This window comes from Rhizobium sp. 01L419 (assembly GCF_056400025.1).
The window spans coordinates 108,234-162,999 of sequence record NZ_JBFTSM010000008.1 but is presented as its reverse complement, the minus strand read 5'-3'; the positions used below and the strand labels follow the sequence as shown (position 1 = coordinate 162,999).

Genomic DNA, 54,766 nt, shown 5'->3' with positions numbered 1-54,766 from the left:
CCGTCTTTTACGAGCCGCCGGGCGTCGATCCGCGCCGCGTCAAGCCGATACCCGACCAGCCGGTGCCGCAGACGCGCGAACTCTATAAGACCCAGTTCCACCAGACCTATGGCCTGCCGGTCAGCAATCCGCTGAACCTCAACATGGGCATGTACGGGCAGGTCAGGGACGGCGATTTCACGCTGCCGGCCATTCCCGCCAGCCGCATCCAGCCGGAATATCTGCGCCAGGAGGTCGATTACCAGACCAATGAGCGCCCCGGCACCGTCGTTGTCGATACCAAGGATCGCTTCCTCTATTTCGTCGAAGGCAATGGCAAGGCGATGCGCTACGGCGTCGGCCTCGGCCGCGAGGGCTTCGCCTGGAAGGGCCGCGGCGTCATCCAGTGGAAGCAGAAGTGGCCGCGCTGGACGCCGCCGGTTGAAATGGTTTCGCGCCAGCCGGAAGTCCGTCCCTTCTCCGCGGAAAACGGCGGCATGAATCCGGGCCTCGCAAACCCGCTCGGCGCCCGCGCCATGTATATTTTCAAGGACGGCCAGGACACGCTCTATCGCGTCCACGGCACCCCCGACTGGCAGTCCATCGGCAAGGCGGTTTCCTCCGGCTGCGTACGCATGCTCAATCAGGATGTGGTCGATCTCTATGACCGCGTGCCGGCCAAGTCCGAGATCGTTGTGATGTAGGGCTGCAACAGGGCAGGCGAGATCGTCTGCCCGGAGCCGGACACGTCTGCGTGATGCTATGGTTTATTCAGCATAAGCCGATAGATTTTTTCCTTGTCGATTTCGGCATTGGACGAATCAGGGGTCAGCTGCGTTTATGGCGAGCCCCGTATCACGAAGGAAATTAGTTCCGCGTCATGAGCCTCGATAAATCCCTCTCCCGTCGTAGTTTTCTTTCCTTTTCGGCTTTGACAGCGGCTTCCGCGCTGGCAGGCTGTGCCTCCACCTCGAATACGGTCGAGAATGGCGGCATGTCGATCAGCTACCGTTCGCCCTTCCGCGCGTTCCAGACGACGAGCGCGCCCGGCGAAGCAGAACTTGCCGTCATGTACGGCCCAATCGAAGACGGCGGTTTCCTGATCCCCGCCGTTCCCTACCAGCAGATCGATCCGCGCTACTATCGCCAGCAGGTCGTGGATCCGACCGGCCTGCCGCCCGGCACCATCGTCGTCGATACGCCTTCGCGCTTCCTCTATCTCGTTCAGCCCGGCGGCATGGCGATGCGCTACGGCGTCGGTATCGGCCGCGAAGGCTTCGCATGGGCGGGCAACGGCGTGATCCAGTGGAAGCAGAAATGGCCGCGCTGGAAGCCGCCGAATGAGATGGTCGCCCGTCAGCCGGAACTTGCGAAATACTCGATCGAGCGTGGCGGCATGGAGCCTGGCCTCTTGAACCCGCTCGGTGCGCGTGCGCTCTACATCTTCTCGAACAATGAAGATACGCTCTACCGCCTGCACGGCAACCCGGAATGGCGCTCTATCGGCAAGGCCGTCTCGTCGGGCTGCGTGCGCCTGCTCAACCAGGACATCATCGACCTCTACGATCGCGTTCCGAACAAGACCCCGATCGTTGTTTGGCAGTGAGGAACGGTCGGGCGAAGCCCGAGCAATCGATCCAGTGAATCGATTGCAGTGACGAACGCCCGAAGCGCAAGCGCAGGGCCGGAGGGTGCCTCGCCCAAAACACAAAACCGCCCAACACGGGCGGTTTTCTTTTGACTTGATAGTTACGCCGCCTCAGCGCAAATCCCAGCCTTGCACCCGGAAGCAAGCAGCGCCTTATCCGCCACCTCGACAAACAGCCGCCGAAACCACGCCGCCCGCTCATCGGCCCGGTCAACCCGCCGATAGAGCATGGACACCGGATCAGCCGGCAACTCGATCGGCGGCATCGAAACCTCGAGATGATGGAGCTGCGCCATGCAGCGCCCAAGCGATTCCGGCACGACGGCGATCGACGGCATGGCTCTGAGCGCCGGGGGAACAGCCGAATAGCGCGGCACGGTCGCCACCACATTGCGGCTCAGGCCCACCTTGTCGAGGGCCGCGTCCACTGCGGTGGTTGCACTGCCGACGAAGGAGATGGCGATGTGCGGCGCGGCGGTGAAATCCTCGACGCTGAGCGGTGGCTTCAGCTTCAATTGCTGCGGATCGTAGATGGCGATCGAACACTGCTCGAAAAGCGGCATGCGGACATGCCAGGAGGCCGGTTCGCTATGAACGGAAATGCTGAACTCGTACGCGCCGTCATCGAGCATCTGCGCCGCATCGCGCTTGTCGGCTGCGACGCCCACGAGCCGCGCAGCCGGTGCAAGCTCACGCAGCCGTGCGACCAGCGGGCCGAAGAAGGCGGTCTCCAGATTGTCGCACATGCCGACGCGGAATTCGCCCCGCCAGGTTGTCGGATCGAAACTCATCGGTGGGCGGATGGCCCGTTCGATGCCGGAGAGCGCATCCTCGATTGCCGGTGCGATGGCCAGCGCCCGAGCCGTCGGTTGCAGGCCGCGGCCGACCCGCACGAACAGTTCGTCGTCCAGTGCTTCGCGCAGCCGCTTGAGCGCGGCCGAAAGCCCTGGCTGGCCGAGCAGCAGCCTTTCGGCTGCGCGGCTGACATTGCGCTCCTGCATCAGCACCGAGAAGGCGAGCAGAAGGTTCAGGTCGATTTTGCGAAGGGTGGCGTCATTCATCATTATTGGTAATACCTGACATGGCTACTATCAATTTGCAATAGGATTTGAAGCTGTACATTTTCTCGTTCCCTGCCGCCCGCCAGCCTCCCGGCGAAGGCGGCAGCAAAGAAGGAACTGAGATCGATGACCAATTCCCCATCTCGACGCGGAGCCAGCTTGGCATTGCTGCTGCTCTGCGCTGCGAACTTCCTTGACGCCATGGATGTTTCCACCATCGGGGTCGCCCTGCCTGCGATCCAGACCGAACTTGGTATGCCTGCAACCTCGCTTCAATGGGCCGTCAGTGCCTATGTGCTGGGTTATGGCGGCTTCCTGCTACTCGGCGGCCGTGTCGCCGACCTCTTCGGCCACCGCCGCGTCTTCCTTTGGTCGCTCGGCATCTTCGCGGCCGCCAGCATCGCCGGTGGCTTCGTGGACAGCGGGCCGACGCTGATCGCTGCACGTCTGGTGAAGGGCATTGCTGCCGCCTTTACCGCGCCGGCGGCACTTGCCTTGCTGCTCTCCGTCTTCGGCGAGGGCGAGAAACGGGCAAAGGCGCTCGGCGTCTTCGCCTCCACGGGCGCCACCGGCTTCGTGCTCGGCATGGTGCTCGGCGGTGCCGCCACCCTCGTGAGTTGGCGGGCAACGCTCGTCATGGGCGCTCCGGTCGCAATCCTCACGCTGGCGATCGCCCCCTTCGTCCTGCCTCCAGATGAACGGCGCGGCGAGGGACGCAAGCACTTCGACTGGGCTGGCGCGCTGACGATTACCCCCGGCCTTCTGCTTTTCGTCTTCGGCATCACCAATGCTGCGGCCGCAGGCTGGAACGATTTCTTCACCTGGGGTTCGCTCGTGGCGTCACTGGTGCTGATCGCTCTCTTCCTGATCGTGGAATCGCGCCATGTCGATCCCATGGTGCCGCTGCATATCTTCCGCAAAGCGAAGCTCAGCCATGCCAATGCCGTCGCCGCGCTGTTTCAGGGGGCCTATGTCGGCTTCCAGTTCATCGCAACGCTCTATTATCAGGATGTCATCGGCTGGTCGGCCTTTGCCACCGGCTTCTGCTTTGCCTTCGGCGGCGTCTGCGTCATGTTCCTTGCGCCGCGTTTTGCCACCGTTGCGCAGAACCGCGGCACGACCGGCCTGATGGCGGTCGGCGTCGGCCTGCAGGCAACGAGCTATATCCTCTGGGTGGCGCTGGTCGGCCACATCGATCCGATCATCCTGGTTGCTCTCAACCAGATCCCGCTCGGCGTCGGTTATGCCATGACCTATCCGGCAATCCAGGTTGCCGCTCTCTCTGATGTCGAAGAAGACAAGTCCGGTCTTGCCTCCGGCCTGCTCTTTGCCTCCTTCCAGATCGGCGGCGGCATCGTGCTCGCGGCGGCCTCCGCAATCTTCGCGGCTGCCCCGCATTTCGGCTGGGATCCTTACGTCGGCGGTATCGTGTTCGTGGCGCTGCTGGCGATCCTGATCACTCTGCTTGCCGCTGTCGGCCCGAAGACCGCAACAGTTCGACCGCAAGCCTATCAGGCAGCCGAGTGAGGTAAACTGCCCGCGCCGGCTTGGCGCGGGCATCCCGTCTCAGCCGGTGATCATGTCTCGGCCTATATGCTTGCGTTGAGATTGCCCCGCAGCCGGTGCAGCATGTCGCGCATGACGGCCATCTCCTCCAGCGTGCAGCCGATCGCCTCGCCGATCGAAGACATGATCGTATTGATCTCGCCCTTCATCGATTGACCTTTCGGCGTCAGCGACACGATGACCTGCCGCTCGTCGCGGGAATCGCGGGTGCGCCTGATAAGGCCGTTCTGCTCCAGCCGCTTGAGGAGAGGGGAGAGCGTACCGGAATCGAGATCGAGCTGCTCGCCGATCGTTTTCACCGGCAGTTCTGCCTTTTCCCAAAGCACCAGCATGACGAGATATTGCGGATAGGTGAGGCCCACCTTGTCGAGTATGGGCTTATAGGCGCGGGTAAAGGCGTGCGCCGTCGCATAAACTGCGAAACAGAGCTGCTTCTCCAACCGCTTTTCCTCTTCCGGTATCTCGATCACTTTCGCCGTTCTCGCCTTCATGTCTGCCATCCCCGAGGTCTTCATTGTCCTCTTTTCAAATTCCGAATGCAATTTGCAAAATTCACTTGCGTACAATTTAATTGCGCGTTATTAAAAACTCAACCCGAACGAACGGGGCCAACCAAAGGAGATTGTCATGCCTATTCTCTATACCACCAAAGCTTCCGCCACTGGTGGCCGCGCAGGCCGCGCCGTTTCCGAAAACGGTGTTCTCGACGTCACGCTGACCGTGCCGAAGGAACTCGGCGGCGACGGCGCAACAGGCACCAATCCCGAACAGCTTTTCGCGGCCGGTTACTCGGCCTGCTTCCTTGGTGCCTTGAAATTTGTAGCCGGCAAGGAAAAGGTCAAGATTCCCGAGGAAACAACGGTTTCCGCAACCGTCGGCATCGGCCCGCGTGAAGATGGCGGTGGCTTCGGCATCGAAGTTGCGCTGACGGTCAACATCCCCGGCGTCGATCGTGAAACCGCCGAAAAGCTCGCTGCCGCAGCCCACATCGTTTGCCCCTACAGCCACGCCATGCGCACCTCGACCGAAGTTCCGGTCACGGTTGCCTGATTATTCTGTGATATCGATCGACAAGGGCCGGGGCATCGCTCCGGCCTTTGCTTTTGAATTCAATGTATTGCTTGCCGCGTCGGGCCTGGAAGCTGGTCCGCATCGGTCAGCGTGCCCAAGAAGGCGACGATATCGTCGATTTCCGATTCCGTCAGTGCCGGTGGGTCGCCGGGCTTGCGGCCGAAGGGCGGGTCCTGGTTGAGATTGTCCCAATAGGCCTGCGGAACGTCATCATATTTGCGGATCGTGCCGTCGGCATTTTTCGGGTACCAGCGGCCGGGATCGCTGTCGCGCGTGGCGTAGAAGGAAACGACGTCACGCAGCGAATGGAAGTAGCCATTGTGGAAGAAGCTCTTCTTCAGCGCCACATTGCGCAGCGTCGGCGTGCGGAACAGCGCGCAATAGTCCGCCCGGTCCTTGAAGTCGGTACGCTCAGGGCCGCAAAGGCCGAGATCATGATAGTTCGGATTGCTGTTGGCCGGGATCGCCATGTTGCGCGGCACAGCCAGCCCCAGGAAGCCGAAATCGGAAAATTGCGGCGGCTCGCCGTCATTGGCGGGCTCGCTTAAATGGCAGCTTGAACAGTTGCCCTTGGCCGGATCTTCGAAGAGTTCGCGGCCATACAGCTCCTGCGCCGTCAGCGTGCCCTTGCCGGCGAGGAAGGCGTCATAGCGGCTGGAATAGGGGTAGAAATCCGGCCCGCTCTGCTCGAAGGTGCTGAGCGCCTCGACCGCCTCCTGGAAGGCATCCTTGGCATTGCCGAAGATATCCTGGCCGAAAATTTCCCGGATATCTTCGGCATAGGGTGCCTTGCTGAGTGAGGCGACGACCGCGGCTTCATCCTTGTTGCCCATTTCGAAGGGCGACAGCAGCGGGATCTTCGCCTGATCATAGCCGTGGTCCACGCGCCCGTCCCAGGTCAGGCCGCCGGTCGGCCCGTTGTCGATGCTCTCGTCGCCTTCGTCCTCGGAATCGTAGAAGTGTTCGGTGAAGGAGGGTGTGGCCTGCAGGTAGCGCAGCGTCGGCACGGCACGCAGGCCCGGCTGGTCCATATGCGGTCCCCCCATTTCGACCGGCGTTGCGCCAGCCGGAGCGAAGCCATGATGTGGATCGTGGCAGGAGGCGCAGGCCTGCACGCCGGAGGCGGAAAGCGAGGCATCGAAGAACATTTTGCGGCCGAGCTCCGTCAGCGCTTCGGCGCGCGCATAGGCGTCGGCTCGCGACATGGGGCCGGGGTGCACGCCCCCGATGACGGCCGCGCTGCTTTGCCGCAGGGGCAGGAGGCTCAAACCGAGCGCAGTGGCGGCCAAACCGAGCGCCAGACCGGATCGCAAGAGCCAGATAATCTTTGCCGCCATATGAAAGATTCCAATGAGTTAACATCGTCTACCCCCATGATCGAACCTGACTGCAACAGATTGATGACGCGCGCCTTTCGACCGCAGGTGCGACCTGCCCAATGTCACAAAGTTGATAGACGGCGGGAATAGCGTCTCGCTTGCGCTCGGTCTTTCTATTTCCGCCGGGCGCTCCTCTAGCCACGCCCCCTTAGCCATGAGGTATCCCCCGCCATGATCAGACTGAAGTTCCTCCGCAATCTATCGCTGGCCGGTTCGGCCCTGCTGCCGCTGGTATCAGCCACGGCCGCCCTTGCCGCACCTGCAGGCATGGACAAGATCGAGAATATCGTCGTCATCTACGCCGAAAACCGCAGTTTCGATAACCTCTATGGCAGCTTTCCGGGCGCCAATGGCCTCGCCAATGCCAGCGAAAGCCAGGCACGCCAGCTCGATCGCGACGGCGCGCCGTTGGCGGAGCTGCCGCCTTCCTGGGGCGGCCTGACCGCCAAGGGTGTGACGCCCGCAATCACCGAGGCGCAGTCCGCTCACCTCGCCAATGCCGTCTTCTCGATCGACGATCCCAAAGGCTTCGCGCAGGCGACAAATGTCATCACCCGCGACCTCTGGCACCGCTTCTATCAGGAGCAGATGCAGATCGATGGCGGCAAGAACGACAAGTTCGTCGCCTGGGCTGATTCCGGCAGCCTCGTCATGGGCCACTACGACGGGTCGATCCTGCCCATGTGGCAGATCGCCAAGAAATACGTCCTCGCCGATAATTTCTTCCAGGGCGGCTTCGGCGGCTCCTTCTTCAATCACTTCCAGCTGATCTGCGCCTGCGCGCCCTATTATGCCGATGCGGACAAGAGCCCGGCCAAGCCGACCATCGCCAAGGTCGACGCTGACGGCATCTCGCTGACCCCGGCCGACAACGGCCCGAAATCGGCCCTCGACGGCGCTCCGAAATTCGTCTCCGACGGCAACCTCACGCCGGATTTCTACGCCGTCAACACCATGCAGCCGCCTTACCAGCCGAGCGCCAACGCCCCTGCCAAGGATGGCGATGCCGCCTACGCCGATCCCTCGCAGCCGAACACCTTACCACCGCAGCACGAGATCACCATCGGCGACCTGCTATCGCTGAAGGGCATCACCTGGGCCTGGTATGGCGGCGCCTGGCAGGCAGCCCTCGACGGCAAGAACGCCACGCCTGTGCCGAACTTCCAGTTCCATCATCAGCCGTTCAACTATTTCGCCAATTTCGCGCCGGGCACGCCCGCCCGCGCCGAGCATCTGAAGGATGGCGGCCTCGGCGGCGAAGCCTTCACGAAGGATATCGACGACGGTAAGCTGCCGGCCGTTTCCTTCTACAAACCGCAGGGCAACCTCAACGAGCATGGCGGTTATGCCGATGTTTCGAGCGGCGACCAGCACCTCGCAGACCTGGTCTCGCATCTCGAAAAGAGCCCGCAATGGGGCCACATGCTTGTCATCGTCACCTATGACGAAAACGGTGGTTTCTGGGATCACGTCGCTCCGCCGAAGGCCGATCGCTGGGGCCCGGGCAACCGCATACCGGCCTTCGTCATCTCGCCCTACGCCAAGGGCGGCATGGTCGATCATACCCAGTACGACACGACCTCGATCTTGCGCCTGATCACCGCCCGATACGATCTGCCGGTTCTGCCGGGCCTGCTCGCCCGCGACAAGGCGCTTGCGCTGAACAATGAGCCGCCGATGGGCAACCTGACGGCAGCGCTTGATCTGACGCGCTGATCGTCGCGACAACGCTATGTCTTCTCCCCACAGATTGGGGAGAAGACTTCGACTTCCGGATGTTTATCCGTTGAGCGTCCGCATGCCGATTTCGCCGTAGCGATCTCCGACGGCGCGGGGCAGGGCCCTGGCGATTTCCTCGATATCTCCTGGTGTAAGATCAACACCAGCCGCTCCAAGATTCTCGTCCAGTCGCGCGCGGCGGCGGGTGCCGGGAATGGGCACGATATTTTCGCCCTGAACCATCACCCAGGCGAGAGCCAGTTGCGCCGGTGTTGCGCCCTTGCGGCGCGCAATCTCTTCGAACACGGCGACGAGTTCGAGATTGCGCCTGAAATTGTCACCCATGAACCACGGCGAGGTCCGCCTGTAGTCATCGGGCGCGAGTTCATCGACGGACTTGATCGCGCCGGACAGGAAGCCGCGTCCGAGCGGCGAATAGGCCACAAGCCCAATCCCGAGTTCACGAAGCGTCTGCAACACGCCGTCTTCCGGATCGCGCGACCATGGTGAATATTCGCTTTGAACGGCGGTAATGGGATGTACGGCATGTGCCCGGCGGATTGTGTCAGGGCGGGCTTCCGACAGGCCGATATGTCTGACCTTGCCGGCTTCGACGAGCTCCTTCATCGCACCTACTGTCTCTTCAATCGGCGTATCGGGATCGACACGGTGGAGATAGTAGAGATCGATATGGTCGACGCCGGGCCGCCGTAGAGACCCTTCGCAGGATGCTTTTGCATATTCGGGCCGTCCGTTGGCCGTCTGGGCGCTGACGCCTGGTATCGCTCCAGCTGCGCGCACGATGCCGAACTTGGTCGCCAGCACCACTTGGTCGCGCCGGTCCTTGATCGCCTCCCCCACGAGTTCCTCGTTGGTGTGCGGGCCATAGCTATCGGCCGTATCAAGCAGGGTTACGCCACGATCAAGCGCATGGTGGATCGTGGCGATCGCCTCGCCCCTGTCGGCGGCGGTCGCGCCATAGGCCCAGCTCATACCCATGCAGCCGAGTCCGATCGATCCGACCTCAAGTCCTTGCCCGAGCCGGCGTGTCTGCAACGTTCCGTTTGTCATCTCTCATCCTTTCATCTGCCTCTTCGTAGGAGGCGATTTTGCCGTCGAGGACGCGAAGGCAGGTTTCGAGATCGGCCACATGGGCCCGGACACGCTCACGATGCTCCCTAAGCATCTCGCGACGCTCGCTGAACGTTGCTTTCCCGCTATCGGCAAGCTTTGCATAAAGCAGCATGTCGCGGATCGGCATTCCGGTCGTCTTCAGACGGCCGAGAAACTCGATCCAGGAAAGGATTGAAGCGTCGTAGTCGCGTTGTCCGGATCTGTCGCGGTCGGCATAGGGGAGCAGGCCGATACGCTCGTAGTAACGTAGCGTATGAGCCGACAGACCGCAGCGTTTTGCGAGGTCACTGATCTTCATGAGACACCTGTTCTCGTCACGACGCCAAGGAAGCTACGGCTTCGAGCGCACTCTAAGTCAAGAGGCTTTTTGCAGCTGATTTACAGCCGTCTTATCCCGAGCTTTGTAAGATCACGCGAGAAACTGCAGGTCTCGCCTCAGTCCATCCGCATCGCCATTTGGCAGCTTCGCTTCCAGTGTCGCATGCGTGTCCTCCCATATCGGCAGCGCCTTCTGCAGCGCAGCCCGCCCATCATCCGTCAGGCAGAGGAGGCGACCGCGCCGGTCTCTCGGGTTCGGCACCACATTGACAAATCCCTTGCGCTGCAGCGGCTTCAACGCCGCCGTCAGCGTCGTCTGGTCCATGGCGAGCAGGCTTGCGACCGGCCCCATCGGCGGCGGCTCCGGCCGGTTGAGGGACATCAGCAGGGAGAATTGGCCGTTGGTCAGGCCGACAGGCCGCAGCGCATCATCGAACAGCCTAGCAAGCGCACGTGCGGCGCGCTGCACATGCAGGCACAGGCACGTGTCCCGCACCAGAAGCGTCGTGGAAAAAGGAATCGCGATCGGGTTTGACATGATCTATTTCTATTGATATCAATCTATTTAGTCAAGAAGAGGAGACTATCTGCCGGAAAATGCCGGCAGCGCCGGAGGAGGGCGCAGATCATGTTGAACAAGGTGACTCAAAATCCCGTCGTTTCCCGCGAGGAATGGCTTGAAGCTCGCCGAGCTTTGCTCTTGAGAGAGAAAGAGGCGACCCATCTGAGAGACAAGGTGAATGCCGAGCGCATGGCGTTGCCCTGGGTGAAGGTCGATAAGGACTATACGTTCGACACGCCGCAGGGGCCGAAATCGCTCGCCGACCTTTTCGATGGCCGCAGCCAGCTAATGGTCTATCACTTCATGTTCGGCCCCGAATGGGAGGCCGGTTGCCCCGGCTGCTCGTTCCTTGGCGATCATCTCGATGGCACGCTGCCCCACCTCAACCATCACGACGTGACACTCGTTTCCGTAGCCCGCGCGCCGCTCGCCAAGATCGAGGCCTATAAGAAGCGCATGGGCTGGAATTTCCCCTGGGTTTCGTCCTTCGGCAGCGATTTCAACTTCGATTATCACGTATCTTTCACGCCTGAGGATCTTGCGAAAGACAAGGTCTTTTATAATTTCTCTCCGATAGCACCCGCTGACGCCAATGATGAACTGCCTGGACTTTCGGCCTTCTACAAAAATGAGAAGGGCGAAGTGTTCCATACCTATTCGAGCTATGCCCGAGGCGCGGAGGAAATCCTTGGAACATTGATGATCCTGGATCATGCCCCCAAGGGTCGCAACGAAGATTCGACCATGGATTTCGTGAAGCGTCACGACGAATATGAGGAAGCCCCCCAAGCCTCATCCTGCTGTCACTAGACCCAGCCAACCATCATCCGGAGGAGAAGGACGATGAAGACTGCAGAAGTGCTGAAGGAGCATGCTTTCCTGGAGAGAATGGTGGGGGATTGGACCGTCGCCGCTTCAGACATGACCGGAGATAAGCCTTGGGACGAGACCGTGCGCTCCCTGCAAGGTATCTGGTTCATTGCCGAAGGGGCCGGTGAAATGAGCGACGGCAAGCAGGCAACGACGATCCTTACCCTCGGCTACGACTCGAGTAAAAGCAAATATGTCGGCAGCTGGATCGGCTCGATGATGGACTACATGTGGACCTATGAGGGCGAGATTGAGCCCCCGGGTAACGTTCTGTCGCTCTACACCAGGGGCCTGGCTTTCGAAGGCGATGGCCTTGCCGACTATCGCGAGCAGATCGCCTTTCTCGACGACAACGTCAGAACCTTCACATCGAGCGTTAAGGAAGCTGACGGCACCTGGAAGCAGTTCATGGAAGTCAAATATACCCGCAAGGGCTGAAATCGCCGGGGCACATCAAGGCCAATTCCAGCAAGAGTGCGAGAGCGGTTTTGCGTCCGGAATTGCTTGAAAACAAGAGACAGAACTCAAGCGTGGACCGAGGAGGACACGATGTCCAATACGCATGGCAAGTTCATATGGTGCGAACTGATGACGCCGGATCCGGATGCGGCGGCGAAATTCTACGGCTCGGTCGTCGGCTGGACGTCGGGTAAAATGCCGGCGGCAGACCAGCCTGAATACACCATCTTCGAAGCAAACGGCGTCAGGGTCGCCGGCATGATGCCCTTTCCGGCAGAGCTGGAAGGGCAGGGCATTCCGCCGAACTGGACCGGTTATGTCGCCGTCGACAATACTGATCAATCGGCACGCGACTTCTCGGCAAACGGAGGTACCGTCCGCCGCCAGCCGGCGGATATTCCAGGCATAGGCCGCTTTGCCGTCGTAGCCGATCCTGATGGAGCAGTGCTCTGCATCATGACGCCGCTGCCGATGGAAAATCCGCCGCCGGAACTGCCTTACGACACGCCCGGCCATGTCGGCTGGCGCGAGCTCTACGCCAATGACGGCGCCAAGGCCTTCGACTTCTATTCCAAGCGCTTCGGCTGGACGAAGGATCAGGACTTCGACATGGGGCCGATGGGCATCTACCACATTTTTGCCGCGCAAGGAAAACAGACTGGCGGCATGATGACCCGTCCGCCGGAGGTCGGCATGGCCTTCTGGTCCTACTACTTCACCGTGCCGGCCCTTGATGCTGCCATCGAGCGCGTCAACGCCGGCGGCGGCAAGGTCGTCAACGGCCCCATGGAAGTTCCCGGCGGCTGGGTCTGTCAGGGGATGGATCCGCAGGGGGCGTTTTTCTGCCTGTCGGCGGCGAAGCGTTAAGGTTCATTGAAAAGGGGTCGCGAGCAATCTCGCTTGCGCCCCCTATCCAACTCATCCAACACTCGCAAAGAATCCTTCCGGGCTCTCCACCTCCACGAGCTTCTTCCGCTCGATCAGCCAGAAGCGATTGCCGACCGCCCGCACGAAGCTGCGGTCGTGGGAGACGAGCAGGCAGCTCGCCTCATGCGCCATCAGCTCGCTTTCCAATGCCTCCTGCCCCTCGATATCGAGATGGTTGGTCGGCTCGTCGAGCAGGTAGAAATTCGGCTGCGTCAGCCGCAGCACCAGCATGCCGAGCCGTGCCTTCTGCCCGCCGGAGAGCAGCTTCACCGGCTTGCCCTGCATCTCGATCGTCATGCCGGCACCGGCAAGCAGCGAGCGCGCCCGTTGGTCGCCAACATCGAAGCGGCGGATGATCGTCTGCAGCGGCGTATCCGCATCGCTGAGATCGGCAAGCAGCTGGTCGCCATAACCGAGCACAAGCGAGGGCGTCGCCTTGATGCCCGCCTTTGCCGTTTCCGGCTCGGCGATCGCAGCCCGCAGCATGGAGACCAGCCGCGACTTGCCGGCGCCGTTGAGGCCGAGCAGCACGATGCGGTCGCCTTGGCAGATGAACTGCTTTCCCGTGCGAAAGAGTAGCGTGCCGTCAGGCGTGGTGACCTCCGCGTCTTCGAGTGTGACAAGAACCTTGGCATGCGTGCCGCGATTGGCGAGGCGGATTGCGCCTGCCGATCGTTCGAGATGGACAGGTTTGGTGGCCTCCTCCAGCTTCTCGGCACGCTGCTTCAGTTGCTTCGTCTTCACCACCAGCAGATCGCTGCCGGAATTGATGCCGATATTGTTGAGCTTCGCCGCCTGTTTGCGAAGCTGCTCGACCGTCTTCATGTCCTTTTCGTATCGCCGCGCATCGGAAGCATCCGCCTCGTCGAGCGCGGCGCGCGCCCGGCTGTAGGGCAGGGAGAAGACCGGCGATTGCTCTGGCCGCAGGAAGAGCGTCCGGTTGGTGGTCGCATCGAGAAAGGCACGGTCGTGGCTGCAGATGATAACGGGCGTGTCACGCGGCAATGCGTTCAGCCAGCCTTCCAGCCGCGCGATCTTTTCGAGATCGAGATGGTTGGTCGGCTCGTCGAGCAGCAACACGTCCGGCTCGTTCACCCACGTGCGGGCAATCAGCGCCAGCCGCTGCCATCCGCCGCTGAGCTGCCGGAGCGGTCGCTCGCGCAACTCCTCAGGCACTTCGAGCGATTCCAGGACGACGTCGGCGCGCCAGCTCTCGCTTTCGGCCTGGTCAGGCGGAAGGGCTAGCAGCACAGCGTCACGGAAAGTGGCGTCCAGAAGGGCCGGCGACACATTCTGCTCCACATGGCCGATGGTCAGCCCGCGCGCCTTGGTGATCTCGCCTTCGGTCGGCTCCAGCGTCGCGGTCATGAGCCGCAACAGCGTGGATTTGCCCCGTCCGTTCGCGGCCACGAGGCCAATCCGGTCGCCGGCATTGACGACGAGATTGAGCTTCGAAAACAGCGGCGCCGACAGCACGATACCKAGATTGCGGATATTGATGAGGGTCATGATCGTATCCTGGTCTTGCCAATCGATCGCACCTATCCGGGGCTTCAGCCATCAACGGAAAAGCGCGTTTTGCTTGGCGGATTATGAAATGCTTGCAGCTCGAATGGCGGGCATTGAGGTGCAGCAGTGCCACAAGGGGCGGACCAGGAAGAGATTTGCGAGAAACGGTCTCTGGTCAGCCCTGCAAACGCATCTGCAGGGCGTTGACTGGGCCACGCTGGCGATGATGCCGGAAATACATACTCACGCGCAGCCCTCCTTCTTTCTCGGTTGCAAGACGGAAATATCATTGCTCGCGGCTGGAAACAAGGGATCATGATAGCAGTAAAGACGCTCAGATGGTATGAAAGGTCATCATCATCCGGGATCGGGGAACGCGGGATGATTTCCATTTCGAGGGCGGGCAGTATAGAGGATTTCGTGGTTGCCGCCGGCTTCTGCGAGGCGCTCGGTGCCCTGGATGTTGAGATGGGGCGTGATCATGGCGTTCCTGCCGAGATCGTCATGACGCTTTTCCACGGCGAAAATCATGAAAGCCTCGCCCGGAAATACAGTTCCAACGAAGCGATGATGTTTCTCGCCAGATGGGAGGGAGCACCGGCAGGCTGTATCGCGCTCGCACCATTCGATGCCGACGCCATGGAGATCCACAAATTCTACGTGGATCCCGCCTTTCGCGGCCGGGGCATCGGCAATGTGCTGATGCAGAAGGTGTTCGACGAAGCGAAGAAGATGAGCAAACGCACCACCATGCTCGTCAATACCGCAGCTTATTTGAAGAGCGCACTCTCCCTCTACGAAGCCTTCGGTTTCGTCCACTGCCCCCCGTTTCACACCGTGCCCGCCGAAATCAGCCACACCGAAGTCTTCATGTCGCGGCCGCTTTGATCCCGACACAATCGCTGCCTAGCGATGTCAGGATATTTTCAAGGGAGTCGGCATGCTCATCGCCCATCTGCCGGCAGGCTATATTCTTGGAACTGCCGCGCGACGCAGAGCGTCGTCCCCTGCCATCATCGCGGCGGCTCTGATCGGCAGTGTCGCGCCGGATTTTGACATGGCCTATTTCTACGCGTCGGGCGGCAAGACCCATCATCATGCCTATATCACGCATTGGCCGCTCTTCTGGCTTGTCTCGGCGATCCTGATCCTGCCGCTCCTGAAGTGGCTGCGCCCGGCTTGGCTTCCGGCAGCTTGCGTCTTCTTCGCAGCCGCCATGCTGCACATGGTCATGGATACGATCGCGGCACCGCTCTATTGGTTGGCGCCTTTTTCGTTCCATGAATTTGAGCTGGTCCGAGTAACGGCAACCCATGCCAACTGGATCATCAGCTTCCTGCTCCATTGGACATTCCTGCTGGAAATCTCCATCTGCCTTTCGGCGCTCACACTGTTCCTGATGCACCGTCGCATACGGCCGCCGTGTCGGCGACATCTGCCCACCGGCCCCATTCCGGAACATGGCACGCAAGTTAGCGGTTATTGCAAAGGCCGGAACGCGCCCTGATCCCAGCCGGATGCATTTCGCCTGGCTGTTTGCCACACTAGTTGCACAGCATCGTGTGATCGTTATAAGCGGCCGTCGATGGACTGAGGAAATTCCTGATCGAGGGCGAATGCAATGGCGGGTGGTGACGACGAATATGTCTATGACGAGGCGACGGGCGAATGGCGCCCGGCTTCCGAAATGGCCGCAGTTGCACAGGCTGCGTCCGAGGTTCGCGACGCCGCCGGAAACGTGTTGAAGGACGGCGATTCCGTCACGTTGATCAAGGATCTCAAGGTAAAGGGCGCCAATCAGACCTTGAAGCAGGGCACGGTCATCCGTTCCATCCGTCTGACGGATAATCCGGAAGAGATCGACTGCCGTCACGATGCGATCAAGGGCCTCGTCTTGCGGACGGAATTCGTCCGCAAGCGCTGACCTGACCTATCTGCTACCGCTTCAGGCTTCCCAATATGCCCCGCACCAGCGCCCGGCCGACCTGGGTGGCCACCGTACGCGCCACACTCTTCATGGCCGCTTCCACGACCGTTTCGCGCTGGTAACCGGAGCGGCCGCGTGATTGGCCGCGATCTGTAGGCTTGTCGTCATCGCTGCCGCCGAAGCCGGGCAGCGTCCAGCCGGAGGTCGTGCTGCCCTCCTGCGGCGCCGGGGCCTCTTCCTGCGCCCGCTTAGCAGCCTCGGAATCGGCGGCTTTCTTGGCACGTGCTGCGAGCAACTCGAAAGCAGATTCGCGGTCGACATCCTCGTCATAGACGCCGAGCACGGGGCTATGGTCCATGATCTGCTGGCGCTCGGCATCGTTCACAGGTCCGACGCGGCCGGACGGCGGCCGGATCAGCGTGCGTTCGACGATCGAAGGTGCCCCCTTGGCTTCGAGCGTGGAGACGAGCGCCTCGCCGGTGCCGAGATTGGTGATGACGGTCGCGCAGTCGAAGGCCGGATTGGGGCGGAAGGTATCGGCCGCCGTCTTCACCGCCTTCTGCTCGCGCGGCGAATAGGCGCGCAACGCATGCTGCAGGCGGTTGCCGAGCTGGGCGAGCACCGTTTCCGGCACGTCGAGCGGGTTCTGCGTCACGAAATAGACGCCGACCCCCTTGGAGCGGATGAGGCGCACCACCTGCTCGACGCGCTCGGTCAGCACCTTCGGCGCGTCGTTGAAGAGCAGATGAGCCTCGTCGAAGAAGAAGACCAGCTTCGGCTTGTCGGGATCGCCAACCTCCGGCAGCTCTTCGAAAAGCTCGGAGAGCAGCCACAGCAGAAAGGTGGCGTAGAGGCGCGGGTTCATCATCAGCTTGTCGGCGGCAAGCACCGAGATCTGCCCGTAGCCATTGTTCGAGGTGCGCATGATGTCGGAAATCTTCAGCGCCGGCTCACCGAAGAAATGCTCGGCCCCCTGCTGCTCCAGCACGAGAAGTGCGCGCTGGATCGAGCCGACGGAGGCCTTGGAAATCAGCCCGAACTGGTTGGAAAGCTCGGAGGCATTTTCGCCCATGTAGTTCAGCAGCGCCGTGAAATCCTTGAGATCGAGCAGCGGCAGGCCGGCCTTATCGGCGATCTTGAAGGCGATATTGATGACGCCTTCCTGCGGCTCGGAGGCATCCATCAGGCGGGCCAAGAGCAACGGCCCCATCTCGGCGACGGTCGTGCGAACCCGGTGGCCTTTCTCGCCGAAGAGATCCCAGAAAATGACCGGGAACTGCTCGAATTCATAATCGGTAAAGCCGATCTGCTCGGCGCGCGTGGTGAGAAAATCCTTCGGCTCGCCCTTGGCGGCGATACCCGAAAGGTCGCCCTTGATGTCGGCGGCAAAAACCGGCACGCCGGCCCTCGCAAAGCCCTCCGCCAGCACCTGCAGCGTCACCGTCTTGCCGGTGCCGGTGGCGCCGGTCACGAGCCCGTGGCGATTGCCGAATTTGAGGTCGAGATATTCGCCCTTGTTGATGCTGTCATCAGGATTGCGGCTTGCGCCGATGAAAATCTTGCCGTCCTCGAGCATGTAAAAATGTCTCCTCGGTCGATGCCGCAGCTCAGTTCCAGAATATGCGAGGATCCTCTTTTCGCACATTCATGCAAATATCGTTTCTCTGTTATAAGCAGGCGACGGGAGACCGACAACTGTCTGCGTTAAAAGGAAAAGCAGAAGCGGATACCGCAAAGAGAGCCGCTTGAGTTGCCGCCTCGATTCGATTACGTTGACGTTAACGTCAAAACAGGAGGCAGACGATGAATGAGATTGTGACTGAAATCGCCAATCGCGTGGGCATTTCGCCTGATCTGGCCGAAAAGGCGCTCGGCATGATGCTCGGCTTCCTGCAGCGCGAAGCGGCTGATGGTCCGGTTGCCGAGATGATCGAAAAGATCCCCGGCGCCACCGAACTCGTTGCCCAGTTCAACGGCGAAGGCTCCGGCGGTGGCGGCGGTCTGCTCGGCGGCCTGATGGGCGCGCTCGGTGGCGGCGGCATCATGGGCCTCGGCCAGCAACTGATGAGCGAAGGCCTCGGCATGAGCGAGATCACTTCGCTCGCCAAGGAAACCATCGCCATTGCCAGGCAACATGCCGGCGACGATGTGGTCGACCAGGTGGTCGCGTCCGTGCCAGGCCTCAGCCAGTTCGTCTAAGACGATCCATCATTTCGATAAGCCCCCGGCTCTGTCCGGGGGTTTTGTTTTTTTAACTTTTCCCTCTTTCATTTTCGTGTGTTTTTATGACCGACGCATCCTCCATCAAAGCGCTGCTGCCAAAGGCTGCCGGCCATCAATTCGTGCTCTATGGCGATTCCTGCTCGGGCGTTGCCGGCGCCCTGCACGAGCGGACCTTTGAATCGGTGAATGCCGTCCTGCGCAGGCTTGAGCCGCAGCCGCAATTCATTCTCTTTCCCGGCGATGAGATCATCGGCCTGACGGCGGATGAAGCCTCGTTGCATGCCCAATGGCGGCATTGGCTTGATGTCGAGATGGCCTGGCTCGACCGCACCAAAATTCCGATGTGGCACACGACCGGCAACCACACAACCTATGACCAGATGAGCGAGGCAATCTTTCGCGGCACGCTCGGCCTTCCGGCAAACGGACCGGCGGGGCAGGAGGGGCTGGCCTATTGGGTTCGCCGCAGCGATCTGCTCATGGTCTTCGTCCATACGCTCTGCAGCGGTCTCGGCGGCGAAGGTCATGTTGAAACGGAGTGGCTGGAAGCGACGTTGAAGGCGCATGCCGATGCCCGCTACAAGCTGGTGCTCGGCCATCACCCGGTCTTTCCCGTCAATGGTTACGCCGGCGCCTATCAGCGCGAGATCGGCCATGAATATACCGAGCGCTTCTGGGATATTCTCGTAGAGGCCGGCGTCTTTGCCTATTGCTGCAGCCATATTCTGGCCTTCGATGTCCAGGCCCATCGCGGCGTGCTGCAGATCTGCACGGCGCACCGGATGCCGGAAGGCGTCGAATATCTCCATTGCATCCAGGCAGCGCTCGATGAGGATGGCTTGCGCTATCAGGTTCTCGACACCGAAGGCACGGTACGCGAACGCCTGCAATGGCCTCCTATGCCTGCGGGCGAGGACAAATGGCATGGCATTGCTCACGGGATAAGCGAAGCGCGCTGGTCGGGCCCGGTGGGCACGGGCCGTATCGTCGAATTCCGCCTGGGTGGCCGGACGGCGCCTGAGCCTTGCGCATCGCAGCAGACGATCTTTTCGGCTTTCGGCGAAAAAGGGCTGGCACCGCTATGGCTTGGCCTGCGTGGCAGGCAGCAACAACTGACGCTCATCCTCGGCCGCGATCCCGGCCGAAGCCCCTACTATTTCTTTGGCCCAGACCTGCCACCCGGCGAGGATTTCACTCTTCAACTCCTCCTGCATAGCGGCATGGGGCCAGGTGGGGTGCTCTGGCGCGGGACAGGCAGCGAGGCCTGGTCGTCCTTTGAAGCAATTGCCTCGACAGGACTCGAGCGCCTTGTCTGGCCGTCTCGCTGGAGCGTCGGTCATGGCCAGAAAGGTGAGGGCGATCGGCCGTTCATGGGGGAAAGCCTGAACCTGCATATTGCAGGTTGAGGAAAACTCGGGTGGTTTCCTGTTCCTCTCAGCTCTAAAGTCGGTTATTCGGCCTTTCTGAATATCATCTAGGGAAGGGCGGATGAACGGAAGCGATCGATCGTCATCGGTGCTGAGAGAGCATTTCGAGCAGCACAGGACCAAACTGAGCCGCTCAGAGCTGGCCGTGGCGGAGCATCTGGTGAAGATGCCGATCGACGTGCTGATTTTCCGCAGCGCCGAGGAGATCGCCGCCGAGACCGGTACCAGTGATGCGACGGTCATCAGGACCGCCAAGCGTCTGGGTTTCACCGGCCTGCCGGAGCTGAAGCGGGTATCGGGCCGGGTCATGGCGCGCACCATTTCCACCAGTGAGCGTCTGGAGCAGCGCTTTCGCGCAACCGGTGACGATCTGGAAAAGGTTGCCGGGCAGATGTTTGCGACCGCCCGCGAAGTGCTGAGCTCCACCGAGGAGCAGATCGACGGCGCAATGCTCGCCTCTGCCATTTCGGTCATCGAGGAGGCCGACACAGTCTGGTGCATCGGCATGGGCACCGCCGAGGTCGAAGCACGCCATTGCGCGATTGCTCTCAGCCGCGCCGGCGTGCGGACCCGCTGTTCCGGAGCGTCGGGCTTTACGCTTGCCAATGAGCTGATCGATGTCAGGCCTTCTGACGTCATCGTCATGTTCCATGCCGTGCGCGAGACCGCTGAACTCAAGCTCATCGTCCGGCAGATCCAGGATATCGGCTGCAAGGTCGTTCTGGTCTGCGGCGTGCAGCTGCGCGCGACATATGCCGATAAGGTTTCGGCCGTTTTGACCTGCATCGGCGCGCCCTCCAGGCTTGCAAGCTGGAGCATCGGCGCCATCGTCATCGCCGATCTCCTTGTTTATGGAGTCGCGGTCCGCAACCAGCAGCGGGCGACGGATGCCAAGCGCCGGCTCGCCGACCTGCGGGATCAGGCACTCAGGAACGATTGAGTTTCCCGGCAAATTCTCGGCATTCCCGGCGCATGAAAATTAAACATGAGGAATAGAGTTATGTTTGTTGAAATTCGGACTACAATATTGTAGTGAACGCGACATTGACGTCGTGAGCGGCGTCGACTGTCGGGGTTATCGCATGACGTGCCTGTTCAATTGCAGCAAGACGGCGATACGCCGTCCTTTCGCCTATGAGACCGTGCCCAGACACCGGCGCCCGCCGAGCGGCTAATATCAGATAGTCATCCAATAAAACCGTCACTTGCACTGGAATGCCCGGCATTTCCGGCATGGCGGCCTGTTGTCGAAATTCTCCTTTTCAAACGCCTACGGAAAATCCCCATGTTTGCCCCCAAATTCCAAGGAAAGCATCTCGCTCTCACCGTCGCCCTTCTGGCCTCCGCTACATCGGCACTCGCACAGGAAGCTGCCAGCGGTGTGACCCAGCTCGAAACGATCGAGATCACCGGCAACTGGCTGGAGGAGCCGAACGAGGACAAGGTGCTGAAACATCCGGGCGCCCGGACGATCCTGGATCGCGAGCAGTTCGAAGAGCGTGGCGCACAGGATATTCGCGATGCGCTGAATCAGATCCCCGGTGTTCAGGTACAGGAGGCCAACGGCACGGGCGGCAGCGATGTGTCGCTGAACCTCGGGGTACGCGGTCTGACCTCGCGCCTTTCGCCGCGCTCCACCGTGCTGATGGATGGCATTCCGCTGGCCTATGCGCCTTATGGCCAGCCGCAGCTTTCGCTCTTCCCGCTGACACTCGGCAACGTCGAAACGATCGACGTCGTCCGTGGCGCAGGTTCCGTGCGCTACGGACCGCAGAATGTCGGCGGCATCATCAATTTCGTCACGCACCCGATCCCGGAGGATTTCACCGCACGCTTCTCCTCGGGCGCAGAGATCGCCGGTAACAACGGCCACGTGAAGGCGACCCCGAACTTCCTGATCGGCGGCACGAATGATGACGGGCTCGGCGCTGCGATCCTCTATTCCGGCATCCATGGCGAGGGTTATCGCGACGCCAACGACCGCACCGATATCGACGATATCATCGCCAAGGGCAGCTACGAGTTCTCAGATACGGACAAGCTCGGCATCCAGTTCCACCACTACGAGGGTGAGGGCAAGATGCCCGGTGGCCTGACGAGCGCCCAATATGATGCCGATCCGTATCAGTCCACCCGTCGCTATGATGATTTCAGCGGCCGCCGCAACGATATCTCGCTGCGCTACCAGCATGATGACGGCGATAACAATTTCGAAGTGCTGACCTATTATGTGGATTCCTTCCGCACCAGCAATGTCGAGCAGCAGGGTACGGGCGCCAGCGCCGGCCTCTACCGCCTGACCTCGGCCCCGCGCAGCTACAGCTATTTCGGCATCGAGCCGCGCTATTCGCGCCTGATCGAGCTCGGCGGCATTACCCAGGAAGTGACGGTCGGCTATCGTTATCTCTGGGAGGAAAGCTCTGAAGTCGCCGCCCGCTCGGCTTTTTATAACAGGGCCTCGGGCATCAATCCGGCCACGCGTGCCGCGCCGACCTACCAGACGAGCGATGGCGGCACGATCGCGCATGCCTTCTACATCGACGACAAGATCGAGATCGGTGACTGGACCATCACACCAGGCATTCGCTATGAGATGATCAGTACGCACAACGATGTCGTGAATTTCGCCACCAGCGGCGCAGTCACCAGCGCGATCTCTCCCTCGGTCGAGGCGAACGAAGCCCTGCCGACATTGTCGGCGTCCTACCGGCTCACCAACGAGTTGACCGTCTTCGGCAATGTCGGCGTCTCCTTCGGCCCGCAGCAATATAGCCAGCTTGCCTCCACCACCGACGGCCTGCATCCGGAGAAGGCAACCACCTACGAAATCGGCCTGCATTATGAAGGCGACAACTGGAATGCCGAGCTGACGGCGTTTAATATCGATTTCGACAAGGAGCTTTATCTCGGCCGTACAATCGTCGGCGAAGGCATCTGGACCGATCTCGGCGCCACCCGCCACCGCGGCATCGAGTTCGCCATCAACTATGATATCGGCGATGTCGTGCCGACGCTCGACGGCCTGTCGCTGTCTGCAAGCTATACCTATACGGAAGCGACCTATCAGGCCGGCGCCTTTGAAGGCCGCGACCTGCCGTTCTATTCGCGTCAGGTCGCCTCGCTCGGCGCGCGTTACCGCTACGACGACTGGATCTTCAATGCCGACCTGCAGACGCAGTCAAAGCAGCATTCGCCGGGATCTGCCGATGCCGGCGCGACCTATGTGACGGAAGAGGATGCGACGGGCCGCCTGGGCGATATTCCCGGCTACGGCACCGTCAACCTGCGCGTCGCCTATCAGCCGGAAGACAGGAAGAGTGCGCCGCAACTCGCCTTGGGCGTGAAGAACCTGTTCGACAAGGAATATTTCACCCGCTCGACGGACAATAATGGCGGCAAGTTCGTGGGCCAGCCGCGCACATTCTTCGTCAACGCATCAATCGCCTTCTAAGCATGTCGCGCAAAAGTGTGCAGCGGTTTTGCGGTAACGATATGCGAAAACAAGAGCCTAAAGCGTGGCAAGCGAATCTGAAAGATCGCGACGCGCTTTAATGGTCTGATCAATCCATTCGCCGGATGGAAATCAGCGCTGACCTTTCCTAGATTAGATGATGCCGGATCTTTTCACCGACGGCCGGATCGGCTGGAACGATGGATACCCAAATCCCGTTTCATATCGGCCAGATAAGAAGGAATATGATCATGCGTACGGTTATTGCAGCAGCCTCGATCATTCTCCTCGGGTTCGCCGCTCCGGCCTTTTCCCAGGCCCTCGGTGATATGGACTATTCCGGCCGCTTCGGCGGCATGCCGCCCGGCACGGTGCCGGACGCGGAATCAAGTAATACTTTTTCGATTCCGCTCGATCCCGTCGAGAGCGACAATATCACCGTCGTCATTCCGTCTGACCGGACGGATTGCCCGCGGCACGGCACGCGCGCCTACCGCACGGCCGAACGCGACGGCACGTTGACAGCAGCGTGCCGCTGACGGGATAGTATAGAATGAAAGAAGCAGGAATGGCTATTTGCCGTCCCTGTGCAGGATCACGCCGAGTTCATGCCACTCGCGGCCGTCGCGCTGAATAAGCTCGTCGGCGCAAGTGGGTCCCATGCTGCCGGGAGCGTAGGGGTCCGGGATACGGTCATCCTTTGCCCACTCTTCCAGAAAGGGCTGAACGGCGGCCCAGCCGGCCTCGATGCCGTCGGCGCGCTGGAACAGTGTCTGGTCGCCGATAAACAGATCATAGAGCAGGGATTCGTAACCGGTCGTCTTGCCGATATCGAACTTGTCGGCATAGCGGAAATCGAGCGACACCGGCACGGTATCGACCGATTGTCCCGGCGACTTGATGGAGATCTCCATGCTCATGCCTTCGTCTGGCTGAACCTGAATGACCAGCCTGTTCGGCGGCAGGTGGCGGTTGGCTTCCGTTTCACGGAACTGCGCGAAAGGAACGCGCTGGAAGGTGATGACGATTTCCGTATCGCGCGCCGTCATCGCCTTGCCGGTGCGCAGATAGAAGGGGACGCCAGCCCAGCGCCAGGTATCGGCATAAAGCTTCAAGGCCACATAGGTCTCGGTCTTACTGTCAGGCGAAACGTCCTTTGTCTCGCGGTAAGCGGGCAGGTCGTTGCCATTGAGCGGACCCGCGGTATAGGCGCCACGCACGCCATTCGCCTTGGCTTCTTCCGGTGTATAGACGCGCAACGCCTTGAGCACCTTGCTCTTCTCGTTGCGGATCGCTTCGGCATCGAAACTGTTCGGCGGCTCCATGGCGATCATCGCCAAAAGCTGGAACAGGTGGTTGGGAATCATGTCGCGCAACGCGCCGGTCGCATCGTAGAACTTGCCGCGCGTGCCGACATCGACGATCTCGGAAGCAGTGATCTGAACGTGGTCGATATAGCGGTTGTTCCACAGTGACTCGATCATCATGTTGGCGAAGCGCGCCGTCATCAGATTCTGCACCGTTTCCTTGCCGAGGAAATGGTCGAGCCGGTAGACTTGGCTTTCTTCGACCTGAGCGAGGATGCGCTCGTTCAAGGCGCGGGCCGAGGCAAGGTCAGTACCGAAGGGCTTTTCGATCGCTACACGGCGGAAGCAGCCCTCGCTCTCGTTCATCAGCCCGAGACCGGCAAGTTTCTCGACGATCGGCCCGAAGAAGGTCGGCGGCACGGCGAGATAGAAGGCGGCATTGCAGGTCTTGCCAAGGCGCTTGCCGATTTCGAGGAAGATGTCGTCTTTGGTGAAATCACCCTGCAGATAGGAAATCCGCGACCGCAGGCTCTCCCAGGCCTCATCCTTGTCAGTCGCTTCATCGCCCTCGAGATGGCTGAGAAAAGCGTCAAGCCGCTGGCGCAGGAACTCATCGTCACCGGGCTCGATGCCGACGCCGATAATGTCTAGGTCCTTGCCGACAAGGCGACTGCGCGTGAGGTTGATGATGGCCGGAACCAGCAGTCGCCGTGTCAGGTCGCCGGTGGCGCCGAAGATGACGAGAGTGACGGGCGGGGTGGGGTGAGCGTCCATGTGCCATCTCCTGCTGGATTGTCCGGCCGAATATAAAGCGCTCCGGCTGCGCCGCAAGCACCTTGCGGTTCAACGATAACAAGCGTTTGACACTACGTCGAAATCACATAAAGATATACAGATATCATTATGTGATTGAGGGCTCTATGGTCGATCTCGTCAGTGCAGGCTTCTTCGTCATGGCCGCCTTGGCGCTTCTCTGTTCGCCGGGCCCTGCCATCGCTGCCCTTCTGGCGATTGGACGTCTCCACGGGATGGTGACGGGCCTGCGTTTCTATCTCGGTCTGCAGATCGGTTTGGCCGTTGCCGCCGCCGCGCCGCCGCCGGCCTGCTATCGTTGATTGAGGCAATCCCACTGGCAATGCTGGTGATGACGGTCGCTGCCACCCTCTATCTCGTCTGGCTGTCCTGGAAGATCGCCTCTGCGCCAGTCGGCGCCGATCTCTCGGCCGCACGGCGGCAAGCCTCGCCGACCATCGCCGGCGTGCTTGGCCTCACCAATCCCAAGGCCTATATCGCCTTCGCCTCTCTTTTCGCCGCATACCGGCTCTCGCAGGATGGCGCGCTGGACATGCAGGCCAAATGGGCACTCTGCGTCCTCGTCATGATCGTCGTCGATATCTTCTGGCTGTGGCTCGGCGTTGTTCTCGGCAAAGTGCAAATGGAGCCGTCGAGCGAACGGGTGCTCAACATCTGCTTTGGCCTCGTTATTCTCGCGACCGCGATCTTGTCGCTGATCGAGCTTTTGGGAGCCTGACATGAAAAGGCCATTGCGGAAGGTCTTTCCGCAATGGCCCTCTTACGATGATGGATGGCTTACGCCTTGGTGGCAGGCTTGTCCGTGGTCGTGTCGGTGGCCGGCTTGGATGCAGATGTGTCAGTCGCGGGCTTGTCACCTGTGCCGCTGGCCGGCTTCGTCTCGGTCTTTGCCGGCCAGGTGATGTAATAATTCTGCGTGCCGACCTGGCCGAAATAGACCTCGTTGCCGGTGCCTTTCTCGATGAAGCTGCCGTTTTCGCTTCTGACGAGGCGCGCATGGGAGTCGCGCTGCAGATGGTCGCGCAGGAAGTTATTCCAGTCGTCGGTCTTGATGTCGGTGCCCTTCTTCTGGTCGACATCGGCTTCCTTGGGATCGGTCACGTCCCAGGCCTTGATGGAAACGCCCTGGGTCGGATCGGTGACCGTCAGCTGGCCCTTCTTGAAGGCGGCAAGCATGGCGGCTTCCTGGCTGCCGGGGCCCTTGGCATCTGCCGCAGCCGTCATGTTCTGGCGCAGCAGCGCCATGAAGGAGGCGGTGGTGATATCGGTGCTGGCGGTGGTGTTGCCGGACGCGTCCGTGGACCCCGTCTTGCCGGAGTTGATCTTGTCGAGCATGACCGACAGCGCCGAGCGGGACTGCGAGGGAAGGCTGGAATAGTCATGATCGGTCGAGCTGCTGGAACTGCTGTCGGAGGAGCCGCTCTTGATCACCTGCAAGGCTATCTGCGCTGTCTGCAGCCGGATGTTGGAAACAGAAGAAACCATCTCAAAATCTCTTTGTCAGGCCCCGCACATGATGGCGCAAAGGCGTTTAATGGATAGCGATCGATGTCGGTAACATCGCGAAAGCACGTCTGGATTGAGAAACCCCAGGACGAACCGCTATACTTCAAACTTTGCGTGTGGCTTGCGGATGGCTGAGAAAGCTTCGCCGGCAGCAATCACGCAGATCGCTGCCGGCGCTAAAAATGCTGGGGTTTCCCGGTCAGGCCTTTACGGCCACCATGAAGAGCCGCGGGAACTTGAGCAGCACCTTGCCATCGGCTGCCTTCGGATAGACCCGGTCGATGCGTTCGAGATAGTCGGCGAGAAATGCCTCACGATGCTCTTCACCGGCATGGTCGAGATAGGGGCGCAGGCCCGTTGCCTTGACCCATTCGACGATCGCAGCGGCATTGTCCATCGGATGATTGTAGATCGTGTGCCAGATGTCGACGCGGGAAGACTTGGCGATCAGCCGGCTGTAATAGGTCGATGGCGGCGGCAGCATGTTGCGACGAGCGCTCTTCTTCTCGAAGGCGGCCTTCCATGGACCGGCATGTGCCGTTTCCTCCATCATCAGATGGCTCGGCTCGCCGAGATTATCTGGCATCTGCACGGCAAGCACGCCACCCGGTGCCAGTCCGTCCATCAACCGGTCGAAGATGTCGAGATGGTTGGGCAGCCACTGGAAGACGGCGTTGGCAAACAGCAGGTCTGCCGGTTCGGAGGGCTGCCAGATGGAAAGGTCGGCTTCGACGAAAGCCGTGCCCGGCAGGCGCTTGCGGGCCGCCTCCAGCATGTTCAGGTCGCTGTCGAGGCCGGATACATTCTGCGCGCCGTAACGATCGATGATCAGCTCGGTCGAATTGCCCGGCCCGCAGCCGAGATCGACCGCGTGGCGAAGCTCCGTCAACGGCACCTGCGCCAGCAGGTCGCGCGCCGGGCGGGTGCGTTCATCCTCGAATTTCACATATTGGCTGGCTGACCATGCCATCGTTTTTCTCCTGAAATCAGGCCACGTTCTCGACGCGGCGGATGCGAACTTTGTCGATGTTGCGGCCATCGAGCTTGACCACCTCGAAGGCCAGATCGCCGGCGGTGAAGGCCTCGCCTTCATGCGGCAGATGCCCGAGACGCCAGAGGATGAAGCCAGCCAGTGTCGAATAGCGGTCGGCATCGTCAACGAGGTCGTCATCGAGCAGCTTGGAAGCGTGGCGGATGTCGATCCAGCCATCCACCGTCAGCGCGCCGTCACCACCGCGCTCGATGGTCAGCTTCTCCTCGTCTTCGTCGGGGAATTCCCCGGCGATCGCCTCCAGAATGTCGGTCGTCGTCACGATGCCTTCCAGATCGCCATACTCGTCGAGGATGATGGCGATTGCCTGACCGGACTGACGCAGCAGTTCCATGAGTTTCAGGGCGCTGAGGCTTTCATGCACCACAAGTGGCTGGCGAATGGAACGCTCCGGATTGATTGCGCCCTCCTGGATGATATCGCGCATCAGGTCGCGGGCGCTTGCCACACCAATGAATTTGTCGAGACTGCCGCGACCGACGGGAAAGCGCGAATGGCCAAGCTCGACGATCCGGTGCTGCAGTTCCTCCGCCGGCGCATCGAGGTCCAGCCACTCGACGTCGATGCGCGGTGTCATGATCGATTTCGCCGGCCGCCCGGCAAGCGCCAGAACGCCCTGGATCATGTCCTTTTCCTCCGACGAGAAGACATCCTCCTCTGCCGTCTGCTCGCCGATCAGTTCGGCGGTCGAGCCGAGCGTCACCTGCGGGCGCTTGCCGCCGAGCAGGCCGAGCACGGCATCGGCGGTACGCTCGCGGATGTTGGTCGGGGTGATCAGCCGCTCGCGGTTGTGGCGCGCGAGCTGATTCAGCGCCTCGATGGTCACCGAGAAGCCGATCGCCGCGTAGAGATAGCCCTTCGGCAGGTGGACGCCAAAGCCTTCGATGATCAGCGAGAAGCCGATCATCATCAGGAAGCCGAGGCAAAGGATGACGACGGTCGGGTGCTTGCCGACGAAAGAAGTGAGCGGCTTCGACAAGAGCAACATGACCCCGACTGCGATGATGACGGCGATCATCATGACCGGCAGATGCTGCACCATGCCGACGGCGGTAATGACGCTGTCGAGCGAGAAGATCGCATCCAGCACGACGATCTGCACGATCACCTGCCAGAAGACGGCATGGATGATCTTCTTGTCGTCATGCTCAACATGGCCTTCCAGCCGCTCATGCAGCTCCATCGTACCCTTGAAGAGCAGGAAGAGGCCGCCGACGATCAGGATGACGTCGCGCCCCGAAAGGTCGAAACCCAGAATGGAGAAGAGCGGCGTCGTCAGCGTCACCACCCAGGTAATGGAGGCAAGCAGCCCCATGCGGATGACGAGCGCGAGCGCGAGGCCGACGAGCCGCGCCTTGTCGCGCTGATGCGGCGGCAGCTTGTCGGCGAGGATCGCGATGAAGACGAGATTGTCGATGCCGAGAACGATCTCGAGCACGATAAGCGTGGCCAGACCAACCCAGGCGGAAGGGTCGGATATCCAGTCGAAGAACATCAGGTGTTAAATGCGGCCGCTGTCATGAATGGCCGCTCCTCTAAGGTGAAAAGAATGGGCCACCGGCCCGATACCGATGGCATCAGGAGCTTGATCTGTCGCGATAACCTGGAGATGAGCCACGCCTTGCGCAGCCTTGATACACCTGAACGTAAGCGGGAAGAAACACGCTCGCTACAACAGTAATCTCCGCCATCGTCGGCCGGAATCTCCCGGCTGTTGGAGGCGGGACTAGTACTGGAGGGATCGCTGTCAGGCATGCCGCAATTCTGTCGATGAAACGTATCCGGCGCAAGAGGCGCCGGGCAAAATCCTTATAGGGCCGTTCTATGACAGTTTTCAGAGGAGAGGGATCGGCCGCAAGGGCCGACCCGATCAGGCGACAGCCGGATCACCGCGTCGACGCTTCGAGATTTCCGACCCTCGACATGAATCGGTAAGTTCAGCGAAGGTTTTCCTCTATCGGCTTGTAACAGACTTCGGTGTCGCCGATCTCAGTCTTGCTGATGGGCTTCCACGTATTGCCGTCGAAGTCGAAGAATTCGACGAAACATTTATTGACATCGTAATTCAGCCACTGAGTGGCAACAAGGCGGCTGTCCCGGCTATATTCCAAATTCAAATACAGGTTGTCTTCGCCACCACGAGGGAAAGATCCCGGGCGGCCTGTCTGGTTGTTGGCGACTATGACGAAGGAGCACCCGGTACCGCAACCAATCTGAATAAGCGTGTAGCGTCCGGCAAAATTCGGTCCTTCGCGCATTCCCTCGCGGATGCGTGTTCTGAAATTGTTGAAGTCTCGGTCACGCCCTTTGAAGTCCGGCAACACTGTCTTTCCGGTAAACCGGCTTTGAATTGGGAAGTCGGATGCGTTTGGCCGCTTGACCTTAGTTGCCGCAGACGTTGCGGCGACCGCTCCGTTTTCTTGAGATGATGCGACGTCGCAAGCATGCCACTCCATCTGATACCCGTACTCGCCTTCACGGCCATAACACCAGCCCACAGCCTGGAGCTTCGTTCCGATGGCCTCGCGCTTGTTGCAGGCGGCCAGCGTCTCAGCAGAATCCCCGCTGCCGCCTCGGCACGTAGTATTCTGCTCTTGCCATTGCGATATCAGGCGAATGGGTTGGGACGCGCCCTTGTCGGTCTCTATGACTTTGCCCGTCTCCGAGATAATAGTTCCGGCCCTCTGGTCCCAAACCAGAGAGAATTCCGCCGTACCCGAAGATACGCGGTCACCCACATCGCGCTTTGCGTACCAATCAACGACGCCGTCTATCCTGCAGGTCTCGGAGCAGGTTATCCGCGCCGACCCGGGTTTTATACTATAGGCCCGGATCGGCCACCTTGATGCGAAGTCCCGCTTTTCACCGATAACGACCGCCTTGGGGGTCGGCTTCCCATAAAAGTCCACTGTGTCGGCGTAAGCCTCCTCCATAAAAACAACCGCTTCGGCGTTCCCGTGGGACCATGCGCTGTAGTAGGCAGTAACAAAGACGAGGGCCCTCTGCTCTATCGTCAGTGGAGCGAATTCAGCATTTGCCGAGGGCGGGACGGTGGTCGGAGCAGCTCCGGGCGATGCCGCCCGCTCCGGCAGGGCGGGCAGGCTGCCCCAAGTGACCTTGTAGTTCTGCATTTCTTTTGCAGTGAGATATCGCATGTCATCGCTGGGAACCGATAAGCTAAGCTGGAGCAGCTTGGGATCGACATCCATCTCGATGAGGTATGTCATGATCTCTGCGGTCATCGCCTGAACCGCGGCGACGGCGGCATTGCCTTCGATATTGCTCTCCGGCGAGAAGGAAGACTGGTGGACGCCGATCGCGCCTGGGTCCGCTTCGCGGTTCACGCCGCCGACAAACGCCAGCGCACAGGCAGAGGCACATTGTGAGGACCGGAGCTGCAGAGTTGATAATCCTAGCGAGCGGATCATTCTCCCATAGGCCATCGCAGAGAGAACGTGGCCGCCATTACTGTCGAAGGTGATTACTCTGGCTCCGCTTGCCGCAGCTTCGCGGGCAAGCAGTTCTGGATTGTCGGATTTGCTAAATTCACCTTTGAGGAGGAGAACTGGAACGGAATTATCAATCGGCACACGCTCTATTGTAATGTCTGCGCATGCGTTTCCGAACGGGGTAAGGAATGCGAAGAACCCAAAAACGACACTGCGCAGAAACACGATTACAAATCCCCAACCACGGCGAAGTATATGCTAGCGCATCAACTGCTGCGCGCAATATTGAAAGCAGCGGTTGGGTCGTCAAATGGGGAATGTGTTTAACGCCGGCGTGATGCCTCGACGATCTCTTTGCCTGCAGCTGCGGCGCATGCGACCTACGCCGCCAGGATCGTGATCCCATGGGCGTTTGCGGCTGCCCGCATGCGCGCTACCGTCTCCGGCGACGGGCTGCCCTGCGGCTGCTCGGTGGCGCCCTCGGTCTCGATGAATTCGGCCATGTCGCTATCGACGATAGCCGAAAAGACCGCAGGGACGGTTCCGTTGTTGGAATAGCCATGCACCATGAAGGGCGCGATGGTGACGATGTCGCCTTCGCTCGCTTCGATCTCTTCCGGCCCGGTATCTGTGAGCCGCCAGATCGTCAGCGTGCCCTCGATGATCCTGAAGACTTCCGGGCTTGCATGGGCATGGCGCGGCGTGCGCCCGCCGGGCTCCACCGTCACGTCGAATATGTTGAGCCAGTTGCCAGTGAGGCGAGCCCGTCGCTCGACCTTGTCGCCCAGCACGAAGAAGCTTTTTGCCTCCGTCCGGGCATCTGTTTTCACAAATGAGTTGGAAATGATGTCACTTTCTTGTTCTTGCGGGGCGGTCCGATAGACCTTTGCGGCCGTTTTGGCAACCGCCGTAAAATCAGGGAAGGGCGAGCGGAGGTGGCTTTTGCGCGCTCTCGAGCCCTGAAACCGACGACGATCATATCGGTATGGCCTTCCCGCTTCGCAAGTGCGACAGGTTGGCAGCCGCTGTTTCTGGGATACCGGCCTGTAATATCGGCGACACAGAAGAGGCGCATAGAACGCGCCGATCCTTCCCCGCCAATCAGGCCATACCATCAGCGGAGCAACCACATGTCTTCACTTCCCGTCGTCGGCGCAGCCATGACGATCGACGAACTCGAAAACCATCGTGACTGGCTCTTCGAAAAGTCCCGCGATCTCGAGCTGCAGAGCTTCGTCAATGCAGAGGTGCTGAACGGCGACTGGACGCCGCGTGCCGATCACGTCAAGAAGCTGCTCGACGGCTACAAGGGCCGCGTCGGCATCCATGGCCCGTTCTGGGGCTTCATCATCGCCTCGCAGGATCCGGATATCCGCGCCGTCGTCTCCCGCCGCATGCTGCAGGGCCTCGATGTCTGCGCTGCGATCGGCGGCACGCACATGGTCGTCCATAGCCCCTACACGACCTGGAGCTACAACAACCTCGACAATAACGAAGGCGAACGCGAAAAGATCGTTGAATACTGCCATCAGACGATGCGCGAGGCGGTGAAGCGCGCCGAGGAAATCGGCTGCACCCTTGTCATCGAGAACATCGAGGACAAGGATCCGCATATCCGCGTAGCCTTGGCGGAAAGCTTCAACTCGTCGTCCGTCGCTGTCTCCATCGACACCGGCCATGCGCATTACGCTCACGGCTATACCGGCGCTCCGCCGGTCGATTATTACGTTCACGCCGCCGGCAACCGCCTCGGCCACGTCCATCTGCAGGATGCCGACGGTTATGCCGACCGCCACTGGGCGCTCGGCGAAGGCACCGTCAACTGGCGTGCGGTTTTCGCAGCGCTTGCCAAGGTCGAAAGCAATCCGCGCCTGATCATCGAGATCAAGGACAAGTCGAAGATCATCGCTTCGGCCGAATACCTGGCCTCGATCGGCGTCGCCCAATAACAGCGTCAAGTAATCGGAACAGGCGGCGGGATGATTATCTCGCCGCCATCCACTTTCAGGCCGTGGCATCCTTCGGCCGGCGGGTGAAGGCGACCGGCAGGCAGAGCACGTAGAAACCCGCGCCCAGCACCCAGACAAGCCCCGGAAAGATATCGCGCGAGGCGAAATAAACAGTGCTGATCGCCAGCGGCCCGATGATCGAGGCAAGGCTCGTCGTGCTCGCGAGCAACCCCTGTACACGTCCCTGATGATCGCTGTCGACGCGCGCCGTCACCAGAGATTGCAGGGCCGGCGCACCGATACCGCCGAGGCAGAAGAGAGGCATCAGTAGGAATGCCATCCATCCCTCCGTCAAAAGCGCGATGATGATATAGGCCGCACTGTCGGCGACGATGCCGATCAAGAGCGTCCGGTGCTCGCCCCATCTTTCGCTGATCGGCCCGGCGATGAAGGCTTGCACGATGGCATGGAAGAAACCGAAGGCGGCAAGCGAGATGCCGACCATCATCGGCGACCAGGAAAACTTGTCCTGCCCGTAGAGAACCCAGATCGTGCCGCCGACTTCGCCGACGAGCGCCAGAATGAAATAGGCGCCGGCAAGCGGCAGCAGCAGCCGGTAGCCCATTAGCCAGCGGAAATGGGCAAGCGGCGAAAACTCCTGTTTCTCCGCGGCCGTGCCAGATCTACGCGTCTCCGGCAGCAAGAATAGCGCCATCAGCAGGTTGGCGGCATTGAGCGCGGCAGCGGCGATGAAGGGCAGGCGCACGGAGAACTCTCCGAGCACGCCACCGATCGCCGGCCCGGCAATGAAGCCGATGCCGAAGCAGGCGCTGAGCTGGCCGAAGCGGCGCGTGCGCTCCGCATCGTCGGTGATATCGGTCACGCAGGCCGCGGCCACCGCATTGCTGGCGCCCGTAATGCCGGCGATCGCCCGGCCGATGAAGAGCAGCCACAGCGACGGCGCTGCGGCCATGAACACGTAGTCGATCGCCGCGCCACCGAGCGATAGCATCAGGATCGGCTTGCGGCCGAAGCGGTCCGACAACGAGCCGAGCACCGGCGAGAAAATGAACTGCATCAGCGCATAGAGGGCCAGGAAGGCGCCGAATCGCCATCCGAGATCGTCGGTATGGCCGACATCCTGAAGCAGCCGCGGAAAGATCGGCAGGGTCAGGCCAATGCCGGCGGCATCGAGGATTACGGTGGCATAGACGACGACTAGCGCTTTCTTCATTGGATCGGCTGAAAATTTATCACTGATAAGTTCCTTATCGCTGATAAATTGAGATGGCAACAGGGAATTCGAAAACGATGAAAGTGGATCGGGCGCAGATCGTCGACGAAGCGCTGAAGCTCTTGAACGAAGTGGGCATCGATGCCCTTTCCACCCGCATGCTTGCCGAGCGGCTGAATGTGCGCCAGCCCGCCCTCTACTGGCACTTCAAGAGCAAGCGGGCGCTTGTCGAGGCGATGGCCGAGGAGATCATGGCGCGGGGCCACACACACGACTGGCCGGCCTCGGCAGATGACTGGCGGGAATTCATGCTCGACAATGCCCGCAATTTCCGCCGCACGCTCTTGAGCTACCGCGACGGTGGCCGGGTGCATGCCGGTACTGAAGCCGATCCGCAGGATCTTGCCAATATCGAAGCCCATATCGCGATCCTCGTCAAATCAGGCATGGAGGTGGAATTCGCCATGGAATTGCTCGTCGCGGTCGATCGCTACACCGTTGGCTGCGTCATCGAGGAACAGGCCGACCCACCGCCGGAGCAGGAAAAGCTCGATGCCGCTGCAATCGCTTTCCCGCTGACGCGCCGGGCGATTACGCATTACCGCAACTACGGGCACGAAGCCTTCTTCGAAGCCGGGTTGCAGATGATGATCGACGGCGCCGCATTTCGGTTGGCGCGACACGCCTGAGCCTCAGTCGCGCATCGCCCAGCGGATGCCGGCGGCGACCGAGAGCCCCAGTAGCGGCCATATTGCCCAGAAAGTTCCTTGCCATGTCAGCATGTTGATGGCGATCAGGCCAACCCCCACGATGGCAAGTGCTGCGATGCGCTGATCGAACCGGTCTTGAATACGCACCCATGTCATGGCCGCCAGAAAGGCGAAGGCAAGTAGCGGCCAGACGGCCCAAAACTCACCTTCCCAGCTGGCAATATTGATGACGACGAGCATGGCGCCGATGACGGCCAGGATGCCGCCGAGCTTGTTCAGCCTGCCGCGCGGGGCTGGCGCCGGTCTTGACCTCGGCCTCTCGACGGGGCGGTCGGGAACGGATGCCGGCTTCTGCGGCTCTGCGCTGACATGGCCGATGCGCACGGCATAACTCGGCACGGCATCGGCGACATTCTTCATATCCAGAGGCCCCAGAAAGTCGAAGCCGACGGCCACCTTGTTTCGCACCTGGTCATAGACTGTGTTCGAGATCACGATCCCGCCGGCCGGTGCCGAAGCCTGCAGCCGCGCGGCGATATTGACGCCATCGCCATAGATATCCTCGCCTTCGACGATGACATCGCCAAGATTGATGCCGATGCGGAAGAGCATCCGCCCATCCGTGGGTCGCGCCGCATTCTTGCCGGCAAGCTCGTTCTGTACGTCGATTGCTGCCCGAACCGCTTCGACGACGCTTGGGAAGTCTGCAAGCAGCCCGTCTCCCCAGGTATTGACCACCCGTCCGCCATGCGAGGTGATCAGGCGGGACATGGCGTCGCGATAATGCTTCAGCATCGCGAGCGTGCCTTCCTCATCCTCGCCCATCAAACGCGTATAGTCCTGCACGTCGGCCGCAAAGATCGTCGTCAGCTTGCGTTGTGTTTCGCTCATGGACTCCCCCATCGCCGCCGGCGGGCCGGTGGCTTCGTCACAAATAGGTGGGGTCGCAACCTCGTATCCGGTAGTCCGCCCTGGCGCAAACTGCCGTCCCACCATCCTAGAACTGCGTAATCACGCTGATACCCGTACCCTCGGCCTTGTCGAGCGCCATCAGCGCCGGCACTCCCTCCGCAAGGCTGATACGCCTGCCGATCAGTTTCTGCGGCGCAATCCTGCCTGCGGCGAGCATCGCTAGCATGGCGTCATAGCGCCACGCCTGCATGCCATGACTGCCGTAGATTTCCAGTTCGTGGCCGATCACCTGCGCCATCGGGATCTGTGGTGTGGAATGCTCGCCGAGCATCAAGCCCACCTGCACATGACGGCCGCGCCGGCGCAAATTCTTGATCGAATTGAAGCAGGTGACGGGATGACCGAGCGCGTCGATGGACACGTGCGCGCCGCCCTTGGTGATCTCGCGCACGGCTTCCGGTACGTCGCCAACTGCGGAGGCATTGATCGTTGCCACCGCCCCGCACTCACGCGCAAAGGCCAGCTTCTCCACGGAGATATCGATGGCGATCGCATTGGCCCCAAGCGCGCTGGCGATCATGATCGCCGAAAGGCCGACACCGCCGCAGCCATGCACCGCAATCCACTCGCCCGGTCCGGTGCGCGCCTGATCCGCAACGGCGCGGAAGGAGGTCGCAAAGCGGCAGCCGAGGCTTGCCGCCGTCGCGTCATCCACGCTCTCGGGCAGATGCACCAGATTGGTATCGGCATAATCGATGCCGACATATTCGGCGAACGAACCCCAATGAGTGAAGCCCGGCTGGAACTGGTTGGGGCAGACCTGCTGGTTGCCGGAATGGCATTCGCTGCAGTGGCCGCAGCCGGAAACGAAGGGCACTGTCACCCGGTCGCCGACCTTGAAGCGCACCACGCCCTTGCCCGTCGCCACGATCTTGCCCGCAAGCTCATGCCCCGGCACATGCGGCAGGCGGATATCCGGGTCATGCCCCATCCAGCCGTGCCAGTCACTGCGGCAAAGCCCTGTCGCGCCGACCTTGATGACCACGCCATCTTCCGAAGGTGTCGGATCCGGGACGGTGCGGATCTCCGGCGCCTGTTCGAAGGCTTCGTAATACATGGCTTTCATCGGCTTCTCTCCTGGCCCCGCACACGCTTTTCCTTATCCATGATGACATGCGGCGGGGGGCTCGATCCAGTCGCCTATCCATCATTTTCCTTTATGGACCCATCGCTTTGGGACCAAGACACGCGCATCAATATTTCAATCCTAGCGCACTATCGGGCATTTTCTTGCTTCGATGTTTCAACCGTCAATTTGCGCTTGACCGTCCCCGGCATGGAGGATTTTGCTTTGCCGACTTCAGAAGGAGAGCGCCATGTCCGTCGATACGTCACCCCGCACGACCACCTGGACCTATGTCGAGGGAGAGTGGATTGCCGGCAACCCGCCGCTGATCGGGCCGACTTCGCACGCCATGTGGCTCGGCTCCACCGTCTTCGACGGCGCCCGCTGGTTCGATGGCATCGCACCCGATCTCGACCTGCATTGCCAGCGCATCAACCGCTCTGCCGTTGCCATGGGCCTGAAGCCGGTCAAGACGGCCGAAGAGATCGAGGCGCTTGCCTGGGACGGCGTGAAGAAGTTCGACGGCAAGACGCCGATCTATATCAAACCTATGTATTGGGGTGAGCACGGTTCGCCGGGCAGCGTCGTGACCGTTGATGGCGAATCCACGCGTTTCGCGCTCTGCCTGTTCGAGGCGGCCATGGGCGGCCACGGCGGTTCCTCGCTCACCGTGTCACCCTACCGTCGCCCGACGCCGGAAACCGCGATGACCGACGCCAAGGCGGGCGCGCTCTACCCGAACAGTGGTCGCGCGATTGCGGAGGCGAGAGGCCGTGGCTTCGACAACGCCCTGATGCGCGATATGAACGGCAATGTGGTCGAAACCGCGTCCTCGAACGTCTTCATGGTCAAGGATAGCGTCGTCTTCACCCCGGTCGCCAACCGTACCTTCCTCGCTGGCATCACGCGCCTGCGCGTCATCGGCCTCTTGCGCAAGGCCGGCTTCGACGTACGCGAGGCGACGCTCTCGGTCGAGGACTTCATGGGCGCCGACGAGATCTTCACAAGCGGCAATTATTCCAAGGTCGTCGGGGTCAACAGGCTCGACGGCCGCAATTTCCAGGAAGGCCCTGTCACCCGCAAGGCGCTCGACCTCTACATGGACTGGGCCTACGGCCGCGGGGGCAACGAGGAGTGAGTGATGTGTCGCGTTGCGGCAGTAATTGATCCAGTGGATCGATCGCAGTCACGAACGCCCTGAGCCATGCGAAGGGCTGAGTCAACGAGCGAGGGCCTCACTTCACCGTATAAAGCTCCACCTCGTCCGGAAAGCCCTTCAGCCGATGGCTTCCCACCGATACTGCGTCCTCCGGCTTTGCCTCTTCAATAAACGCCTCGGACATCAGCAGCGCCTCCCCAAGTTCGCTGCACGCCCCCTGAATACGGCTGACGAGATTGACGTCGCCGCCGATCAGCGTGAAGTCCAGCCGCCGGCCGGAGCCGATATTGCCGTAGCTGACTTCGCCGTGATGCAAGGCGATGCCGGCTTTGGCGCCGATGCCGTCATAATTGAAGCCATCCAGCGCTTCGACGATCGCTCGCGCCGCCGAGAGCGCTGCATTGCAGGTACGGGTGGCATCGAAGCCGGGAAAGAAGGCAAGCACCGCGTCCCCCATGAATTTCAGCACTTCGCCGCCTTCTCGCGTGATCGCCGGAATGACTCGGTCGAAATAAGCGTTCAGCAAGCCGAGCACCGTGTCTCCCGGCAAGCGGTTGGAAAGTTCGGTAAAGCCACGCAAGTCGCAGAGCAGCAGCGCGGCCTGCATGGTTTCGATCTCGCCCTGGCGGATGCGGCCGGCCAGAATGCGGCTTGCCGTCATCGGCCCGATATAGGTGTCGAGCAGGCTGAGCTCGACCTGACGCAGAATGCGGAGTTCGCTGGTATTGCGTAGCGCCGGCACGATACGTTCGATCACCTGCATTTCATGGGCGGTGAACCCGCCCGGCCGCTTGGTGCCGAAAATGGCGGCGCTGACGGGGCCGTCGGCGTTGCAGAGTGGGGCGATCATCAATTGCACGAGCTCGCGTCCGGTGAAGACGTCGAGATGCTGCCAACGACCATGCTGACTCTGGCCCGGTCCCACGATCAGCATCTCGCGTGTTTCGAAAACCTTGTGCAGCGGCGTGTTGGCGATGGCGAGGCGCGCGCCATGCTCGCGGTCATGGATCTCCACCGGTTCACCCGGCGCCCAGGCAATGGTGCGGCCGATGAATTCCGGGTGCAGGGTCATGAGATGCAGCGTCAGCCGATCGACGGGAACGCCGAGCGCCCGCAGGCGGCGGCCGAGACCGGAAACAAGTCCTGCCTCGTCGAGGGCATGACATTCGTCGCCAGTCAGCCATTCGATGAGGTCGAGCACGGCAGTCGTGTGGCGGCTGCCCGCGGGTGCCTTGGTTTCAACGGCATAGTCGATGTCGAGCAGGGTGGTCATGGGTGTTTCTCCTCCACTGGGGCAGGGGCGCTCAGTGAGCGCCTCCGCCGGAGATCTGGCTGGATTTCTTCAGAAGCAGGCTGGCAAGCAGGGCGATGACCAGGGCGACGCCGAGCAGGAAGAAGGTGTCGCTGAAGGCCATGATATTGGCCTGCTTGCGCAGCTTCAGCGCAATGGCAACGACCGCCTTGTGGGTGGCAAGCGCCTGATCGCTGACGCCGTGGCTCATGAAATAGGCGGTCATCCTGGCGACGCGATCGCGGGTAGCTTCCTCGAAGACGGAGACCGAGTTGGTCAGGATGTTCGAGTGAAACTGCTCGCGCTTCGACAGGAAGGTCTGCAGCGAGGCGATGCCGACCGCGCCGCCGAGATTGCGCATCATGTTGAAGAGGGCGGAAGCCGAACCGGCATTTCCCGGCTCGATGCCTGCGGTGGCGATCGCAGAGAGCGGCGTGAAGACAAGCGCCTGACCGACGGCACGCACGACATTCGGCCAGAAGAGCTGGTCGCTCGCATAGTCGCCCGTCATGTACACGTTCATGAAGTTCGAAGCGGCGAAGAGGGCAAAGCCGACGACGATCAGCAGGCGAATGTCGAAGCGCTTCATCAGGCGCGGCACCAGCGGAATCAGCAGCAGCTGCGGGATGCCGGTCCAGGCGAGCACCAAGCCGATCTGTTCGGAATTATAGCCCTGGATACGGGTCAGGTAGATTGGCAGCACGAAGACCGAGCCATAGAGCGCGATGCCCAGCAGAAAATTCGCAAGGATGCCGAAGCCGAAATTACGGCGGGCAAACAGGCGCAGGTTCAGCAGAGGATGGGCGGTCTTCAGCTCGATCACCAGAAACAGTGTCAGCGAAACCGCAGCGATAACCGAGAGGCGGACGATGAAATCCGAGCCGAACCAGTCTTCCTTGTTGCCTTCTTCCAGCACGGTCTGAAGTGCTGCAAGCCCGATCGCCATGGTGATGATGCCCGGCCAGTCACCCTTGGCAAGCAGGCCGAGATTCATTGGCGCACGGTCGAGCGAAGCCCAGAGCATACCCACCATCAGTGCGCCGGGCACGAGGTTGATATAGAAGATATATTCCCAGCCCCAGTTTTCGGTGAAGTAGCCGCCGATAGTCGGGCCGATTGCCGGTGCGAACGTTGCCGAAAGGGCAAAGAGCGCCAGGCCGATCGGCTGCTTGGCCTTGGGCAGCAGCGTGATGATGATGGTGAAGGCCATGGGGATCAGCACGCCGCCGGAAAAACCCTGGATGGCGCGCAGGATGATCATCTGCTGCAGATTGACCGCGAAGGCGCAGGCAACCGAGAAGATCAGGAAGAGCACCGCATTGACCAACAGATAGTTGCGGACCGAAAAGACCCGGGCGAGCCATGCGCTGAGCGGAATGACAACGATCTCGGCGATGAGATACGAGGTCGAGATCCAGCCGCCATCGTCAGTGCCGGCGCCGATGGCGCCCTGGATGTCGGCAAGCGAGGCATTGACGATCTGAATGTTGAGGATCGCCATGAAGGCGCCGAGCGTGGAGCCGACGACAGCTGTCCACATGCGAAGCGGGCTCATGGCGGGGTCGGCAGCGGGAACGGCCGTAGCGGAAACGATCGCGGCGCCAGGGCGCGCGACCGAGTTGCTGTTTGCGGCGATCTGAAGCGTAGCCATGACTTATCTCCTTCCCGCTCTGCGGAAAACTGTCTCATGACGCTGTTTGGGTGATGTCAGAGGAAGAAATGGAAGGATCATCCAGCAGGAGTGGATAATCCTTCCTCCTCGGCCGCGGAGGTCTGAGCGGCCTTGGTATCGATATCGGGGATGACAGACATGCCCGAGCGCAGCAGGCCGGCAAGGCGTTCGTCATCGATGACGATCTTGACCGGGATGCGCTGCACGATCTTGGTAAAGTTGCCGGTGGCATTGTCGGGCGGCAGGAGCGAGAATTCGAGGCCGCTTGCCGGTGAGACGCTGTCCACGTGGCCCTTGATGGCGACATCCGGGAAGCTGTCGACCTTGATCTCCACCGTCTGGCCGGGGCGCACGAAGGTCAGCTGCGTTTCCTTGAAGTTGGCAACGACATAGACCGCATGCAGCGGCACGACCGCCATCAGCTGCGTGCCCGAGGTGACGTACTGGCCGACACGGATCGAGCGCGCGCCGACCGTGCCGTCAACGGCAGCCACGATTTGCGTATAGGAGAGGTTTAGCTCGGCCTGGCTGGCAGCGGCTGCGGCGCGGTCGCGCTGAGCGAGCAGCTGCTCGCGCTGCGTCTGCAGCACCGGTACCTTATTCTCAGCGGCAACCAATGCAGCCTGATCGCGCTCGACAGCGGCGGCGGCCTGATCTTTCAGCGACTGGCTCTGCTCGGCGCGGGACTGCGTGCCGGCGCCGTTGGTGATCAGTCGGCTTGCGCGGTCGGCATCGGACTGGGCGAAGGTAAGCGAAGCCTGCGATGCGTTAAGCGTGGCGCGCGCCTGTCCGATGATCGACTGTTGCAACGCGACCTGCGCATCGAGATTGGTGACCGCAGCCTCGGCAGCCTTCACATCGGCCTTGGCCTGCGAGAGGGCGGCCTGGAAATCGCGATCGTCGATGCGGGCGAGAACCTGACCGGCCTTGACGGTATCGTTATCGTTGACGAGGACCTGCTTGATATAGCCGGCGACCTTCGGGGCGACGGTCGTGTAGTCGGCCTTCACATAGGCATCGTCGGTGGATTCGACGAAGCGGCCGACCGTCCAGTAGCGGTAGCCGAAATCGCCGGCGAAGGCGACGCCGGCAAGCAGGGCCGCGGCGAGGACGGCGCGCTTGATGAGTTTGCGGCCGGTCTTCTTCGGGGTTTCTGAGGTCGCTGCTGCTGCAGCCATTGCTTCCGCGGTCGGTGCCGAAGCTTCGGCGGTGGGGGCGGTTCCGGCCTGCTGGACGTTCTTGAAAACTTCGTTGCGGGGCAGTTCGACCATTGTCCTTCTCCATTCGTCTTGGCCCCGTTCGTGCGAAGCCCTGTTCGATGGGAGGAAGATGGACCCGGACATTGTTTCTGATAATCTGCTGTTTTCGGGAAAGATCATCAACTCTCAGCGGATAATCGAGGAGCAACATGGATCGGCTGACCAGCCTCACAGTCTTCGGTCGGGTGGTGGAATGCGGCGGCTTTTCGGCTGCCGCGCGGCGCCTCAACATGTCCGTGACCATGGTGGGCAACCATGTGCAATCATTGGAAGATCGCCTTGGAGTGCGGCTTCTGAACCGCACCACGCGTAAGGTCAGCCTGACCGAAACCGGCAAGTATTACTATGAGCGCTCGTCGCAGATCCTGGCCGATCTGGAAGAGGCGGATCGCGCCGCCGGCGCATTGAGCTCCACGCCGCGTGGCACGCTCAGATTCTATACGAGCAGCGCCATCGTCCGTTTCCTGTTGCCCGTCATCAATGAATTCATGACGCTCTATCCGGCGGTCCAGATCGATTTCAACATCGGCGAGCGGTCAATTGATATGATCGAGGACGGATATGATCTGGTGATCCGCACCACGCCATCTCCGGATTCGAGCCTCGTCGCGCGCAAGCTGACGCCATGGCGGCACTTCCTCGTCTGCTCGCCGGATTATCTCAAGACCCACGCGATGCCGACGACGCCGGCTGAAGTCGCCGAGCACAACTGCCTGCAATATGCCTATTATCCCTTTGGCGAGGAATGGCGCTTCGAGGATGCAGAGGGGCGGCTGGCGAGCGTCAAAGTGGGCGGCAGCATCATTTCCAACAGCGCGGAGACACTGCGCTATCTGGTACTGAATGGGCAGGGCATCTTCCTCGCCCCAAGCTTCGTCGTTTTCGAGGATCTGGAGGCCGGTCGCCTGGTGCGCATGATGCCGGATTATCGCGGCGTTGAGATCCATATCAACGCCGTCTATCCGAACCGCAGCCATCTTCCGACCAAAGTGCGGCTGTTCCTCGATATGCTGGTGGAGCGTTTTGCCGAACACCGCAAATGGATGGCGTGAAAAAGCGTCCGCCGGGACTGTTTTCTGCCGGACGCCCGTCCGAGGTCATTCTCACCTGACGTCCAACACGATCTTGCCCTTGGCATGCGCGCGTTTGCCTTCCAGCATTTCATGCGCCGCGATCGCCGCATCGAGTGGCAGCACATCACCGACATTGGTTTCGAGTTCGCCATCATCGACCATCGCAGCGATTTCGCTCAGCTCTTTCGTCGCGACCTTGACGAGGAAGAATAAGGCCTCGACGCCATGCGCTTTGGCGAGATCCTGATCTGGCTGCGAGACGGCGGAAATCAGCTTGCCGCCACGCTTCAACACCGGGAAGGAGCGTGCCTGGGTCTCCCCACCGACAAGATCGATGACTGCATTTACATCGCGGGCGAAATCCTCGAAGCGCTGGCTGCGGAAATCGACAACCACATCGGCGCCGAGCCGCTTGACGGTGTCGATATCGCCGCCGCTGGCTGTGGCGATCACCTTCAGCCCGGCCTTGCGGGCGAATTGCACGGCATAGGCCCCGACATTGCCTGCCGCACCGTGGATCAGCACCGTCTGCCCGGCGGTGAGCTTCGCGTGATCGAACAGCGCCTGCTTTGCGGTCGCCGCGATGACGGGGATCGAGGCGGCGTCGATATGGCCAATGCTTGCGGGCTTCAGGGCAATCATGCCCGCTGCCGCGATCGCATATTCGGCATAGGCACCGATGAAGCGGGGATTGGTGACGCCATAGACGGCATCGCCGCGGGTCACATGCGTAACACCGTCGCCGACCGCTTCGACCGTGCCCGAGAGATCGGAACCGAGCGTCAACGGCAGCGGTTGGGGCAGGGCACTGTTTCCCGAACGGATCCAGCCATCCCAGGGGCCGACACCGGCCGCGTGTACTTTGATCAGAACCTCGTCCTTGCCGGGCGCGGGGATCTCGATATCCTCGGCGATGATGGCGTCCGGCGGTCCGAATGCATGAACTCTGTAGGCTTTCATGGTTCTACCCGTCTGCGCGGCATTCTCCGCTATGGTGCTCATCGTTCGCTCCTTTGTATGAACCGGGCTTCCGGTTTCGATGGAGTGAAGATGCCGCCATCGAAGGCTTTCGATAATCCATGCTGCTTGGGAAGGATTATCAAGCATCGGAGGATAATCCGGTCCGGCGGTGCTACCCGCGGGACCGGCATCCTATCACGGCCGAACCGGAGAGCCGACATATCCGGCGGATTGGATATAGGCGATCGGCGCAAAGAAGTTGCCGCCGGCATTGAAGGCCATCAGCCCTTCCTCGCTCAACGCCGCCTGCACGGCCGGGCGGGCCGCAACACGCTTCATGAAGGCAGGAAGCGCGGGAAAACGATCGAGATCGATTTCTATCCAGGGCGACCAGTTCAGGCAGACGAAGAGATAGGCATCCGCGACAGTGAAATCCCCGCCGGTGAGATAGGGGCCGGTAAGCCTTGCATTGATCCAGTCGAGGCGCTTGTGAACGACGGCGCGCATTGCCTCATGTGCTGTTGCATAGTCGGCATTGAAGAGCATGGCCATCGGCTTGTGAAGTTCTGACGTGATGAAGTTCAGTAGGGACTGCACCTGATTGCGGCCAAAGCTGCCGATCTCGGGCAACATCTTTCTCCCGTCAGGAACACTATCGGCAAGAAACTGCACGATCGCCGGTCCCTCCGTCAGCACCTTGCCGTCATCGAGCACCAGCGCCGGTACATAGCCGTTGCCGTTGATACCGAGGTAATCCTCGCCGTTGCCGGTTCGATGCGTCTTTCGATCGACAGTGATGAGCTCGATATCGATATCCAGCTCCCGGCAGACGATATGCGGCGAAAGCGAACAGGCCGCTGCATGCATGTAGAGCCTCATGGGTTCCTCCTCCTGCGCGGTGCAAGACCGGCGCGCATCAATCCGTTGGACATTTGTACTATTTCGCATAAAATTTACCTGGTCAATTATTTTATGCGAAACGGTACAAAATGAGCGAGAAGAAACGCGGCCGCCCAAGGGCCTTCGATGCGAAAGTGACATTGGAAAAGGTGAGGGAGGTGTTCTGGGATCGGGGCTTTGCCGGCACATCGCTGGATACATTGAGTGCCGCCACCCAGCTCAACCGTCCAAGCCTCTACGGCGCTTTCGGTGACAAGGAGAATCTCTACCTTGATGCCCTGGAGGGCTATAGAGCGGAAAGCATGGGCGTGCTGGCAGACGCTCTCGATCCATCGCTGACGCTTCGCGAAAATCTAGCGCGTGTCTACGGTCGCGCCCTCGATATCTATCTTCATGGCGAAACGGCCGCACGCGGCTGCTTCCTCATAGGCACAGCAACGGCCGAAGCAATCCAGCACGAGCGCGTTCGGGATGTGCTGAACCGCAGCCTCAACGATTTTGACGGCGAGATCGAGAAACGCATGACGCTCGCTAGGGAGCGCGGCGAACTACCCGGTGGTGCCGATCCTCACATGTTGGCAAAGCTCGCCTCGGCCATCATGCATTCGCTTGCCGTCCGTGCGCGAGCCGGCGATAGCCGTGAAACGCTGGAGGCTTTGGCGCAGTCCGGCGTCGAGATGATCTGCGGAAAAGCCTGACGATCAGGCTTCTTCCTTTGGCCGCACCAACCACGCAAAGCCCGCACCAGCGAGCAGCAGAACGCAGGTGCCGAGAAACACCGCCGGCATGCCGATATGCCCGCCGACGAAACCGCCGAGAACAGGCCCGACAACCTGGCCCACATACTGCGAAGAGATGGAAAGGCCGAGGATGCTGCCGGCAGCGCTATCCGGCACACTATGCCTGATGACGGCGGTGATGCAGGGCAGGAGCCCGCCGAGCGCCACACCCATCAGGAAACGCAGGGCGATGAGCTGCCACGAAGCGGTCACGAAGGCCTGCGGAATGAGCAGCAGGCCTGCTATTGCCAACGCGCCGGCAATGACCGGCCAGTGGCCGATCCGGTCGGCAAGTTTGCCGAGCCGCGAAGCCGAGAGAATGCTGCCGAGCGCCGCTGCCGACATGACGATACCGGCGACCATCGTCACCCGACCCTGATCGGGCACGAGCTGCGCCACATAGACGGTGATGATCGGCTCGATCGACATGTTGGCGAGCATCAGCAGCAGGCCAGTCACCAGCATCGCGACAACAGGCCCCTTGTCGGGAATGGATTTCCAGCCGCCGGACGCCTTGGCCGCCTGTTTGCGGGCCGCCGACTTCTCCTCCTTGATGAGGAAAGTGGTGGCGAGAAAGGCAAGGAAGATCATGCCGCCTGCGGCCAGGAATGTGCCGCGGATGCCAATGATGGGCGGCAGCGCCCCGCCGATCAGCGGGCCGACAAGGTTGCCAGCCATGATTCCGGATGAGAGCACACCGAGCGCCCAGGCGGAGCGGTCCTTCGGCGTCTGTGTCGCCACCAGCACCATCGACCCGGAGGCATAACCGCCGGCGAGGCCGACGAAGAGGCGCAGTGCCACGAGCTGCCAGATATTTCCGGCCATGCCCATCAGCGAGATAGCGATGGTCATGCCGAGGCTGGCGCGCACCAGCATCAGCTTGCGTCCATAGATGTCACCCAGCCGACCCCAGATCGGCGCCACGCAGGCCGCGGCCAAGAAGGTCGCGCCATAAGCGATACCCGACCACTGCACGATCGCCGCATGATCGCTCACGCCAAGCTCCTCCACATAAAGCGGAAGGAAGGGAAGAAGCAGCGTCATTGCCACGATGGTCGTGAACGAGCCCATGAGCGAGATGACGAGATTGCGTTTCCAGTAGGCGGAGCCGGGCGCCGCCTTTGCGGCGTCCCATTGGGTGTCGGTCATTGCGGATCTTCTTCGGTACAGTCTGGCCGTGGCCAAGATGAAGCGATCCTCACTTTACGCATCACCCTGGGGGCTGCCAAGGACGGATTCCGCCCGATCCGACCTGCCGCCAACGGCAAAAGGGATTGAAAGTCATGATTTCGCCCCTAACTGATTGCAATATGCAATCAGAATTCCAAAGGAGGAGCAGTCATGAGCGACAGAGATGAGGACCGCGCGAAAATGCTGCGCAATCTCTATACAGCCTATCTGGATCGTCGGAAGGATATCGTCGGCGCGATGCTGACGGAGGACTTCACCTTCTCCAGCCCGCAGGATGATCATATCGACCGAGCCAGCTATTTCGAGCGCTGCTGGCCGAACGAGCCGGAGCTGAATGCCTTCGATATCGAATTCCTGGTGGTCCGTGGCGATGAGGCTGTCGTGCGCTACCGGGCGGAGATGACCGACGGCAAAGCGTTCCGAAACATCGAGAGCTTCCGTTTCGACGGCGACAGGATAGCAGCCGTCGACGTCTATTTCGGCCGCAACACCGCTTAGAAGAACCGGATCGCCGACGTCGCGATGATGATGATCGAAACCGCGATCATCAGCGGTTTCACCGGCAGCCGCTTGACGAGGATCGCGCCGAAGGGGGCAGCGATCACCCCGCCGATGATCAGGCCCACCGCCGAGCCGAGTTCCGACCAGCCGAGCGTCAGGACGAAAGTGATCGAGATGATCAGCGTCACCGCGAATTCGGTGAAGTTGGTCGAGCCGATCACCCGCTTCGGATCGTGACCGCGGCCGACGAGCGAACTGGTGACGATCGGTCCCCATCCGCCGCCGCCGATGGCATCGAGCACGCCGCCGCAGAGCCCGACGGGTGGCACCATCCAATCATGCACGTTACGTTTGGGCGTCGGGTGGAAAGCCTTCCAGAGAATGATAAGTCCGATGGCGATCAGATAGGCCGAGACAAAAGGCTCGATCATCTTGCCTTCGACGTTTGCAAGCAGGAAGGCGCCGACCGCCCCGCCGATCATGCCGGCGGGTGCGAGCCGCGCCACGAGCTTCCAGTCGACATTCCGGTGCCAGGCATGGGAAATGCCCGATGCGGCCGTCGTGAACATCTCCGTCACATGCGTCATCGCGCTGGCATTGGCGACCGGCACGCCGAGCGCCAGCAGGCTGGTCGTGGAGAGCACGCCGAAGGCCATGCCGAGCGCGCCATCGATGATCTGCGCGCAGAAACCTACGACGATGAAGAGGAAGAAATCCGTGGTCATCAAGATCCCCGGCGAGCGAAAGCCCGACTGAAAACACGCTTGAAGCACGTTGCGCAAACTATGCTGCGGTTTTGCGATTGCGACATGCAGAAAACAAAGACCTAAAGCGTGGAAGCGAATCTGAAAGATCGCGACACGCATTGGGACGAAAAAAGTTCCATCTCAAGCATCCTGTGCGCGCCGTTTGAGGCGAACGACCTTGAAGAAGCCGTTCGGGAAAACCGGCAATATTTCAATGGCATCGAAACCACTCTCGCGTGCCCAGTTGGTGATTCTCCGGATCCGGAAGGCGGAGCTCCAGCCGATGCGCCGGGCGAGCGGCGCCACGGCTTCCTCGATCGCACCCTGCAGCCCGGCGCCGTCGCCGAGCTTGCTGGCCAGGATGATCTCGCCGCCCGACCGCAGAACACGGGCGCATTCATTGAGCGCCCGTTCCGGCTCGGGGATGAGCGTGATGACGAAGGGCAGGCAGACCGCATCAAAGGACCGGTCCTCGAAGGCCAGCGCGTGGGCATCCATCACCTGCAATTGCCGGACATGGAAAAGCTTCTGCCGGATGACTTTTTCCCGCGCCCTGGCAATCATATGCTCGGAAATGTCGATGCCCGTCACCCGGGAGCGGCGCGGATAATGAGAGAGCACCAGTCCGGTGCCGACGCCGATTTCCAGAATGTCAGTACCGGCATCAGCGGCAAGCCGCGCCAGCGTGCGATGCCCGTCGCGCAGGAGACCGCGATAGACCCGGTCATAGACCGGTGCCCAGCGCTGATAGATTTTCTGCTGATCCTCAGGCCGATTTTGAACATGTTCCATGTGAGCGCCTCCTCCAGACCCTGCCTTCAAACTCATGAAGGCAGGCTCCGGTTCCGGGCTGCATGGCGGAGGGCTGTCAGGGGTGCTGCTTTTGCCTTCGGCGGAAAGTTCTCTTCCCGTCGAAGAAAGTCTCGATCACTCTGCCGGCGGCGTGCGCAGATTGGCTTCGATGGCGGAGAGTTCGTCATTGACGGAGCCGGCGATCATGCCGTTGCGCAGCGACTTGTTGGAAATATCGATCATCGGAGCGAAGGTGGCAGTCGGCATGCGGACCTCTTCCTTCGCAGGCGCTTCGACGGGCAGGGCGTCTGCGAGGCTCGGGCGATCGCCGCGCGCCACTTCGAGCTGGCCGCTGAGGATAGCGCGTTCGGCGCGGAGCTGGCGGATTTCCGACTTGGCGATTTCCAGGCTCGTCCGGAGCTGGCTGATTTCGTATCGGTCGGTATCCAGACGCGTATCGAGTTCATGCTTGAAGGCTTCGATCTCGCGGTCGCGCTTGTTGCGGTGGCTTTCGGCCTCGCGCAGCTTCATCACCAGATCGTTGCTATGGGCGGCCAGCTCGCGGCGGGCCGCTTCGCTTTCCGTGCCGTTGAGGCGCACGCGGTTGATCTCGTCGGTCATCCGTTCCAGGCGCGCCAGAGCCGTGGCAAGCTCGGACTTGCTGCGCTTCAGTTCGACGCGGGTGGACTGCAGCTCTTCGTCCGTCATCTTGTTGCGGCTGTTGGCGGTCGACAGCAGCTTTTCGACGAGTTCGGCCTTGGAGCCGATCGCCTCATGCCTGGTACGCAGATTGGCGATTTCGAGCGTCGAGGAGGTTTCCAGCGTTTCGAATTCGGCTTCGAGACGGCGGTAGCGCTCCTCGGAAGCTGCTAGATCCTGCTTCAGATTGGCGACGGAGGACTGCAGGCCGCGTGTCAGCGCCTCATGCTCCGAAAGGTTGGTCTTGAGGTGGCTGCGCTCCTCGTTGAGGCGCGCGAGCTCGCGAAGCTGAATGCTGTTTTCGCGGCGCGAGCTTTCGACGAGCAACTGATGAGCCGTGGTTTCCAGCTCCAGCTTTTCGCGGGTCGTCGCCAATTCGCGGCTGCGGGAATCATGGTCCTGCTGCGTGCGGCGAAGCTGTGAGGAAACCTCGTCGAACTGCAGCGCCCTGTCGCGAATCTCGCGTTCGGCGTCGATCAGCCGGGCCTCGACGACGGTGAATTCTTCCCGCGTCAGCTCGTGCACGCCCTGCAGCTTCACCAGTTCTTCGCGGTAGGTGCCGGCCTCCACGCGAAGCTGGCTGCTGTCGAGCTTCAGCTCCTTGTTGTCGACCGTCAGTCGCTGGTTTTCCTGATCGGCCTTGCGCCGTGCATTGCTCTCGTAGTCGAGCAATGAGCCGAGACGCGAGCATTCAGCCCTCAGCGCCCCCGTTTCGTTGAGCGAGTGGGTGTGCGCGCCAAGCAGCGAGGAAACCCGCTCCTGCAGCGACGTCAGGCTGACCAGCAGCTCCTCGGAAGACTGCTTGTTCTCCTCGATCGCCGTGCCGAAAGCCTGGAAATCATCGACTTCCGAAACGCTGTACTGCACTGGCGGCTTGTCCACGAGGGCCGTCTGTTCGGTGACGGACAACATCTGGCGATGGCTGGATATTCTCAAACCCGGCTTGACGGGTTCTTCATTACGACGAAAAAAGCTCATGACCATCACACGCCCCGAAGTTGATGTCAGAAGTCCCTGAAATGATTTATGCGATGCTAATTAAGTAAACCCTATCGAAGGTTGTGCTAACGCACTCCAATAGCCTTGGATTGCATCTAAGACGCGCTATTCGTCGCCTGTCAAAAGCGTCCGAAAGAAATTAACAGATTTTTATTGAAATCCCGCCGGCGGCCCCTAAGCGCGATGACGAGACGCGAGCGTGCCTCATTTTCCGGACGCGATTACGGGAATGTGAGCGCCGCCAGGAGAGGGATTTATTCCTCTGCATGCCAATTTCCTATTTGCAGTCCTCCTGGTTTCAAATCCCGCAACGCGCGGCACTGCCTGTGATTTGCGCTTTTGAAGAGAGCCCATTGGAGAGAGGCAATTTTTCCTCGAAGTCGTTGTTTTTTGATAATTCGCCGGTTGCCACTCCGTGGTTCCCCTCCTATGTTCCGCCTCACCTGCCGATGACGCAATCTATTGCCAAGAGGAGATCTGATATGGCTTTCGAATTGCCTGAACTTCCCTATGACTACGAAGCCCTTGCTCCCTTCATGTCGAAGGAGACGCTGGAGTTCCACCACGACAAGCATCACAAGGCTTACGTCGACAACGGCAACAAGCTTGCAGCGGAAGCCGGCCTGGCCGATCTCTCCCTGGAAGACGTCGTCAAGAAGTCCTTCGGCACCAATGCCGGCCTCTTCAACAATGCTGCCCAGCACTACAACCACATCCATTTCTGGAAGTGGATGAAGAAGGGCGGCGGCGGCAACAAGCTGCCGGGCAAGCTCGAAGCTGCCTTCACTTCCGACCTCGGCGGCTATGACAAGTTCAAGGCCGATTTCGCCAATGCCGGCGCCACCCAGTTCGGCTCCGGCTGGGCCTGGGTTTCCGTCAAGAACGGCAAGCTCGAAATTTCCAAGACCCCGAACGGCGAAAACCCGCTCGTTCACGGCGCCACCCCGATCCTCGGCGTCGACGTTTGGGAGCACTCCTACTACATCGACTACCGCAACGCTCGTCCGAAGTACCTCGAAGCCTTCGTCGACAGCCTGATCAACTGGGACTACGTCCTGGAGCGCTACGAAGCGGCAACGAAGTAAGCTCTTCCGAGCATCCGGCTTTTCAGCACCCGGCGCCACAAGCGCCGGGTGCTTTCGTTTCTGCGGCAATCCGGTCCGCCCAGCAATTCCACCTTTGAAAACCGCTTGACTTATTCATACCCGTTTGGCTATAAATCAATCCATAGTCAAACGGGTATGAATTCACATGTCGAATGCCCATGATGCGCTTTTCAGGGCGCTTTCAGACCCAACCCGAAGGGCGATCTTCGAGCGTCTGTGCCGCGAAGGCGAGAAGACGGTCGGCGCGCTGACGGCGCGGGCCGGCGTCTCTCAGCCGGTTGTCTCCAAGCATCTGGCGGTGCTGAAGGGCGCCGGTCTGGTGCGCGATCGCCACGAAGGCCGCCAAACCCATTACAGCGTTGAGATCAAGGCGCTTGCCCCTCTGGCGGACTGGACGACAGAGATGGCCAGCTTCTGGGAAAAGCGGTTCGACGATCTCGAAGATTTGCTCAAAAGGATGGACCAATGAACGAAACCTCGACTGAAATTCGCTCCGTCATCGTCGAACGGGAGATTGCTTTCCCGCCGGAAAAGATCTGGCGTGCGCTCACCCAGCCGCATCTGATCCAGGAATGGCTGATGAAGAACGACTTCAAGCCCGTTCCGGACCACCGCTTCAAGCTCAGCGCGGAATGGGGCTCCGTCGATTGCCGGGTTCTGGAGATCGAGCCGAACAGGACGCTCTCCTACACCTGGGATGCCTACGGTCTCGAAAGCACCGTCACCTGGACGCTGACTCCCGCCGGATCGGGCACCCATCTGCGCATGGAACAGGCTGGCTTCCGTCCGGATCAGGAACAGGCCTATCAGGGCGCCAAGTTCGGCTGGCAGCGTTTCATCGAAAACCTGGAGCAGGTTGTGGCGCGCGCCGACTGATGCAGGACGCCCGGCGTCTGATCGTTTGAGGAGGAAGAATAATGAACTGGAACAAGTCCATCCGTCAGCTTCACCGTTGGCTGTCGATCATCTTCACCGTGACTGTTATTGCCAACTTCGCCACCATGGCGGTGGGCACTCCGCCGGCCTTCGTGGTCTACTCGCCGCTACCACCGCTCTTCCTGCTATTGTTTAGCGGCCTCTATATGTTTGCATTGCCCTACCTTGCGGGTCGCCGGGAGCAGGGCTCGGCCGCAGAGTGAGGCATCGCACGGGCATTTTGTCAAAAAGCCGCGGCTGGCTGCGACGTCACATCGCTGTCACCCGCGGCCTCTACATCACGCCGCATGTCATCAGCCGATCTTCCCCTTTTCCGCTTCGGCATCATCGCCGACCCGCAATATGCCGCCATCGAACCGCAGGTCGAAATGGGGCGCTATTACGCCAACAGCCTCGCCAAGGTCGCTGCTGCCATCGAGACCTTCAATGGCGAGGACCTGAGTTTCGTCATGACGCTCGGCGATATCATCGACCGCGATTTCAGAAGCTTCGACGATATCCTGCCGGTCTACGAAAAGCTGCGCCACGAAGCACATTTCCTGCTCGGCAATCATGATTTCGGTGTTGCTCCGGAATATCTGGAAAAGGTTGCGGAACGGGTCGGCATGCCGGCCGCCTATTACAGCTTCCAGCGCCACGATTTCCGCTTCATCGTACTCAATGGCAACGAAGTCAGCACTTTCGCACCGCCCGAAGGCCATGCCTTCCGTGCGCTTGGCCGCGAGCGTCTGGCGGCGCTGCTGGCCGCAGGCGTCGACAACGCCCATGAGTGGAACGCGTCGCTGAGCGACGAGCAATTCACCTGGTTGGCAAATGAGATCGAGCAGGCGAAGGCCGCGGACGAGAAGGTGATCGTCATGAATCACTTCCCCGTCCATCCACCCTGCGAGCATGATATGTGGGACCGCGAGCGCATCGTCGAACTGCTGTCTTCACAGGACAATGTCGTCGCCTATCTCAACGGCCATAATCACGTCGGCAATTACGGCAAGGTCGGCGGCTGCCACTTCGTCAATTTCAAGGGTGTGGTCGATACCGAGAGCGAAAACACTTTCGCGATCGTCGATGTATACTCGGACCGGATGGAGATCCGCGGTTTCGGCCGCGAGGACAGCCGCACTCTCTCGTATTAAGCCACTTCCGTCGCGACCGTCGCCGGCTGCGCGCGGTGCTCCAGCGCGTCCTTCTTCGGCGGCGTGCCGAACATGCGGGCATATTCGCGGCTGAACTGCGAGGCACTTTCATAGCCCACCTGATAGGCGGCATTGGCGGCATTGATGCCATCGGCCACCATCAGCCGCTTTGCCTCGAGAAGCCTGAGCTGCTTCTGATATTGAAGCGGGCTCATCGAGGTCAGCATCTTGAAATGCTGGTGAAAGGAGGAGGGGCTCATCTTCGCTGCCGCCGCCAGCTGCT

56 protein-coding genes (2 of these 56 only partly in view) are annotated in these 54,766 nt (G+C 60.8%); 29 read left to right on the top strand and 27 right to left on the bottom strand.

What is annotated here, in order from left to right; translation table 11 throughout:
- Positions 1-683, top strand: the 3' portion of a protein-coding gene (locus AC1DUP_RS17555) for a L,D-transpeptidase (protein ID WP_113300230.1). Its footprint begins 130 nt before the window's first position; only the last 683 of its 813 coding nucleotides appear in the window; its start codon lies beyond the left edge, outside the window; its stop codon occupies positions 681-683.
- Between the two features lie 176 nt (positions 684-859).
- Entirely contained in the window at positions 860-1,585 is a 726-nt protein-coding gene (locus AC1DUP_RS17550) for a L,D-transpeptidase (protein WP_113300231.1), read from the top strand.
- Positions 1,586-1,728: 143 nt separating this feature from the next.
- Here the strand turns inward: AC1DUP_RS17550 and AC1DUP_RS17545 are convergent, their stop codons facing one another.
- Entirely contained in the window at positions 1,729-2,691 is a 963-nt protein-coding gene (locus AC1DUP_RS17545; protein ID WP_113300232.1) for a LysR substrate-binding domain-containing protein, read from the bottom strand.
- Positions 2,692-2,814: 123 nt separating this feature from the next.
- Between AC1DUP_RS17545 and AC1DUP_RS17540 the strand changes: the two genes are divergently transcribed.
- Positions 2,815-4,215 (top strand): MFS transporter, encoded by a 1,401-nt coding sequence (locus tag AC1DUP_RS17540; protein WP_113509693.1) that lies wholly within the window; start codon positions 2,815-2,817, stop codon positions 4,213-4,215.
- A gap of 62 nt (positions 4,216-4,277) precedes the next feature.
- Here AC1DUP_RS17540 and AC1DUP_RS17535 read toward each other — a convergent pair whose 3' ends face one another.
- Complete coding sequence (locus AC1DUP_RS17535; protein WP_113300315.1) at positions 4,278-4,754, bottom strand: MarR family transcriptional regulator; 477 nt, start codon at positions 4,752-4,754, stop codon at positions 4,278-4,280.
- 127 nt (positions 4,755-4,881) lie between these two features.
- On the opposite strand from AC1DUP_RS17535, the gene AC1DUP_RS17530 reads away from it, so the two are divergent.
- Positions 4,882-5,304 carry an organic hydroperoxide resistance protein gene (locus AC1DUP_RS17530; RefSeq protein ID WP_007818814.1) on the top strand — a complete coding sequence of 141 codons (423 nt, stop codon included), beginning with the start codon at positions 4,882-4,884 and terminating at the stop codon, positions 5,302-5,304.
- 59 nt (positions 5,305-5,363) lie between these two features.
- Here AC1DUP_RS17530 and AC1DUP_RS17525 read toward each other — a convergent pair whose 3' ends face one another.
- Positions 5,364-6,662, bottom strand: coding sequence for a cytochrome-c peroxidase (locus AC1DUP_RS17525; RefSeq protein ID WP_477833409.1), 1,299 nt, complete (start codon positions 6,660-6,662; stop codon positions 5,364-5,366).
- A gap of 213 nt (positions 6,663-6,875) precedes the next feature.
- Between AC1DUP_RS17525 and AC1DUP_RS17520 the strand changes: the two genes are divergently transcribed.
- Positions 6,876-8,420 (top strand): acid phosphatase, encoded by a 1,545-nt coding sequence (locus AC1DUP_RS17520; RefSeq protein WP_477833407.1) that lies wholly within the window; start codon positions 6,876-6,878, stop codon positions 8,418-8,420.
- A 63-nt stretch (positions 8,421-8,483) separates the two neighbouring features.
- Here AC1DUP_RS17520 and AC1DUP_RS17515 read toward each other — a convergent pair whose 3' ends face one another.
- The 3 genes from AC1DUP_RS17515 to AC1DUP_RS17505 form a co-directional block, all read right to left on the bottom strand.
- The gene (locus AC1DUP_RS17515) at positions 8,484-9,479 is read right to left on the bottom strand and encodes an aldo/keto reductase (protein ID WP_477833597.1); all 996 of its coding nucleotides are present in this window, start codon (positions 9,477-9,479) and stop codon (positions 8,484-8,486) included.
- Positions 9,448-9,855 (bottom strand): MerR family transcriptional regulator, encoded by a 408-nt coding sequence (locus AC1DUP_RS17510; protein WP_477833405.1) that lies wholly within the window; start codon positions 9,853-9,855, stop codon positions 9,448-9,450. Before AC1DUP_RS17510 ends, AC1DUP_RS17515 begins: the two co-directional genes overlap by 32 nt.
- Before the next feature lie 111 nt (positions 9,856-9,966).
- Positions 9,967-10,413 carry a MarR family winged helix-turn-helix transcriptional regulator gene (locus AC1DUP_RS17505; RefSeq protein ID WP_477833403.1) on the bottom strand — a complete coding sequence of 149 codons (447 nt, stop codon included), beginning with the start codon at positions 10,411-10,413 and terminating at the stop codon, positions 9,967-9,969.
- 90 nt (positions 10,414-10,503) lie between these two features.
- Between AC1DUP_RS17505 and AC1DUP_RS17500 the strand changes: the two genes are divergently transcribed.
- The 3 genes from AC1DUP_RS17500 to AC1DUP_RS17490 all read left to right on the top strand — a co-directional run bounded on the left by AC1DUP_RS17500 (position 10,504) and on the right by AC1DUP_RS17490 (position 12,633).
- Entirely contained in the window at positions 10,504-11,247 is a 744-nt protein-coding gene (locus tag AC1DUP_RS17500; RefSeq protein ID WP_113509699.1) for a DUF899 domain-containing protein, read from the top strand.
- A gap of 33 nt (positions 11,248-11,280) precedes the next feature.
- Entirely contained in the window at positions 11,281-11,745 is a 465-nt protein-coding gene (locus tag AC1DUP_RS17495; protein ID WP_113300240.1) for a DUF1579 domain-containing protein, read from the top strand.
- 111 nt (positions 11,746-11,856) lie between these two features.
- Positions 11,857-12,633 (top strand): VOC family protein, encoded by a 777-nt coding sequence (locus AC1DUP_RS17490; protein WP_113300241.1) that lies wholly within the window; start codon positions 11,857-11,859, stop codon positions 12,631-12,633.
- 51 nt (positions 12,634-12,684) lie between these two features.
- Here the strand turns inward: AC1DUP_RS17490 and AC1DUP_RS17485 are convergent, their stop codons facing one another.
- The gene (locus AC1DUP_RS17485; RefSeq protein WP_477833400.1) at positions 12,685-14,202 is read right to left on the bottom strand and encodes an ABC-F family ATP-binding cassette domain-containing protein; all 1,518 of its coding nucleotides are present in this window, start codon (positions 14,200-14,202) and stop codon (positions 12,685-12,687) included.
- Between the two features lie 381 nt (positions 14,203-14,583).
- On the opposite strand from AC1DUP_RS17485, the gene AC1DUP_RS17480 reads away from it, so the two are divergent.
- From AC1DUP_RS17480 to AC1DUP_RS17470, 3 genes are all read left to right on the top strand, one after another.
- Complete coding sequence (locus AC1DUP_RS17480; RefSeq protein WP_477833398.1) at positions 14,584-15,090, top strand: GNAT family N-acetyltransferase; 507 nt, start codon at positions 14,584-14,586, stop codon at positions 15,088-15,090.
- Between the two features lie 52 nt (positions 15,091-15,142).
- A complete protein-coding gene (locus tag AC1DUP_RS17475; protein WP_477833396.1) occupies positions 15,143-15,709 on the top strand; it encodes a metal-dependent hydrolase in 567 nt (188 codons plus the stop codon).
- Between the two features lie 114 nt (positions 15,710-15,823).
- The gene (locus tag AC1DUP_RS17470; protein ID WP_477833394.1) at positions 15,824-16,126 is read left to right on the top strand and encodes an alkylphosphonate utilization protein; all 303 of its coding nucleotides are present in this window, start codon (positions 15,824-15,826) and stop codon (positions 16,124-16,126) included.
- 13 nt (positions 16,127-16,139) lie between these two features.
- Here AC1DUP_RS17470 and AC1DUP_RS17465 read toward each other — a convergent pair whose 3' ends face one another.
- Entirely contained in the window at positions 16,140-17,705 is a 1,566-nt protein-coding gene (locus tag AC1DUP_RS17465; RefSeq protein ID WP_113300246.1) for a helicase HerA-like C-terminal domain-containing protein, read from the bottom strand.
- A gap of 227 nt (positions 17,706-17,932) precedes the next feature.
- On the opposite strand from AC1DUP_RS17465, the gene AC1DUP_RS17460 reads away from it, so the two are divergent.
- The 5 genes from AC1DUP_RS17460 to AC1DUP_RS17440 all read left to right on the top strand — a co-directional run bounded on the left by AC1DUP_RS17460 (position 17,933) and on the right by AC1DUP_RS17440 (position 23,769).
- Positions 17,933-18,328, top strand: coding sequence for a DUF937 domain-containing protein (locus AC1DUP_RS17460; protein WP_113300247.1), 396 nt, complete (start codon positions 17,933-17,935; stop codon positions 18,326-18,328).
- 86 nt (positions 18,329-18,414) lie between these two features.
- Positions 18,415-19,758: a metallophosphoesterase family protein gene (locus AC1DUP_RS17455; RefSeq protein WP_477833391.1), complete on the top strand. Its 1,344-nt coding sequence runs from the start codon at positions 18,415-18,417 to the stop codon at positions 19,756-19,758.
- An 82-nt stretch (positions 19,759-19,840) separates the two neighbouring features.
- On the top strand, positions 19,841-20,719 hold the full coding sequence (locus tag AC1DUP_RS17450) for a MurR/RpiR family transcriptional regulator (RefSeq protein ID WP_477833389.1): 879 nt from the start codon (positions 19,841-19,843) through the stop codon (positions 20,717-20,719).
- A gap of 345 nt (positions 20,720-21,064) precedes the next feature.
- Entirely contained in the window at positions 21,065-23,230 is a 2,166-nt protein-coding gene (locus tag AC1DUP_RS17445) for a TonB-dependent receptor family protein (RefSeq protein ID WP_477833387.1), read from the top strand.
- Positions 23,231-23,481: 251 nt separating this feature from the next.
- Entirely contained in the window at positions 23,482-23,769 is a 288-nt protein-coding gene (locus tag AC1DUP_RS17440) for a hypothetical protein (protein WP_113311748.1), read from the top strand.
- A 33-nt stretch (positions 23,770-23,802) separates the two neighbouring features.
- Here the strand turns inward: AC1DUP_RS17440 and zwf are convergent, their stop codons facing one another.
- Positions 23,803-25,311: a glucose-6-phosphate dehydrogenase gene (gene zwf, locus AC1DUP_RS17435; protein ID WP_113509706.1), complete on the bottom strand. Its 1,509-nt coding sequence runs from the start codon at positions 25,309-25,311 to the stop codon at positions 23,803-23,805.
- A gap of 146 nt (positions 25,312-25,457) precedes the next feature.
- Between zwf and AC1DUP_RS17430 the strand changes: the two genes are divergently transcribed.
- A complete protein-coding gene (locus AC1DUP_RS17430; protein ID WP_477833385.1) occupies positions 25,458-25,652 on the top strand; it encodes a hypothetical protein in 195 nt (64 codons plus the stop codon).
- Positions 25,649-26,068, top strand: a complete 420-nt coding sequence (locus AC1DUP_RS17425) for a LysE family translocator (protein WP_477833383.1) — start codon at positions 25,649-25,651, stop codon at positions 26,066-26,068. The genes AC1DUP_RS17430 and AC1DUP_RS17425 overlap by 4 nt, the downstream gene beginning before the upstream one ends.
- A 59-nt stretch (positions 26,069-26,127) precedes the next feature.
- Here AC1DUP_RS17425 and AC1DUP_RS17420 read toward each other — a convergent pair whose 3' ends face one another.
- The 5 genes from AC1DUP_RS17420 to AC1DUP_RS17400 all read right to left on the bottom strand — a co-directional run bounded on the left by AC1DUP_RS17420 (position 26,128) and on the right by AC1DUP_RS17400 (position 32,204).
- Positions 26,128-26,835, bottom strand: a complete 708-nt coding sequence (locus AC1DUP_RS17420) for a hypothetical protein (RefSeq protein WP_113509708.1) — start codon at positions 26,833-26,835, stop codon at positions 26,128-26,130.
- 220 nt (positions 26,836-27,055) lie between these two features.
- Positions 27,056-27,826, bottom strand: a complete 771-nt coding sequence (gene tam, locus AC1DUP_RS17415) for a trans-aconitate 2-methyltransferase (protein ID WP_113509709.1) — start codon at positions 27,824-27,826, stop codon at positions 27,056-27,058.
- A gap of 16 nt (positions 27,827-27,842) precedes the next feature.
- On the bottom strand, positions 27,843-29,402 hold the full coding sequence (locus AC1DUP_RS17410) for a TerC family protein (RefSeq protein WP_477833380.1): 1,560 nt from the start codon (positions 29,400-29,402) through the stop codon (positions 27,843-27,845).
- 442 nt (positions 29,403-29,844) lie between these two features.
- A complete protein-coding gene (locus AC1DUP_RS17405; RefSeq protein ID WP_477833378.1) occupies positions 29,845-31,581 on the bottom strand; it encodes a COG3904 family protein in 1,737 nt (578 codons plus the stop codon).
- Between the two features lie 155 nt (positions 31,582-31,736).
- Positions 31,737-32,204: a cupin domain-containing protein gene (locus tag AC1DUP_RS17400; RefSeq protein WP_477833595.1), complete on the bottom strand. Its 468-nt coding sequence runs from the start codon at positions 32,202-32,204 to the stop codon at positions 31,737-31,739.
- A 282-nt stretch (positions 32,205-32,486) separates the two neighbouring features.
- On the opposite strand from AC1DUP_RS17400, the gene AC1DUP_RS17395 reads away from it, so the two are divergent.
- On the top strand, positions 32,487-33,305 hold the full coding sequence (locus AC1DUP_RS17395; protein WP_477833376.1) for a sugar phosphate isomerase/epimerase family protein: 819 nt from the start codon (positions 32,487-32,489) through the stop codon (positions 33,303-33,305).
- A gap of 55 nt (positions 33,306-33,360) precedes the next feature.
- Here AC1DUP_RS17395 and tet read toward each other — a convergent pair whose 3' ends face one another.
- On the bottom strand, positions 33,361-34,539 hold the full coding sequence (tet, locus tag AC1DUP_RS17390; RefSeq protein WP_477833374.1) for a Tet(A)/Tet(B)/Tet(C) family tetracycline efflux MFS transporter: 1,179 nt from the start codon (positions 34,537-34,539) through the stop codon (positions 33,361-33,363).
- Positions 34,540-34,616: 77 nt separating this feature from the next.
- Here tet and tetR point away from each other — a divergent pair, with 77 nt between their 5' ends.
- Positions 34,617-35,228: a tetracycline resistance transcriptional repressor TetR gene (tetR, locus tag AC1DUP_RS17385; RefSeq protein WP_113311749.1), complete on the top strand. Its 612-nt coding sequence runs from the start codon at positions 34,617-34,619 to the stop codon at positions 35,226-35,228.
- A gap of 3 nt (positions 35,229-35,231) precedes the next feature.
- Here the strand turns inward: tetR and AC1DUP_RS17380 are convergent, their stop codons facing one another.
- Both AC1DUP_RS17380 and AC1DUP_RS17375 read right to left on the bottom strand, forming a co-directional pair.
- Positions 35,232-36,140 (bottom strand): adenylate/guanylate cyclase domain-containing protein, encoded by a 909-nt coding sequence (locus AC1DUP_RS17380; RefSeq protein WP_477833372.1) that lies wholly within the window; start codon positions 36,138-36,140, stop codon positions 35,232-35,234.
- Positions 36,141-36,246: 106 nt separating this feature from the next.
- The gene (locus AC1DUP_RS17375; protein WP_113300262.1) at positions 36,247-37,287 is read right to left on the bottom strand and encodes a zinc-dependent alcohol dehydrogenase family protein; all 1,041 of its coding nucleotides are present in this window, start codon (positions 37,285-37,287) and stop codon (positions 36,247-36,249) included.
- A 250-nt stretch (positions 37,288-37,537) separates the two neighbouring features.
- Between AC1DUP_RS17375 and AC1DUP_RS17370 the strand changes: the two genes are divergently transcribed.
- Positions 37,538-38,425 (top strand): branched-chain amino acid aminotransferase, encoded by an 888-nt coding sequence (locus AC1DUP_RS17370; RefSeq protein WP_477833370.1) that lies wholly within the window; start codon positions 37,538-37,540, stop codon positions 38,423-38,425.
- A gap of 97 nt (positions 38,426-38,522) precedes the next feature.
- Here AC1DUP_RS17370 and AC1DUP_RS17365 read toward each other — a convergent pair whose 3' ends face one another.
- The 3 genes from AC1DUP_RS17365 to AC1DUP_RS17355 all read right to left on the bottom strand — a co-directional run bounded on the left by AC1DUP_RS17365 (position 38,523) and on the right by AC1DUP_RS17355 (position 42,680).
- Complete coding sequence (locus tag AC1DUP_RS17365) at positions 38,523-39,719, bottom strand: adenylate/guanylate cyclase domain-containing protein (RefSeq protein WP_477833368.1); 1,197 nt, start codon at positions 39,717-39,719, stop codon at positions 38,523-38,525.
- A 31-nt stretch (positions 39,720-39,750) separates the two neighbouring features.
- Complete coding sequence (locus AC1DUP_RS17360) at positions 39,751-41,388, bottom strand: MDR family MFS transporter (protein WP_477833366.1); 1,638 nt, start codon at positions 41,386-41,388, stop codon at positions 39,751-39,753.
- A gap of 77 nt (positions 41,389-41,465) precedes the next feature.
- Complete coding sequence (locus tag AC1DUP_RS17355; RefSeq protein WP_477833364.1) at positions 41,466-42,680, bottom strand: HlyD family secretion protein; 1,215 nt, start codon at positions 42,678-42,680, stop codon at positions 41,466-41,468.
- A gap of 137 nt (positions 42,681-42,817) precedes the next feature.
- Between AC1DUP_RS17355 and AC1DUP_RS17350 the strand changes: the two genes are divergently transcribed.
- Positions 42,818-43,720 (top strand): LysR family transcriptional regulator, encoded by a 903-nt coding sequence (locus tag AC1DUP_RS17350; protein WP_113300265.1) that lies wholly within the window; start codon positions 42,818-42,820, stop codon positions 43,718-43,720.
- A gap of 51 nt (positions 43,721-43,771) precedes the next feature.
- Here AC1DUP_RS17350 and AC1DUP_RS17345 read toward each other — a convergent pair whose 3' ends face one another.
- Both AC1DUP_RS17345 and gstA read right to left on the bottom strand, forming a co-directional pair.
- Positions 43,772-44,743, bottom strand: a complete 972-nt coding sequence (locus AC1DUP_RS17345; protein ID WP_477833362.1) for an NADP-dependent oxidoreductase — start codon at positions 44,741-44,743, stop codon at positions 43,772-43,774.
- A gap of 153 nt (positions 44,744-44,896) precedes the next feature.
- Positions 44,897-45,580 carry a glutathione transferase GstA gene (gene gstA, locus AC1DUP_RS17340; protein ID WP_115035526.1) on the bottom strand — a complete coding sequence of 228 codons (684 nt, stop codon included), beginning with the start codon at positions 45,578-45,580 and terminating at the stop codon, positions 44,897-44,899.
- A 110-nt stretch (positions 45,581-45,690) separates the two neighbouring features.
- Between gstA and AC1DUP_RS17335 the strand changes: the two genes are divergently transcribed.
- A complete protein-coding gene (locus tag AC1DUP_RS17335; protein ID WP_113311711.1) occupies positions 45,691-46,299 on the top strand; it encodes a TetR/AcrR family transcriptional regulator in 609 nt (202 codons plus the stop codon).
- Positions 46,300-46,302: 3 nt separating this feature from the next.
- Here AC1DUP_RS17335 and AC1DUP_RS17330 read toward each other — a convergent pair whose 3' ends face one another.
- Entirely contained in the window at positions 46,303-47,529 is a 1,227-nt protein-coding gene (locus tag AC1DUP_RS17330; protein WP_113509723.1) for a multidrug efflux MFS transporter, read from the bottom strand.
- A gap of 192 nt (positions 47,530-47,721) precedes the next feature.
- Here AC1DUP_RS17330 and AC1DUP_RS17325 point away from each other — a divergent pair, with 192 nt between their 5' ends.
- Positions 47,722-48,069, top strand: coding sequence for a nuclear transport factor 2 family protein (locus AC1DUP_RS17325; protein WP_477833359.1), 348 nt, complete (start codon positions 47,722-47,724; stop codon positions 48,067-48,069).
- On the opposite strand, the gene AC1DUP_RS17320 is transcribed toward AC1DUP_RS17325, so the two are convergent.
- The 3 genes from AC1DUP_RS17320 to AC1DUP_RS17310 all read right to left on the bottom strand — a co-directional run bounded on the left by AC1DUP_RS17320 (position 48,066) and on the right by AC1DUP_RS17310 (position 51,287).
- A complete protein-coding gene (locus tag AC1DUP_RS17320) occupies positions 48,066-48,797 on the bottom strand; it encodes a sulfite exporter TauE/SafE family protein (protein WP_113300271.1) in 732 nt (243 codons plus the stop codon). The two genes, AC1DUP_RS17325 and AC1DUP_RS17320, sit on opposite strands and share 4 nt — an antisense overlap.
- 162 nt (positions 48,798-48,959) lie before the next feature.
- On the bottom strand, positions 48,960-49,610 hold the full coding sequence (locus tag AC1DUP_RS17315) for a class I SAM-dependent methyltransferase (RefSeq protein ID WP_113300272.1): 651 nt from the start codon (positions 49,608-49,610) through the stop codon (positions 48,960-48,962).
- Positions 49,611-49,745: 135 nt separating this feature from the next.
- Complete coding sequence (locus AC1DUP_RS17310; protein WP_477833356.1) at positions 49,746-51,287, bottom strand: hypothetical protein; 1,542 nt, start codon at positions 51,285-51,287, stop codon at positions 49,746-49,748.
- 503 nt (positions 51,288-51,790) lie between these two features.
- On the opposite strand from AC1DUP_RS17310, the gene AC1DUP_RS17305 reads away from it, so the two are divergent.
- The 5 genes from AC1DUP_RS17305 to AC1DUP_RS17285 all read left to right on the top strand — a co-directional run bounded on the left by AC1DUP_RS17305 (position 51,791) and on the right by AC1DUP_RS17285 (position 54,483).
- Positions 51,791-52,393, top strand: a complete 603-nt coding sequence (locus AC1DUP_RS17305) for a superoxide dismutase (RefSeq protein WP_113300274.1) — start codon at positions 51,791-51,793, stop codon at positions 52,391-52,393.
- A gap of 166 nt (positions 52,394-52,559) precedes the next feature.
- Positions 52,560-52,883: a metalloregulator ArsR/SmtB family transcription factor gene (locus AC1DUP_RS17300; RefSeq protein WP_113300275.1), complete on the top strand. Its 324-nt coding sequence runs from the start codon at positions 52,560-52,562 to the stop codon at positions 52,881-52,883.
- On the top strand, positions 52,880-53,290 hold the full coding sequence (locus AC1DUP_RS17295; protein WP_477833353.1) for an SRPBCC family protein: 411 nt from the start codon (positions 52,880-52,882) through the stop codon (positions 53,288-53,290). The genes AC1DUP_RS17300 and AC1DUP_RS17295 overlap by 4 nt, the downstream gene beginning before the upstream one ends.
- 41 nt (positions 53,291-53,331) lie before the next feature.
- A complete protein-coding gene (locus tag AC1DUP_RS17290; RefSeq protein WP_477833351.1) occupies positions 53,332-53,553 on the top strand; it encodes a hypothetical protein in 222 nt (73 codons plus the stop codon).
- An 84-nt stretch (positions 53,554-53,637) separates the two neighbouring features.
- Positions 53,638-54,483, top strand: coding sequence for a metallophosphoesterase (locus AC1DUP_RS17285; protein ID WP_477833349.1), 846 nt, complete (start codon positions 53,638-53,640; stop codon positions 54,481-54,483).
- On the opposite strand, the gene AC1DUP_RS17280 is transcribed toward AC1DUP_RS17285, so the two are convergent.
- Positions 54,480-54,766, bottom strand: partial view of an AraC family transcriptional regulator gene (locus tag AC1DUP_RS17280; protein WP_113311718.1) — the 3' end only. The gene runs 628 nt beyond the window's last position; the window shows 287 of its 915 coding nt (coding positions 629-915); the start codon falls outside the window, past its right edge; it ends in the stop codon at positions 54,480-54,482. The genes AC1DUP_RS17285 and AC1DUP_RS17280 overlap by 4 nt on opposite strands.

Excerpts from the sequence above, each read along its gene's own strand:
- AC1DUP_RS17360 (WP_477833366.1), bottom strand. The coding sequence starts at position 41,388 with ATGGCTACGCTTCAGATCGCCGCAAACAGCAACTCGGTCGCGCGCCCT.
- AC1DUP_RS17310 (WP_477833356.1), bottom strand. The coding sequence starts at position 51,287 with ATGAGCTTTTTTCGTCGTAATGAAGAACCCGTCAAGCCGGGTTTGAGA.
- AC1DUP_RS17525 (WP_477833409.1), bottom strand. The coding sequence starts at position 6,662 with ATGGCGGCAAAGATTATCTGGCTCTTGCGATCCGGTCTGGCGCTCGGT.
- AC1DUP_RS17295 (WP_477833353.1), top strand. The coding sequence starts at position 52,880 with ATGAACGAAACCTCGACTGAAATTCGCTCCGTCATCGTCGAACGGGAG.
- AC1DUP_RS17520 (WP_477833407.1), top strand. The coding sequence starts at position 6,876 with ATGATCAGACTGAAGTTCCTCCGCAATCTATCGCTGGCCGGTTCGGCC.
- tam (WP_113509709.1), bottom strand. The coding sequence starts at position 27,826 with ATGGCATGGTCAGCCAGCCAATATGTGAAATTCGAGGATGAACGCACC.
- AC1DUP_RS17330 (WP_113509723.1), bottom strand. The coding sequence starts at position 47,529 with ATGACCGACACCCAATGGGACGCCGCAAAGGCGGCGCCCGGCTCCGCC.
- AC1DUP_RS17510 (WP_477833405.1), bottom strand. The coding sequence starts at position 9,855 with ATGAAGATCAGTGACCTCGCAAAACGCTGCGGTCTGTCGGCTCATACG.
- AC1DUP_RS17460 (WP_113300247.1), top strand. The coding sequence starts at position 17,933 with ATGAATGAGATTGTGACTGAAATCGCCAATCGCGTGGGCATTTCGCCT.
- AC1DUP_RS17455 (WP_477833391.1), top strand. The coding sequence starts at position 18,415 with ATGACCGACGCATCCTCCATCAAAGCGCTGCTGCCAAAGGCTGCCGGC.
- AC1DUP_RS17430 (WP_477833385.1), top strand. The coding sequence starts at position 25,458 with ATGGTCGATCTCGTCAGTGCAGGCTTCTTCGTCATGGCCGCCTTGGCG.
- AC1DUP_RS17535 (WP_113300315.1), bottom strand. The coding sequence starts at position 4,754 with ATGGCAGACATGAAGGCGAGAACGGCGAAAGTGATCGAGATACCGGAA.
- gstA (WP_115035526.1), bottom strand. The coding sequence starts at position 45,580 with ATGAGGCTCTACATGCATGCAGCGGCCTGTTCGCTTTCGCCGCATATC.
- AC1DUP_RS17540 (WP_113509693.1), top strand. The coding sequence starts at position 2,815 with ATGACCAATTCCCCATCTCGACGCGGAGCCAGCTTGGCATTGCTGCTG.
- zwf (WP_113509706.1), bottom strand. The coding sequence starts at position 25,311 with ATGGACGCTCACCCCACCCCGCCCGTCACTCTCGTCATCTTCGGCGCC.
- AC1DUP_RS17490 (WP_113300241.1), top strand. The coding sequence starts at position 11,857 with ATGTCCAATACGCATGGCAAGTTCATATGGTGCGAACTGATGACGCCG.
- AC1DUP_RS17475 (WP_477833396.1), top strand. The coding sequence starts at position 15,143 with ATGCTCATCGCCCATCTGCCGGCAGGCTATATTCTTGGAACTGCCGCG.
- AC1DUP_RS17450 (WP_477833389.1), top strand. The coding sequence starts at position 19,841 with ATGAACGGAAGCGATCGATCGTCATCGGTGCTGAGAGAGCATTTCGAG.
- AC1DUP_RS17445 (WP_477833387.1), top strand. The coding sequence starts at position 21,065 with ATGTTTGCCCCCAAATTCCAAGGAAAGCATCTCGCTCTCACCGTCGCC.
- AC1DUP_RS17465 (WP_113300246.1), bottom strand. The coding sequence starts at position 17,705 with ATGCTCGAGGACGGCAAGATTTTCATCGGCGCAAGCCGCAATCCTGAT.
- AC1DUP_RS17420 (WP_113509708.1), bottom strand. The coding sequence starts at position 26,835 with ATGGTTTCTTCTGTTTCCAACATCCGGCTGCAGACAGCGCAGATAGCC.
- AC1DUP_RS17320 (WP_113300271.1), bottom strand. The coding sequence starts at position 48,797 with ATGACCACGGATTTCTTCCTCTTCATCGTCGTAGGTTTCTGCGCGCAG.
- AC1DUP_RS17285 (WP_477833349.1), top strand. The coding sequence starts at position 53,638 with ATGTCATCAGCCGATCTTCCCCTTTTCCGCTTCGGCATCATCGCCGAC.
- AC1DUP_RS17290 (WP_477833351.1), top strand. The coding sequence starts at position 53,332 with ATGAACTGGAACAAGTCCATCCGTCAGCTTCACCGTTGGCTGTCGATC.
- AC1DUP_RS17495 (WP_113300240.1), top strand. The coding sequence starts at position 11,281 with ATGAAGACTGCAGAAGTGCTGAAGGAGCATGCTTTCCTGGAGAGAATG.
- AC1DUP_RS17365 (WP_477833368.1), bottom strand. The coding sequence starts at position 39,719 with ATGACCACCCTGCTCGACATCGACTATGCCGTTGAAACCAAGGCACCC.
- AC1DUP_RS17545 (WP_113300232.1), bottom strand. The coding sequence starts at position 2,691 with ATGATGAATGACGCCACCCTTCGCAAAATCGACCTGAACCTTCTGCTC.
- AC1DUP_RS17370 (WP_477833370.1), top strand. The coding sequence starts at position 37,538 with ATGTCCGTCGATACGTCACCCCGCACGACCACCTGGACCTATGTCGAG.
- AC1DUP_RS17470 (WP_477833394.1), top strand. The coding sequence starts at position 15,824 with ATGGCGGGTGGTGACGACGAATATGTCTATGACGAGGCGACGGGCGAA.
- AC1DUP_RS17325 (WP_477833359.1), top strand. The coding sequence starts at position 47,722 with ATGAGCGACAGAGATGAGGACCGCGCGAAAATGCTGCGCAATCTCTAT.
- AC1DUP_RS17305 (WP_113300274.1), top strand. The coding sequence starts at position 51,791 with ATGGCTTTCGAATTGCCTGAACTTCCCTATGACTACGAAGCCCTTGCT.
- AC1DUP_RS17350 (WP_113300265.1), top strand. The coding sequence starts at position 42,818 with ATGGATCGGCTGACCAGCCTCACAGTCTTCGGTCGGGTGGTGGAATGC.
- tetR (WP_113311749.1), top strand. The coding sequence starts at position 34,617 with ATGAAAGTGGATCGGGCGCAGATCGTCGACGAAGCGCTGAAGCTCTTG.
- AC1DUP_RS17440 (WP_113311748.1), top strand. The coding sequence starts at position 23,482 with ATGCGTACGGTTATTGCAGCAGCCTCGATCATTCTCCTCGGGTTCGCC.
- AC1DUP_RS17530 (WP_007818814.1), top strand. The coding sequence starts at position 4,882 with ATGCCTATTCTCTATACCACCAAAGCTTCCGCCACTGGTGGCCGCGCA.
- AC1DUP_RS17315 (WP_113300272.1), bottom strand. The coding sequence starts at position 49,610 with ATGGAACATGTTCAAAATCGGCCTGAGGATCAGCAGAAAATCTATCAG.
- AC1DUP_RS17410 (WP_477833380.1), bottom strand. The coding sequence starts at position 29,402 with ATGTTCTTCGACTGGATATCCGACCCTTCCGCCTGGGTTGGTCTGGCC.
- AC1DUP_RS17335 (WP_113311711.1), top strand. The coding sequence starts at position 45,691 with ATGAGCGAGAAGAAACGCGGCCGCCCAAGGGCCTTCGATGCGAAAGTG.
- AC1DUP_RS17550 (WP_113300231.1), top strand. The coding sequence starts at position 860 with ATGAGCCTCGATAAATCCCTCTCCCGTCGTAGTTTTCTTTCCTTTTCG.
- AC1DUP_RS17480 (WP_477833398.1), top strand. The coding sequence starts at position 14,584 with ATGATTTCCATTTCGAGGGCGGGCAGTATAGAGGATTTCGTGGTTGCC.
- AC1DUP_RS17395 (WP_477833376.1), top strand. The coding sequence starts at position 32,487 with ATGTCTTCACTTCCCGTCGTCGGCGCAGCCATGACGATCGACGAACTC.
- AC1DUP_RS17300 (WP_113300275.1), top strand. The coding sequence starts at position 52,560 with ATGTCGAATGCCCATGATGCGCTTTTCAGGGCGCTTTCAGACCCAACC.
- AC1DUP_RS17500 (WP_113509699.1), top strand. The coding sequence starts at position 10,504 with ATGTTGAACAAGGTGACTCAAAATCCCGTCGTTTCCCGCGAGGAATGG.
- tet (WP_477833374.1), bottom strand. The coding sequence starts at position 34,539 with ATGAAGAAAGCGCTAGTCGTCGTCTATGCCACCGTAATCCTCGATGCC.
- AC1DUP_RS17345 (WP_477833362.1), bottom strand. The coding sequence starts at position 44,743 with ATGAGCACCATAGCGGAGAATGCCGCGCAGACGGGTAGAACCATGAAA.
- AC1DUP_RS17505 (WP_477833403.1), bottom strand. The coding sequence starts at position 10,413 with ATGTCAAACCCGATCGCGATTCCTTTTTCCACGACGCTTCTGGTGCGG.
- AC1DUP_RS17355 (WP_477833364.1), bottom strand. The coding sequence starts at position 42,680 with ATGGTCGAACTGCCCCGCAACGAAGTTTTCAAGAACGTCCAGCAGGCC.
- AC1DUP_RS17375 (WP_113300262.1), bottom strand. The coding sequence starts at position 37,287 with ATGAAAGCCATGTATTACGAAGCCTTCGAACAGGCGCCGGAGATCCGC.
- AC1DUP_RS17380 (WP_477833372.1), bottom strand. The coding sequence starts at position 36,140 with ATGAGCGAAACACAACGCAAGCTGACGACGATCTTTGCGGCCGACGTG.